This is a genomic window from Nonomuraea sp. NPDC049758 (assembly GCF_040674635.1).
Classification (GTDB): Bacteria; Actinomycetota; Actinomycetes; order Streptosporangiales; family Streptosporangiaceae; genus Nonomuraea.
Window position 1 is genome coordinate 222,312 of sequence record NZ_JBFAMZ010000015.1, and the last position, 57,034, is coordinate 279,345.

51 protein-coding genes and 1 pseudogene (1 of these 52 running past the window's edge) are annotated in these 57,034 nt (G+C 71.9%); 28 read left to right on the top strand and 24 right to left on the bottom strand.

The genetic code is table 11. From position 1 onward, the window contains the following. Positions 1 to 148, bottom strand: the beginning of a protein-coding gene (locus AB0J46_RS34435) for a TetR/AcrR family transcriptional regulator (RefSeq protein ID WP_364338270.1). Its footprint begins 530 nt before the window's first position; 148 of the gene's 678 nt are visible here — the first part of the coding sequence; its start codon is at positions 146 to 148; its stop codon lies beyond the left edge, outside the window. A gap of 111 nt (positions 149 to 259) precedes the next feature. Between AB0J46_RS34435 and AB0J46_RS34440 the strand changes: the two genes are divergently transcribed. From AB0J46_RS34440 to AB0J46_RS34450, 3 genes are read left to right on the top strand one after another with little or no spacing between them, the layout of a single operon-like run. Then, on the top strand, positions 260 to 1,078 hold the full coding sequence (locus AB0J46_RS34440) for a MerR family transcriptional regulator (RefSeq protein ID WP_364338271.1): 819 nt from the start codon (positions 260 to 262) through the stop codon (positions 1,076 to 1,078). Then, positions 1,078 to 1,998 (top strand): RNA polymerase subunit sigma-70, encoded by a 921-nt coding sequence (locus AB0J46_RS34445; protein WP_364338272.1) that lies wholly within the window; start codon positions 1,078 to 1,080, stop codon positions 1,996 to 1,998. The genes AB0J46_RS34440 and AB0J46_RS34445 overlap by 1 nt, the downstream gene beginning before the upstream one ends. 14 nt (positions 1,999 to 2,012) lie before the next feature. Then, positions 2,013 to 2,498, top strand: a complete 486-nt coding sequence (locus tag AB0J46_RS34450; protein WP_364338273.1) for a GyrI-like domain-containing protein — start codon at positions 2,013 to 2,015, stop codon at positions 2,496 to 2,498. Positions 2,499 to 2,506: 8 nt separating this feature from the next. On the opposite strand, the gene AB0J46_RS34455 is transcribed toward AB0J46_RS34450, so the two are convergent. Continuing rightward, positions 2,507 to 4,012 (bottom strand): MFS transporter, encoded by a 1,506-nt coding sequence (locus AB0J46_RS34455; RefSeq protein WP_364338274.1) that lies wholly within the window; start codon positions 4,010 to 4,012, stop codon positions 2,507 to 2,509. A 156-nt stretch (positions 4,013 to 4,168) separates the two neighbouring features. Here AB0J46_RS34455 and AB0J46_RS34460 point away from each other — a divergent pair, with 156 nt between their 5' ends. After that, positions 4,169 to 4,537, top strand: a complete 369-nt coding sequence (locus tag AB0J46_RS34460) for a YciI family protein (RefSeq protein WP_364338275.1) — start codon at positions 4,169 to 4,171, stop codon at positions 4,535 to 4,537. A 261-nt stretch (positions 4,538 to 4,798) separates the two neighbouring features. Here the strand turns inward: AB0J46_RS34460 and AB0J46_RS34465 are convergent, their stop codons facing one another. The 9 genes from AB0J46_RS34465 to AB0J46_RS34505 are packed head-to-tail and all read right to left on the bottom strand — an operon-like array spanning position 4,799 to position 14,288. Then, the gene (locus AB0J46_RS34465) at positions 4,799 to 5,761 is read right to left on the bottom strand and encodes a UDP-glucuronic acid decarboxylase family protein (protein ID WP_358298968.1); all 963 of its coding nucleotides are present in this window, start codon (positions 5,759 to 5,761) and stop codon (positions 4,799 to 4,801) included. After that, positions 5,758 to 6,630, bottom strand: coding sequence for a glycosyltransferase family 9 protein (locus tag AB0J46_RS34470; RefSeq protein ID WP_364338277.1), 873 nt, complete (start codon positions 6,628 to 6,630; stop codon positions 5,758 to 5,760). The genes AB0J46_RS34465 and AB0J46_RS34470 overlap by 4 nt, the downstream gene beginning before the upstream one ends. Further along, positions 6,621 to 7,295, bottom strand: coding sequence for an SDR family oxidoreductase (locus AB0J46_RS34475; RefSeq protein ID WP_352363997.1), 675 nt, complete (start codon positions 7,293 to 7,295; stop codon positions 6,621 to 6,623). The genes AB0J46_RS34470 and AB0J46_RS34475 overlap by 10 nt, the downstream gene beginning before the upstream one ends. Next, the gene (locus tag AB0J46_RS34480) at positions 7,292 to 8,635 is read right to left on the bottom strand and encodes a PfkB family carbohydrate kinase (RefSeq protein WP_364338278.1); all 1,344 of its coding nucleotides are present in this window, start codon (positions 8,633 to 8,635) and stop codon (positions 7,292 to 7,294) included. Before AB0J46_RS34480 ends, AB0J46_RS34475 begins: the two co-directional genes overlap by 4 nt. After that, a complete protein-coding gene (locus AB0J46_RS34485) occupies positions 8,635 to 9,183 on the bottom strand; it encodes an SIS domain-containing protein (RefSeq protein ID WP_364338279.1) in 549 nt (182 codons plus the stop codon). Before AB0J46_RS34485 ends, AB0J46_RS34480 begins: the two co-directional genes overlap by 1 nt. A 2-nt stretch (positions 9,184 to 9,185) precedes the next feature. Beyond that, entirely contained in the window at positions 9,186 to 10,379 is a 1,194-nt protein-coding gene (locus AB0J46_RS34490) for a glycosyltransferase (RefSeq protein ID WP_364338280.1), read from the bottom strand. Continuing rightward, positions 10,376 to 11,602 (bottom strand): glycosyltransferase family 9 protein, encoded by a 1,227-nt coding sequence (locus AB0J46_RS34495; protein ID WP_364338281.1) that lies wholly within the window; start codon positions 11,600 to 11,602, stop codon positions 10,376 to 10,378. Before AB0J46_RS34495 ends, AB0J46_RS34490 begins: the two co-directional genes overlap by 4 nt. After that, positions 11,599 to 12,660, bottom strand: a complete 1,062-nt coding sequence (locus AB0J46_RS34500; RefSeq protein ID WP_364338282.1) for a glycosyltransferase — start codon at positions 12,658 to 12,660, stop codon at positions 11,599 to 11,601. The genes AB0J46_RS34495 and AB0J46_RS34500 overlap by 4 nt, the downstream gene beginning before the upstream one ends. Then, on the bottom strand, positions 12,657 to 14,288 hold the full coding sequence (locus AB0J46_RS34505) for a carbamoyltransferase C-terminal domain-containing protein (protein WP_364338283.1): 1,632 nt from the start codon (positions 14,286 to 14,288) through the stop codon (positions 12,657 to 12,659). Before AB0J46_RS34505 ends, AB0J46_RS34500 begins: the two co-directional genes overlap by 4 nt. 173 nt (positions 14,289 to 14,461) lie before the next feature. On the opposite strand from AB0J46_RS34505, the gene AB0J46_RS34510 reads away from it, so the two are divergent. From AB0J46_RS34510 to AB0J46_RS34520, 3 genes are all read left to right on the top strand, one after another. Beyond that, the gene (locus AB0J46_RS34510; RefSeq protein ID WP_364338284.1) at positions 14,462 to 15,055 is read left to right on the top strand and encodes an HAD-IIIA family hydrolase; all 594 of its coding nucleotides are present in this window, start codon (positions 14,462 to 14,464) and stop codon (positions 15,053 to 15,055) included. Further along, positions 15,052 to 15,972, top strand: coding sequence for a glycosyltransferase (locus tag AB0J46_RS34515; RefSeq protein ID WP_364338285.1), 921 nt, complete (start codon positions 15,052 to 15,054; stop codon positions 15,970 to 15,972). The genes AB0J46_RS34510 and AB0J46_RS34515 overlap by 4 nt, the downstream gene beginning before the upstream one ends. A gap of 75 nt (positions 15,973 to 16,047) precedes the next feature. Beyond that, entirely contained in the window at positions 16,048 to 16,332 is a 285-nt protein-coding gene (locus tag AB0J46_RS34520) for a WhiB family transcriptional regulator (protein WP_357977583.1), read from the top strand. Here AB0J46_RS34520 and AB0J46_RS34525 read toward each other — a convergent pair. Next, positions 16,268 to 16,753, bottom strand: a complete 486-nt coding sequence (locus tag AB0J46_RS34525) for a peptide deformylase (protein ID WP_364338286.1) — start codon at positions 16,751 to 16,753, stop codon at positions 16,268 to 16,270. The genes AB0J46_RS34520 and AB0J46_RS34525 overlap by 65 nt on opposite strands. A gap of 227 nt (positions 16,754 to 16,980) precedes the next feature. Here AB0J46_RS34525 and AB0J46_RS34530 point away from each other — a divergent pair, with 227 nt between their 5' ends. After that, positions 16,981 to 18,228 carry a uroporphyrinogen-III synthase gene (locus AB0J46_RS34530; protein WP_364338287.1) on the top strand — a complete coding sequence of 416 codons (1,248 nt, stop codon included), beginning with the start codon at positions 16,981 to 16,983 and terminating at the stop codon, positions 18,226 to 18,228. Positions 18,229 to 18,413: 185 nt separating this feature from the next. After that, positions 18,414 to 19,163 carry a CbiX/SirB N-terminal domain-containing protein gene (locus AB0J46_RS34535; protein WP_364338288.1) on the top strand — a complete coding sequence of 250 codons (750 nt, stop codon included), beginning with the start codon at positions 18,414 to 18,416 and terminating at the stop codon, positions 19,161 to 19,163. A gap of 388 nt (positions 19,164 to 19,551) precedes the next feature. On the opposite strand, the gene AB0J46_RS34540 is transcribed toward AB0J46_RS34535, so the two are convergent. Then, complete coding sequence (locus AB0J46_RS34540) at positions 19,552 to 20,406, bottom strand: PAC2 family protein (RefSeq protein ID WP_352325653.1); 855 nt, start codon at positions 20,404 to 20,406, stop codon at positions 19,552 to 19,554. A 306-nt stretch (positions 20,407 to 20,712) separates the two neighbouring features. Between AB0J46_RS34540 and metH the strand changes: the two genes are divergently transcribed. From metH to AB0J46_RS34580, 8 genes are all read left to right on the top strand, one after another. Next, positions 20,713 to 24,177, top strand: coding sequence for a methionine synthase (gene metH / locus AB0J46_RS34545; RefSeq protein WP_364338289.1), 3,465 nt, complete (start codon positions 20,713 to 20,715; stop codon positions 24,175 to 24,177). A gap of 21 nt (positions 24,178 to 24,198) precedes the next feature. Next, entirely contained in the window at positions 24,199 to 24,840 is a 642-nt protein-coding gene (locus AB0J46_RS34550; protein WP_364338290.1) for an HAD family phosphatase, read from the top strand. Between the two features lie 85 nt (positions 24,841 to 24,925). Further along, positions 24,926 to 25,390: a cellulose synthase gene (locus AB0J46_RS34555; RefSeq protein WP_364338291.1), complete on the top strand. Its 465-nt coding sequence runs from the start codon at positions 24,926 to 24,928 to the stop codon at positions 25,388 to 25,390. Between the two features lie 274 nt (positions 25,391 to 25,664). Next, positions 25,665 to 26,663 carry an ABC transporter permease gene (locus AB0J46_RS34560; RefSeq protein ID WP_352364026.1) on the top strand — a complete coding sequence of 333 codons (999 nt, stop codon included), beginning with the start codon at positions 25,665 to 25,667 and terminating at the stop codon, positions 26,661 to 26,663. 63 nt (positions 26,664 to 26,726) lie between these two features. Further along, entirely contained in the window at positions 26,727 to 28,496 is a 1,770-nt protein-coding gene (locus AB0J46_RS34565) for an ABC transporter substrate-binding protein (RefSeq protein WP_364338292.1), read from the top strand. 93 nt (positions 28,497 to 28,589) lie between these two features. Then, entirely contained in the window at positions 28,590 to 29,603 is a 1,014-nt protein-coding gene (locus tag AB0J46_RS34570) for an ABC transporter permease (RefSeq protein ID WP_352364030.1), read from the top strand. Continuing rightward, on the top strand, positions 29,600 to 30,628 hold the full coding sequence (locus AB0J46_RS34575; RefSeq protein ID WP_358298997.1) for an ABC transporter ATP-binding protein: 1,029 nt from the start codon (positions 29,600 to 29,602) through the stop codon (positions 30,626 to 30,628). Before AB0J46_RS34570 ends, AB0J46_RS34575 begins: the two co-directional genes overlap by 4 nt. Next, positions 30,625 to 31,659 (top strand): dipeptide ABC transporter ATP-binding protein, encoded by a 1,035-nt coding sequence (locus tag AB0J46_RS34580; protein WP_364338293.1) that lies wholly within the window; start codon positions 30,625 to 30,627, stop codon positions 31,657 to 31,659. Before AB0J46_RS34575 ends, AB0J46_RS34580 begins: the two co-directional genes overlap by 4 nt. A gap of 79 nt (positions 31,660 to 31,738) precedes the next feature. On the opposite strand, the gene AB0J46_RS34585 is transcribed toward AB0J46_RS34580, so the two are convergent. The 3 genes from AB0J46_RS34585 to AB0J46_RS34595 all read right to left on the bottom strand — a co-directional run bounded on the left by AB0J46_RS34585 (position 31,739) and on the right by AB0J46_RS34595 (position 34,541). After that, the gene (locus tag AB0J46_RS34585; RefSeq protein ID WP_358298999.1) at positions 31,739 to 32,422 is read right to left on the bottom strand and encodes a response regulator transcription factor; all 684 of its coding nucleotides are present in this window, start codon (positions 32,420 to 32,422) and stop codon (positions 31,739 to 31,741) included. Beyond that, positions 32,419 to 33,594 carry a sensor histidine kinase gene (locus tag AB0J46_RS34590; protein ID WP_364338294.1) on the bottom strand — a complete coding sequence of 392 codons (1,176 nt, stop codon included), beginning with the start codon at positions 33,592 to 33,594 and terminating at the stop codon, positions 32,419 to 32,421. The genes AB0J46_RS34585 and AB0J46_RS34590 overlap by 4 nt, the downstream gene beginning before the upstream one ends. 86 nt (positions 33,595 to 33,680) lie before the next feature. Further along, entirely contained in the window at positions 33,681 to 34,541 is an 861-nt protein-coding gene (locus tag AB0J46_RS34595) for a RecB family exonuclease (RefSeq protein WP_352364040.1), read from the bottom strand. Positions 34,542 to 34,657: 116 nt separating this feature from the next. On the opposite strand from AB0J46_RS34595, the gene AB0J46_RS34600 reads away from it, so the two are divergent. Together AB0J46_RS34600 and AB0J46_RS34605 are read left to right on the top strand one after the other, a co-directional pair. After that, complete coding sequence (locus tag AB0J46_RS34600) at positions 34,658 to 35,794, top strand: site-2 protease family protein (RefSeq protein WP_364338295.1); 1,137 nt, start codon at positions 34,658 to 34,660, stop codon at positions 35,792 to 35,794. A gap of 296 nt (positions 35,795 to 36,090) precedes the next feature. Next, entirely contained in the window at positions 36,091 to 37,629 is a 1,539-nt protein-coding gene (locus AB0J46_RS34605; protein ID WP_364338296.1) for an FHA domain-containing protein, read from the top strand. A 509-nt stretch (positions 37,630 to 38,138) separates the two neighbouring features. Here the strand turns inward: AB0J46_RS34605 and AB0J46_RS34610 are convergent. Beyond that, positions 38,139 to 38,609, bottom strand: coding sequence for a hypothetical protein (locus tag AB0J46_RS34610; RefSeq protein WP_364338297.1), 471 nt, complete (start codon positions 38,607 to 38,609; stop codon positions 38,139 to 38,141). A gap of 188 nt (positions 38,610 to 38,797) precedes the next feature. Next, the gene (locus AB0J46_RS34615; protein ID WP_364338298.1) at positions 38,798 to 39,889 is read right to left on the bottom strand and encodes a GNAT family N-acetyltransferase; all 1,092 of its coding nucleotides are present in this window, start codon (positions 39,887 to 39,889) and stop codon (positions 38,798 to 38,800) included. 55 nt (positions 39,890 to 39,944) lie between these two features. On the opposite strand from AB0J46_RS34615, the gene AB0J46_RS34620 reads away from it, so the two are divergent. The 6 genes from AB0J46_RS34620 to dop all read left to right on the top strand — a co-directional run bounded on the left by AB0J46_RS34620 (position 39,945) and on the right by dop (position 49,005). After that, positions 39,945 to 40,796 (top strand): tRNA (adenine-N1)-methyltransferase, encoded by an 852-nt coding sequence (locus AB0J46_RS34620; protein WP_352326892.1) that lies wholly within the window; start codon positions 39,945 to 39,947, stop codon positions 40,794 to 40,796. Between the two features lie 204 nt (positions 40,797 to 41,000). Beyond that, positions 41,001 to 42,764: a proteasome ATPase gene (gene arc, locus AB0J46_RS34625; RefSeq protein ID WP_357706964.1), complete on the top strand. Its 1,764-nt coding sequence runs from the start codon at positions 41,001 to 41,003 to the stop codon at positions 42,762 to 42,764. Between the two features lie 147 nt (positions 42,765 to 42,911). Next, on the top strand, positions 42,912 to 45,170 hold the full coding sequence (hypF, locus tag AB0J46_RS34630; RefSeq protein WP_364338299.1) for a carbamoyltransferase HypF: 2,259 nt from the start codon (positions 42,912 to 42,914) through the stop codon (positions 45,168 to 45,170). Positions 45,171 to 45,235: 65 nt separating this feature from the next. After that, positions 45,236 to 46,255 (top strand): pyridoxal-phosphate dependent enzyme, encoded by a 1,020-nt coding sequence (locus AB0J46_RS34635; RefSeq protein WP_364338300.1) that lies wholly within the window; start codon positions 45,236 to 45,238, stop codon positions 46,253 to 46,255. A 66-nt stretch (positions 46,256 to 46,321) separates the two neighbouring features. Further along, complete coding sequence (locus AB0J46_RS34640) at positions 46,322 to 47,401, top strand: acyltransferase (protein WP_364338301.1); 1,080 nt, start codon at positions 46,322 to 46,324, stop codon at positions 47,399 to 47,401. A gap of 86 nt (positions 47,402 to 47,487) precedes the next feature. Further along, positions 47,488 to 49,005 carry a depupylase/deamidase Dop gene (dop, locus tag AB0J46_RS34645; RefSeq protein WP_358299020.1) on the top strand — a complete coding sequence of 506 codons (1,518 nt, stop codon included), beginning with the start codon at positions 47,488 to 47,490 and terminating at the stop codon, positions 49,003 to 49,005. 25 nt (positions 49,006 to 49,030) lie between these two features. Here the strand turns inward: dop and AB0J46_RS34650 are convergent, their stop codons facing one another. Then, a complete protein-coding gene (locus AB0J46_RS34650) occupies positions 49,031 to 49,435 on the bottom strand; it encodes a hypothetical protein (protein ID WP_352327589.1) in 405 nt (134 codons plus the stop codon). A gap of 149 nt (positions 49,436 to 49,584) precedes the next feature. Between AB0J46_RS34650 and AB0J46_RS34655 the strand changes: the two genes are divergently transcribed. Continuing rightward, the gene (locus AB0J46_RS34655; protein WP_132622197.1) at positions 49,585 to 49,794 is read left to right on the top strand and encodes a ubiquitin-like protein Pup; all 210 of its coding nucleotides are present in this window, start codon (positions 49,585 to 49,587) and stop codon (positions 49,792 to 49,794) included. A gap of 88 nt (positions 49,795 to 49,882) precedes the next feature. Here AB0J46_RS34655 and AB0J46_RS34660 read toward each other — a convergent pair whose 3' ends face one another. The 5 genes from AB0J46_RS34660 to AB0J46_RS34680 are packed head-to-tail and all read right to left on the bottom strand — an operon-like array spanning position 49,883 to position 55,083. Beyond that, a complete protein-coding gene (locus AB0J46_RS34660) occupies positions 49,883 to 50,929 on the bottom strand; it encodes a DNA polymerase IV (protein WP_364338302.1) in 1,047 nt (348 codons plus the stop codon). A gap of 30 nt (positions 50,930 to 50,959) precedes the next feature. Next, on the bottom strand, positions 50,960 to 52,006 hold the full coding sequence (locus AB0J46_RS34665; protein ID WP_364338303.1) for an ABC transporter ATP-binding protein: 1,047 nt from the start codon (positions 52,004 to 52,006) through the stop codon (positions 50,960 to 50,962). Continuing rightward, entirely contained in the window at positions 52,003 to 52,821 is an 819-nt protein-coding gene (locus AB0J46_RS34670) for a carbohydrate ABC transporter permease (protein WP_352364067.1), read from the bottom strand. Before AB0J46_RS34670 ends, AB0J46_RS34665 begins: the two co-directional genes overlap by 4 nt. Beyond that, positions 52,818 to 53,744 (bottom strand): sugar ABC transporter permease, encoded by a 927-nt coding sequence (locus AB0J46_RS34675; RefSeq protein ID WP_357977328.1) that lies wholly within the window; start codon positions 53,742 to 53,744, stop codon positions 52,818 to 52,820. The genes AB0J46_RS34670 and AB0J46_RS34675 overlap by 4 nt, the downstream gene beginning before the upstream one ends. Continuing rightward, positions 53,719 to 55,083: an extracellular solute-binding protein gene (locus AB0J46_RS34680; RefSeq protein ID WP_364338304.1), complete on the bottom strand. Its 1,365-nt coding sequence runs from the start codon at positions 55,081 to 55,083 to the stop codon at positions 53,719 to 53,721. The genes AB0J46_RS34675 and AB0J46_RS34680 overlap by 26 nt, the downstream gene beginning before the upstream one ends. A 170-nt stretch (positions 55,084 to 55,253) precedes the next feature. Here AB0J46_RS34680 and prcB point away from each other — a divergent pair, with 170 nt between their 5' ends. Both prcB and prcA read left to right on the top strand, forming a co-directional pair. Then, a complete protein-coding gene (prcB, locus tag AB0J46_RS34685; protein ID WP_352364073.1) occupies positions 55,254 to 56,102 on the top strand; it encodes a proteasome subunit beta in 849 nt (282 codons plus the stop codon). Positions 56,103 to 56,123: 21 nt separating this feature from the next. After that, positions 56,124 to 56,801, top strand: a pseudogene (gene prcA, locus AB0J46_RS34690) (proteasome subunit alpha); the annotation flags it as partial. Positions 56,802 to 57,034 lie beyond the last annotated feature (233 nt).

A 57,034-nucleotide genomic window follows, 5' to 3' on the forward strand; every position in this document is an offset into this window, starting at 1 on the left:
CTTCCTTGCTGTGGACGTGGTGGTAGACGCCGGCGTTGGTCAGGTTCACCGCCCTGGCCAGGTCTCTGATGCCGGTGGCGGCGTAGCCCTGCTGGGCGAAGAGCCGCACCGCGGCCGTCCTGATCCGGAGCAGTGCGTCCACGTCCATGGCGACCTAACGAACGTTCGGTTGCTTCTTACGCTGGAAATTACCCCATGTCCCTAGAAATCGCCATAGGTTGACTCTGACACCGTGTGAGCCCCTACTTCTGGACCCGACATGTTCAGCATCGGAGATTTCGCTCGGCTGGGGCTCGTGTCCGTACGCATGCTCCGCCACTACGACGCCATCGGCCTGCTGCGCCCCGCGCACGTGGACCCGCTCACCGGTTACCGGTCCTACCAGGCCGCGCAACTGGCCAGACTCAACCGGATCGTCGCCATCAAGGACCTCGGCTTCACGCTGGAACAGGTCCGGACGATCCTGGACGAGAAGGTCAGCACCGAGGAGCTGCACGGCATGGTACGGCTGCGCCGCGCCCAGCTGGAGGCGCAGATCAACGCCGACCTGGCCAGGCTGCGCGGCGTCGAGGCGAGACTCCGCAGCATCGAGACGGAGGGGCACATGAGAACCGCGGAAGTCGTGCTGAAGAAGGTCGGCCCGGTCCGGGTCGCGCAGCTCAGCGCCAGGGCGGCCAGCTACGAGGGCGAGGACGTCGGCCCGGTGATCGGGCCCCTGTTCGAGGAGATCTGCGCCCGCGTGGAGCGGGCGGACGTCCGGGTGGCCGGCCCCGGCCTGGCCTACTACCGCCAGGAGGACGACGGCTCGGTCATGGTCCACGCCTGCCTGCCGGTCAACGTGGACCCCGACCCCCGCCACGACTTCGAGATCAGGGACCTGCCCGCGATCGGCACGGCGGCCGCGATCATCCACCACGGCCCGATGGAGGCCGTCGGACCGACCTTCCAGGCCCTGGCCCACTGGATCGAGGAGAACGGCTACCGCTCGCTCGCCCTGGCGAGAGAGGTGTCGCTGCACTGCCCGGAGGACCGCGCGGAATGGGTGCACGAGCTGCAGATCGAGGTGGCCCCGGCCTAGTGGAGGCGAGCGAGCTGGAACACCACCGGGTCGAGCTGACCGGCTACTGCTACCGGATGCTCGGCTCGGGCTTCGAGGCCGAGGACGCGGTGCAGGAGGCGTTCGTCAGGGCGTGGCGCACGTACGAGCCCGGGCGGGGGCCGTTGCGCCCGTGGTTGTTCCGGCTCGCCACGTCCGTCTGCCTGGACATGCTGCGCGGGCCGCAGCGGCGGGCGCGGGCGATGGACCTCGGGCCGGCGGCGCGTCCCGGCGACCCGCTCGGTGATCCGCTGCCGGGGGACGCCTGGGTGTGGCCGGTGCCCGACGGGCGCGTGTTGCCGGCCGACCCGGCGGAGCTGGCGGTGGCCAGGGAGAGCGTGCGGCTGGCGTTCGTGGCCGCGCTGCAACGGCTGCCGCCGCGGCAGCGGGCCGTGCTCATCCTGCGCGACGTGCTGAAGTGGCAGGCCGCCGAGGTGGCGGGCCTGCTGGGGACGAGCGTCGCGTCCGTGAACAGCGCGTTGCAGCGGGCCCGCGCCCGGCTCCCGGCGGTCGCCCCGGAGGACGCCGAGGTGGACGGGCGGCTGCTCGACCGCTACGTCTCCGCCTTCGAGCGGTACGACGTGGACGCGCTGGTCTCGCTGCTGCACGAGGACGCGACGATGTCGATGCCGCCGTTCGCGTGGTGGCTGCGCGGCCGGGAGTCGGTCAGGGCGGTCCTGCTGGCCGCCGGGGCGCCCTGCGAGGGCACCCGCCTGCTGCCGGTCGGGGCCAACGGCGCGCCCGCCTTCGCCCAGTACCGGGACGGGGAGGCGTTCGCCCTGGTAGTCCTGGAGATCGGCGGCGGAGTCGTCACCGGCGTGACCACCTTTCTCGATCCCCGGCTCGTGCCGTTCTCCGGCCTGCCGATGAGTTTCGGCCGGCCGCTCCGTACTGACAGGTGAAGGAGGACAGACACATGCCACAGATCGTCGAACTTCCCGAGCGTCCCTACCTCGGGATCACGAAGACCATCACGATGACCAGTTTCGGCCTCGTCGGGGACCGGATCGCGGAGATGATCGGCTGGCTCGCCGAGCGCGGGCACACGATGGCCGGAGCCCCGTTCTTCCGGTACCACAGCATCGACCTGCCGCAGGACCGGCTGGTGGTGGAGGCGGGCGTGCCCGTCACCGCGCCTGTGGAAGGCGAGGGCGAGTTCCACGCGGGCACGCTGCCCGCGGGCCGTTTCGTCACCGAGTCCCACCACGGCCACCCCGACCAGCTCTCCGGCGTCATCGAGTCGGTGCTGACGTGGGCCGCCGAGCAGGGCCTGACCTGGGACATGACCGAGAAGGACGGCACCGAGCACTGGGGCTGCCGGCTGGAGCTCTACCCGACGGACCCGCGGATCGAGCCCGACCTGAACAACTGGGACATCGACCTGCAGTTCCGCCTGGCCTGAGCCGGCCGTCACGCCGCGTTCGCGCGGGGGAGCAGCGAGGTCAGCAGCGCGGCCAGCACGAACAGGGCCGCGCCCGCCAGGCCGATCGCCACGATCCCGTTGAAGAACGCGGCGTGACTGGCCGCCAGCAGCTCGGCGGCCTGCGCCGGGGCGAGCGTTCCGGCCACGGCCGCCGCGCCCGCCAGGGTCTCCCTGGCCGCGTCGGGCACGTGCGCGGGGAGGGCGTGGTGGTAGACGGCCGCGGCGACCGTGCCGAGCAGGGCCAGGCCGAGCGTCCCGCCCAGGAAGTTGCCCGACTCGGCCAGCGAGGCCGCCGACCCGGCCTTCTCGGGCGGCACCGAACCGACCACGATCCCCGTGCCCAGGGCGAACAGCGGGCCGGTGCCCAGCGCCAGCACGGTGATGGCGGTGATCACCACCGGCAGCCCGGCCTCGGCCTGCGTGAGCAGCGCCGCCCCGGCGGCCGACAGCGTCAGGCCGCCCATGATGGCGGCGCGGGGGGCGACGCGGCGGGTCAGGGCCGGGGTCAGCGTGGTGCCCAGCGCGACGCCGAGCCCCATGGGCGCGAACCACAGCGCCGACTGCGCCGGGGTGTACCCCAGCACCGACTGCAGGTACTGGGTGACCAGGAGCCCGGTGCCCGCCATGGCGATGCCCGCCAGCACGAGCGCGGTCAGGATCAGGGTGAGCGGACGCTGGCCGAACAGGCGCAGGTTGAGCAGGGGAGCGTCGAGCGTGAGCTGCCGCCGTACGAACGCCGCCCCGAACGCGAGACCGACCGCGATCGCGGCGAGCGGCGCGCCGGGCCCGGCCGACGCCGACGAGGCGGCCAGCTCCTTGACGCCCCAGACCACCGGCAGGATCGCCAGCATCGACAGCGCGACGCTGGCCAGGTCCATGCGGCCGCCGTCCGGGTCGCGGAACTCCGGCAGCAGCAGCACGCCGCCCACGAGCAGCACCGCGATCACGGGGACGGCCATCAGGAACACCGACCCCCACCAGAAGTGCTCCAGCAGCAGCCCGCCGACGACCGGCCCGAGCGCGGCCCCGGCGAACTGGCAGGTGGCCCAGACGGCGATGGCCGTGCCGCGCTGCCGGGCGTCGCGGAACATGTTGGTGATGAGCGCGAGCGTGGAGGGCATGAGCGTGGCGCCGGCGACGCCCAGCACCGTACGGGCGGCGATCAGCATGGCGGGGCTGGTCGCGTACGCCGCCGCGAGGGAGGCGACGCCGAAGGCCGCCGCGCCGGTCAGCAGGAGCCGGCGGCGGCCGATGCGGTCGCCGAGGCCGCCCATCGTGATCACCAGACCGGCGACCATGAACCCGTAGATGTCGATGATCCACAACTGCTGGACGGCGCTCGCCCCCAGCTCCACGCTCAGCCGGGGCAGCGCCAGGAACAGCGCGTTGATGTCGACCGCGACGAGCAGGGTGGGCAGGGCGAGCACCGCCAGCCCGGCCCATTCGCGCCGCCCGGCCCTGGGTTCGGCGGCGGTCTCGGTGAGATGCGGCATGTCGGGAGCCTCCTGGTGTCGTCCGTTCCACCAGGAGGTCGGAGCCCGGCTCGCGCGCTCGACGTGCTTTCCGGAAAAGTTTCGCGGGGCATGTCGAGAGGGACGCGCCGGCTCCGACCCAGCACGACGGAACTCGCCCGACCACGAGGAGAGACGATGAAGTTTCTGTTGATCATGCAGGTGAACCAGCAGGTCATGGACACCCTGAGCGAGGAGCAGCGCGAACTGATCATGAGCGGCCACGGCGCGTTCATGAAGACGATCCAGGAGTCCGGCGAGATGATCGGCACGCAGGCGCTCGGCGACCCGTCCACCAGCGCCGTCGTCCGCACCCGCAACGGCCTGCCGGCCGTGACCGACGGCCCCTTCCTGGAGGCCAAGGAGTACATGGGCGGCTACTACATCGTCGACTGCGAGAGCCGCGAGCGGGCGATCGAGCTGGCCGGGATGATCCCCGACAGCAAGATCGAGGGCCTGGCGATCGAGGTCCGGCCGATCATGTTCTCGGCGGGCGCCGACATGTGACCGGGCGGTGGGGGGGGGGGGGGGGGGCCGCCGAGGGGAGCGCGCGCGTTGGCGGGGGGACGGCGGGGGAGGGGGCGTGGGGGGAGGGGGGGGGGGGGCCGGGGGGCCCCCGCCCGCTGCGGCCCCATCCCAGCCACCCCCCCCCCCCCCGCCCCGACACCACCATCGCTTCACCCCCCGGGTGGTCGGGGGGGGGGGGGGGGTCCAGCCCCCCCCCCCCCACGACCTCCCGTGGAGTCGCCGATCCCTCGGCGTTCTCCGTCACACACGCAGCTCCTCGAACCTGTCGTTCGCGGCGAGCTCCGCGGTGAACCACTCGATCGTGCGCCGCAGCCCCTCCTTGGCGGGCACCTCCGCCCGCCAGCCCAGCCGCTCGGCGGCCAGGGTGGTGTCGGGCCGGCGCACCTTCGGATCGTCGGCGGGCCGGTCGATGAACTCGATCTCCGAGGCCGAACCGGTCAGGTCGCGGATGAGGGTGGCCAGCTCCAGCATGGTCAGCTCGTCCGGGTTGCCGATGTTGACCGGGCCGGTGAAGTCGCTGCGGGCCATGGCCAGGATGCCCGAGACGGTGTCGTCCACGTAGCAGATCGACCTGGTCTGGGTGCCGTCGCCGGTGATGGTGAGCGGCTCGCCCTTCAGCGACTGCCGGATGAACGTCGGGATCGCCCGGCCGTCGAACGGGCGCATCCGCGGGCCGTAGGTGTTGAAGATGCGCACGATCCCGGTGTCGGTGCCGCGTGAGTGGCGGTAGGCGGTGGTCAGCGACTCGGCGAAGCGTTTGGCCTCGTCGTAGACGCTGCGCGGGCCGACCGGGTTGACGTTCCCCCAGTACGTCTCCTTCTGCGGGTGCTCCAGCGGGTCGCCGTACACCTCGCTGGTGGACGCCAGGACGAACCGGGCGCCCTTCTCCCTGGCCAGCCCGAGCGCGTGCAGGGTGCCCACGCTGCCCACCCGCAACGTCTCGATCGGGTAGCGCAGGTAGTCGGCCGGCGAGGCGGCCGAGGCGAAGTGCAGCACCAGGTCCACCCGGCCCGGGACGTGCACGTACCCGGTCAGGTCGCTCTCGATGAGCCGGAAGGCCGGGTTGTCCAGCAGGTGCTCGACATTGCGCGGGCCGCCGGTCAGGAAACTGTCCATGCAGATGACCTCGGCGCCTTCGTCCAGCAGGCGTTCGCACAGGTAGGAACCGAGGAAGCCGGCTCCGCCGGTGACCAGAGCTCTCATGACGTGACCTCCAGAGCTGCGTCGACCACTTCCGACACCTCGATCCTGAGCAGGCCGGGATCGGGGCGCAGGCCGTGCGGGTCGCCCTTGCGACCGGCCCACAGGGCCACGTGCCGCCATCCGGGCGGCGGCCCCCACTCCGACGGCGGCACCGGGCCGAACAGCACCACCGACGGCACGCAGAACGCCGTCGCCAGGTGCGCGACCCCGGTGTCGCCGCAGACCACCAGCCGAGCCCGGCTGACCAGGTCGATCAGGTCGGCCAGCCGGGTGCGACCGGCCAGCATGCGCTCCGGCGGCAGCCCGGCCAGCTCGGCGACCTTCCTGGCGATCGGCACCTCGTCGGCGTTGCCGGTGACGACCACGTCGTCCAGCGCCGCCGCGACCTCGGCGAACCGCTCGGGCGGCCAGCGCCGCGCCGGATAGGCGGCCCCCGGATGCACGATCACCGGGCCCGTCCGGTCGGAGATGCCGAGCGTCAGGTCCTCCGGGTCGGCGGGGATGCCGTGCCACTCCAGCAGGCCGCACCAGCGCCGCACCTCGTGCACGCCGTCCTGCCACGGCGGGCCGACGCCGAAGCTGATCAGCCGGCCCGGGCCGGCGGCGCGCAGCGCCTCGATGCTCTGCGGCCCCTTGCCGTGCAGGTTGACCGCGATGTCGGGCCGCTGGAACGGCACCGGGCCCGGCCCGGACACGTCCACCTGGGCGTCCACCGCGCCGATCAGCGGCAGCAGGGCCTCCAGGGACTTGGGCGCGGCCAGCGTGATCCGGTGCCCGGGAAACGACTGCCGCAGCGCCCGCAGCGCGGGGACGGCCGTGAGCAGGTCGCCCAGGCCGAGCCCGCGCAACGCCAGCAGTTCTAGGGCCATGACGTCTCCGTGGAGGGGCAGACGACCAGCTCTCTGACCTCGCACCCGGCCGGCTGCCGGAGCGCGAACACGACGGTCTGGGCGACGTCGGCCGGGTCGTTCAGCCCCGCCTCCGGACCCGGCTTGTACTGCTCGGGACGCCCGTCGAAGAAGCTCGTGCGCATGCCGCCCGGGATCAGCAGGGTCACCCCCACCTCGCCGCGCAGCTCGACCGCCAGGCCCCTGGTGAAGCCGACGACGCCGAACTTGGAGGCCGAGTACGCCGAGGCGTCGCTCAGCGGGCGCAGCCCGAGCGTCGAGGCGCAGGTCACCACCTTGCCGCGGCTCCGCTTCAGGTACGGCAGCGCCGCCCGGACGACGGCGGCCGTGCCGAGCAGGTTGACCTGGATCACCCGCTCCCAGTCGTCGGCGGGCACGTCCTCCAGGCGTCCGCAGGCGTCGATGCCGGCCGCGGTCACCACGCCGTCCAGGCCGCCGGCCCGCTCGGCGAGCTCGCGGACGGCCCGCTCGGCCTGCCCGCGGTCGGCCAGGTCGGCCGTGACGTGGTCGAAGCGCTGGTCCGGCTCGCGCACGTCGACGACGAGCGCCCGCCAGCCCTCCTTCTCGACCGCTTCGGCGGTGGCCAGGCCGAGACCGGAGGCGCCCCCGGTGATCAAAATATTCACTGGATCTCCCTGATCAGATTGCTGGTCGAACGTCCCGGCAGCGTGCTGAGCGCGACGAACTCGGCGCCGAGCCGCTTCAGGACCTCTGACTCGGGCAGGACTTCCCCCTCGTAGTCCCCGCCCTTCACCCACACGTCGGGCCGCAGCAGCTCGATGGACTCGGCCGGGGTGTCCTCCTCGAACACCAGGACCGCGTCCACGCAGCTCAGCGCCCGCAGCACCTCGACCCGGTCCCGCGCGTCGACGACGGGCCTGGACGGGCCCTTCAGCCTGCGCACCGAGTCGTCGGAGTTGACGCAGACGACGAGAGCGTCGCCCAGCGCCCTGGCCCGCCGCAGGAGGCTCACGTGCCCCGCGTGCAACAGGTCGAAACAGCCGCCGGTGGCGATCAGCCGGCCGCCCTGCGCGCGGGTGAGCCTGGCCACCTCCAGCGCGGTGCGCGGCCGGTCGCCGAGCCGCTGTTCCTGGGTCCTGACGGTGGCGGCCCCGCCGCGCTCGACGAAGCGCGAGGCCTCGCCGACGCCGATGGTGACCGCCTCCTCGACGTCCGCGCCGTCCCGCAGCGCGAGCGCCGCGGCGCCGGCGAACCGGTCGCCCGCGCCGCACGCGTCCTGCCCGGCCGCCGTCACCGGCGGCGGCACCCGCGTCAGCGGGCCGCCCTGGACGGCCAGCGTGGCGCCGTTGCCGCCGGTGGTGACCGCCACGGCTCCCGCGCGCAGCTCCCGCACCAGGCGGCGGGCCGCGTGGTCGGGGCCGCGGTAGCCGTCCGGGCACAACATCCTGGCCTCCGCCTCGCTCGGCGTCACCAGCGAGCAGCCCGGCATGGGCGGCCCGCCCCGGGGGTGCGGGTCCCACACGACCGGGACGCGGGCCTCGCGCAGCAGCTCCCGTGCCATCCCGGCCACGCCCCTGCCGTAGTCGGAGACCAGCACGGCGCCGGCGCGGCCCAGCACCGCCGTGATCTCCTCGGGGATCTCGCCGGGCGGGTCCGACCGGGTGACGCCGTCGCCGCTGTCGAGCCTGAGCATGGTCTGGCCCCTCGACCTGACCCTGGTCTTGCGCACGGTCCCGCCGTTCAGCGGCAGGCGTACCAGCTCGACCTCCTCCGACAGCAGCGCGCACAGGCGGTGACCGTCGGGGTCGTCGCCGATCGCGGTGATCAGCACCACCTCCGCGCCGTCCCGCGCGGCCAGCAGCGCGGCCAGCCCGGCCCCGCCGGGGCGGGCGTGCTCGGCCGCGATGTCGACCACCGGGACCGGCGCGTCCGGGCACAGCCGCTCGCTGTCGCCCTCGACGTCCACGTCGAGCAGTGTGTCGCCGATGACGACGAGGGGGCCCATCAGACGGCCTCCTCGATGGCGTCGCAGAGCAGGTGGATCATGGCGAGGTGCACCTCCTGGACGGTGGCCGTCTCCTGCGCGGGCACGGCCACCGCCTCGTCGCACAGGTCGGCCAGCGGGTTCGGCGCGGGCCCGGTCAGCGCCCAGGCGACGACGCCGACCTCCTGCGCCACCCGGGCCGCGGCCAGCACGTTCGGGCTGCCGCCGCTGGTGGACAGGCACATCAGCACGTCACCGGGACGGCCGTGCGCCCGTACCTGGCGGGCGTAGACCTCCTCGTGGCCGAAGTCGTTGGCGATCGCGGTCATCGAGGAGCTGTCGCCGTGCAGCGGGATCGCCGCGTACGGCGGCCGGTCGGCCCTGAACCGGCCCACCAGCTCGGCCGTCAGGTGCTGGGCCTCGGCCGCCGACCCGCCGTTGCCGCAGGCCAGCAGCCGGCCGCCGGCCGACAGCACGCCGGCCAGCTTCCCGCCCCAGGCGCGGATGGTGACCGCGTGGTCGTCGACCTTCTCCAGCGTGGTCCAGAGCTTTTCCAGATGTCTGTCCATGATCAACCCCCCAGAGCGGCAAGTCGGCAGAGCTTGCCGTCGATGACCTGCGTGTACACCGCCTCGGTCTGCTCGGCGATGCGGGACCAGCCGTACCGCTCGCGGGCCCGCCGCGCCCCCGCCGCGCCCAGCGCCGCGCGCCTGCCCGGGTCGGCGAGCACGTCGCGCAGCGCCCTGGCCAGCGCCCGCGGGCGGCGCGGCGGGACCAGCACGCCGCAGCCCGCGACCGTGTCCAGGTGGCCGCCGACCGCCGAGGCCACGACGGGCACGCCGCAGGCCATCGCCTCGATCGGGACCATCCCGAACGGCTCGTACCAGGGCACGGTGACCACGACGTCGGCCGAGCGCATCAGCGCCGGCACGTGCGTGCGCGGGACGCTGCCGATCAGGTGCACCCGGTCCTGGAGCCCGTAGGCGAGGGCCAGGTCGCGCAGCCGGGCGGTCTCCTCCTCGTCGTCGGGGCCGCCGCCGGCGATCACCAGGTCGGCGTCCGGGAGCTGGCGCAGCGCGGCGATCAAGGTGTCCACGCCCTTGCGCGGCACCATCCGGCCGATGCTGAGCACCACCTTGGCGCCCGCGCGCGGCGCGACCGGCCCCTGCGGGCGGAACGCCGTCAGGTCCACCCCGCAGGGCACCACCGTGACGCGCCGCTCGGGCACGCCCATCGCGCACAGCTCGCTCACCTCGTCGCTGCAGGTGGCCAGCACCGCGTCGGCCCGCTTGCCGATCTCGCGCTCGGTGTCGATCCGGTGCGCCGGGCTGGTGTCGGCCTCGCCCTGCCAGCGCCGCTTCACGGTGCCGAGCGCGTGGAAGGTCTGCACCACCGGCACGCCCCCGGCGGCGGCCCGCAGGGCCGCCTGGCCGCTCATCCAGAAGTGCGCGTGGGCCACGTCCGGCGGGTCGGCCGCCCAGCGGCCGGCCAGGCGTTCGGTGAACTCCGGCATGTACGGCGGCAGCTCGTCCTTCGGCACGACCGCGGCCGGGCCCGCCGTGACGTACTCGACCGTGACGCCGGGCGCCATGGTCACCGCGTCGGGCTGCGACCGCGCCGAGCGCCTGGTGTGGACGACGACCGTGTGCCCGCGCTCGGCCAGTGCGACGGCCAGGTGCGCGACGTAGACGTTCTGCCCGCCCGCGTCCACGCCACCGATGGCCGCCAGCGGATCGGCGTGTTCGGAGATGAGATCGACCTTCACTGCGTCAGCTCCCTCACTGCCTTGACCACCTGCTCACTTGTCACCAGGGACAGGCACGGGTGCCCGGCCACCGGACAGGTGCGCGCCCTGCTTCCCGAGCAGGGCGCCTGCTGGTCGCCGAGCAGCACCGTGGGAACGCCGTACGGGGCCCATCGAGCGGCGGGGACGACAGGGGCGAACAGGCTCACGACCGGTGTGCCGACCGCCGCGGCCAGGTGCGCGGGACCGGTGTTCCCGGCCACCAGCACACTGGCGCCTTCGATCACGGCGGCCAGCTCGGCGAACGTGGTCCTGCCCCCGAGGTCGACTGCCGCGTCGCAGGCCACGTAGGCGGTGAGGTCACGTTCCTTGCCGGTCACGACGACCCGGTGCCCGTCGTCCACCAGCTCCCTGACGGCCTGCCGATGCCTGTCGGCGGGCCACGTTCTGGCGGGGGCTGACGTCCCTGGATGCACCACGACGTACAAGCGTTCATCGGCAGCGCCGCCGACGCCTAGGAGATGCCCGCTTTCCCGGCCGATATCCGGCAAGGGCCGCCGAACAGCCAGTTTGCCGTCGTCGCCGGGTGGCAGATCGAACCCGGCCGCCCGCGCGACGGCCAGCATGCGCTCGGCCTCGGGCACGTCGAGCGTCTCGTCCACGACGTGCCGGACGTCCAGGAGGGAGCCGGGGTAGTCGTTGCTGATCGCGCAGACGCGCCGCACGCCGGCCATCCGCAGCAGCAGGGCCAGCGGCAGCGCCGACTGGTGGAAGGAGGTCAGCAGCAGCGCCTCGTCCACGCCCTTCACCCGGGCGATCAGGTCGGCGACCTGGGCGTTGGACACGGCGGCGGGGGAGTGGTCGATCCACGGCGCCCGCCACTCGATCACCCGGTCCACGCCGGGCAGCAGTTCGGCGGCGGCCCGGCCGTTGGGGCCGGCCAGGAAGACCAGCTCGTCGGCGAGCGTGCGCACGGCCCGGGTGGCGGGCCCGGCCAGCAGGACGTCTCCGGCGTCGTCGAGCCGCGCCACCAGGACGCGTCCCCGGCCGCCGCCGTGCTCTCCGGCCGCCTGGCACACTGCCGCCTCCGGCGTGCCGGGCGCCGCTGTGGTCTGCGCTGTGGTCTCCGCTGTGGTGGGTTCCGCGGGCTTGCGGGCGTGGGCGGCCCGTCCGGCCTTGCCGCGGCACTGCGTGGCGTTCGTACGGCCGCGGCCGCACGAAGCCGCCGGATCGCGACGTCTCATCGCCGCCACCTCCATTCCCCCCGAAGCCGGTGCACACAGGCGACCGGCGGGATCACCACGCTGGTGACGGCCATGCGCCACACCTCGCGCGGAGTACGCGGCCCTGGGGCGATGCGCCGCCAGGCGAACTCGGCGGTCATCGCGGCCCACAGGGCTCCGGCGACCGCGGCCAGCACCGGCAGCGCCCGCCACCCGCCGGCCGCGCCCCGCCTACCGGGCCGCCGATCGAGCCGCCCGCCCGCCCACCTGCCAGGCCGTCTCACGGGCCGTCTCACGGGCCACCGGTCCGCGCGTCCTTTCCCGGACGGGCGGGCCACGGTGGCGGCCAGGCCGAGGGCGGCGGCCGTGAGCGCGGCGGCGGAGGTGGCGGCGTGGCGGCGCAGCCGGCCGCCCGAGCCGCCGATCGCCTGACGCCAGCCCGGCCCGTGCAGGTGCCGCATCAGCGCGTCGTCGGCGTTGCCGCGCTGGAAGCGCACGCTCGCCCAGAACCCGTCCTGGCGCACCGGGTGCGTGGTCACCCGCCCGCCCGCGACCAGCCGGTGGCCCGCCCGCGTCACCCGCAGGGCGATGTCGGCGTCCTCGCGGTAGGCGCGGGGGAAACGTTCGTCGAACCCGCCGGTCTGCTCCAGCACCGAACGCCGGTAGGCCATGTCGGCCGTCACCCACAGCGCGTCCGACAGCCCCAGCGTGTGCCGCTCGGCGTCGGTGGGCCGCCGATCGGACGGTCGCGGCACCTCGATGCGGCCCTGGCTGCCGCCCACGTCGTCGGGCAGGTCCACCAGGTCCTTCCAGAGCGCCTCGGCCCAGCCGGGCGCGGGGATCACGTCGTCGTCGAGGAACACCACCCAGGGCGTCCCGGCGGCCCGCCACCCGGCGTTGCGCGCCGCGGCCGGGCCCCGGCCGCCCGAGCGCACGACCCGCACGTGATCGGGCAGCTCCAGCGCGGCGGCGGCCGCCCGCCGGTCGTCCACCACGATCACCGGCACCGTCCGGCCCACCGCCGCCAGCGTCTCCCGCAGCGTGGCGCGGCCGATGGTGGGGATCACGACGGTGATCACGACGCGAACACCTCCCCGCGCCGCACCAGGTACGGCCCCAGCGCCAGCACGTCCACCGGCGAGGAGCCGAAGCACTCCAGCGCGTCCCGCGGGTCGTCGACCATCGGCCGGCCCGCGGTGTTCAGGCTGGTGTTGACCACCACCGGCAGCCCCGTGCGCGCCTCGAACTCGGTCAGCACCCGCGCCATCAGCGGGTCGTCGGCCGGCGAGATCGTCTGGATGCGCGCGGTGCCGTCCACGTGCACCACCGCCGGGATGCGGTCCCGCCAGGGCTCGCGCACGTCGTGCACGAACAGCATGTACGGCGAGGGCACCGGCCCCCGCCCGAAGATCTCCGGCGCCCTGGACTCCAGGACCATGGGCGCGATCGGCCGGAACTGCTCCCGGCCCTTGACGTCGTTCAGCCGCTCGGTGTTGCGCGCGTGTCCCGGATGGGCCAGCAGCGACCGGCGGCCGAGGGCCCGCGGCCCGTACTCGGAGCGGCCCTGGAACCAGGCCACGATCCGGTCGGCGGCCAGTTCGGCGGCCACCGCCGCGCCCAGGTCGGCCGGCCGCGTGTACGGCACCCGCGCCACGTCCAGCCAGGCGCCCAGCTCCTCGTCGGTGAACCCGCGCCCGAGCGCCGCGCCCGGCATGGGACCGGCCGGCTCGCCGTAGCTCTGCGCCAGGTGCAGCGCGCCGCCCAGCGCCGTGCCGGAGTCACCGGCGGCCGGCTGGGCCCACACCTCCTCGAACGGCCCCTCGTCCAGCAGCCGGGTGTTGGCCACGCAGTTCAGCGCCACCCCGCCGGCCAGCGCGAGCCGCCGTTCGCCGGTGCGCTCGTGCAGCCAGCGGGCCAGCTCCAGCAGCACCTCCTCCAGCCGGGCCTGCACGCTGGCGGCCAGGTCGGCGTGGTCGGAGGTCCACGGTTCGCCCATGGCCAGGGCCTTGACGTAGACGTTCCAGTCGACCGGCTCGACGCGGAAGCCCCCGTCGCCGGTCGTGTGGATGATCTCGCGCAGCGACTCCAGGTGGCGCGGCCGGCCGTAGGAGGCCATGGCCATGACCTTGTACTCGTCGCTGGAGCGCAGGAAGCCCAGGTGCTGGGTGACGTCCTCGTACATCAGGCCGAGCGAGTGCGGCAGCTCCTGGGCGGCCAGCACCTCCAGCTCGCCGTCGCGGTAGCGGCCGGCCAGGTGCGAGACGTTCTCGCCGCGCCCGTCGCACACCAGCACCGCGCAGTCGCGCCAGGGGGAGGCCAGGCCGGCCGAGGCGGCGTGCGCCACGTGGTGCGGCACGTACGTGACCTGCCCGGCGTCCAGGCCCGGCAGCGCGGTCGCCAGGAAGGCGGGCGCCCGGACGGCGTACTTCGTGCGCAGGTCCTCCCAGTCGCCCTCCGGCCGCTGGACCACCAGCGCCGGGTCGTAGGAGTAGGCCACGGCGTCCAGGTCCTCGGGGGACAGGCCCGCCTCGTGCAGGCACCAGGCGGCGGCCTGCTCGGGCAGCTCCCACGCCGAGAACGCCAGCGGCCGCTTGCCGTGCTTGCGGCGGCTGAAGCGCTCCTCCTCCGCCGCGGCCACGATCTTCCCGTCGACGACCAGCGCCGCGGCCGGATCGTGGAAGATCGCGTTGATGCCGAGAAACTTCATCGTTTCCTCCCCCGCAGATGTCGAGAACCGCTACCGAGAGAAGCGGCTCTCAAACCTGCGACTACCTCGGGAGATGCGAAAACGGGCGTAACCGCCCGGGATTGGTCACTCTGAGTAGTTGTTTGCCGGGTGGTGGCCCGGGTAGCTGCCGGGCCACGCGACGGAGGTGAGAGGTGTTCGAAAAGCGACGTCCCGGGGCCGTCCTCTTCGACCGGGACGGAACCTTGATCAAAGACGTGCCGTACAACGGCGACCCGCGCCTCGTCGAGCCCATGCCGGGAGCGGTCGAGGCGCTCGGCAGGCTCCGCCGGGCCGACGTGCCCGTCGCGGTGGTCACCAACCAGTCCGGCGTGGCCAAGGGCCTGCTCTCGCCGGACGAGATGGACCAGGTGAACGCCAGGGTGGAGGAGCTGCTCGGGCCGTTCGACGCGTGGGCCATCTGCGTGCACGACGACGCCGACGGCTGCACCTGCCGCAAACCGGCGCCGGGGCTGGTGATCAGGGCGGCCGCCGTCCTCGACGTCAGCCCGCGCGACTGCGTGGTGGTCGGCGACATCGGCCGGGACATGGAGGCGGCCAGGGCCGCGGGGGCCCGGGGCATCCTCGTCCCGACCAGGCAGACGCTGGAGGAGGAGATCGAGCAGGCGGCCGAGGTCGCCGACGATCTCACCGACGTCGTCGACCGGGTGCTCAGCGCGCCCGAGATGCCCGTGGCGGCGGCCTCGGCCGCGCCCTGGGCCCGGGCCATGGGCTGGAGCCGCTGGTGAGGATCCTCATCTGGCACGTCCACGGCTCGTGGACCAGCGCCTTCGTCAGCGGCGGCCACGACTACGTGCTGCCGCTCGTTCCCGGCCGCGGTCCCGACGGCCGGGGGCGCGCCGCCACCTACGACTGGCCGGACAACGTCCGCGAGGTGGCCTACGACCGGCTCCGCGACGAGCCGATCGACGTGGTCGTCCACCAGCGGCCGCACGAGATCGACCTGGCCCGCGAGTGGCTCGGCCGCGCGGCGCCCGGCGTGTACGTCGAGCACAACACCCCGGCCGGCGACGTCCCGCGGACCAGGCACCCGCTGTCCGGCCAGAGTGACATCACGATCGTCCATGTGACCCACTTCAACGAGCTGTTCTGGGACAACGGCCGGGCCCCCACCCGCGTGATCGAGCACGGCGTCCCCGACCCGGGCCACCTGTACACCGGCGAGCTGGCCAGGGCCGGCGTCGTGGTCAACGAGCCGGTACGCCGCACCAGGGTCGCCGGCACCGACCTGCTGCCGCGCTTCGCCGAGCGCGTCCCGCTGGACGTGTTCGGCATGAAGGTGGACGGCCTGCCGTACGGCACCTACGAGGACCTGCCGCAGCACGTCATGCACGCCGCCCTGGCCCGCAGACGCGCCTACCTGCACCCCTACCGCTGGACGTCGCTGGGCCTGGCCCTCATCGAGGCCATGACCCTGGGCATGCCCGTCGTGGCGCTGGCCACCACCGAGGCCGTCGAGGCGGTGCCGCAGGAGGCCGGGGTGATCTCCACCAGGGTGGACGTGCTGGCCGACGCCCTGCACGCCTTCGTCACCGACCCCGAGCGGGCCGCCCAGGCCGGCAAGGCCGCGCGGGCCGCCGCCCTGGCCCGCTACGGCCTGCCCAGGTTCCTGCGGGACTGGGACCGGCTGCTGGCCGAGATCTGAGCCGGGATCCGAGCCGCGATTCGAGCCGGGATCTGACAGGTATGACGCGGGAAGGCATGGGTAGGCGCGATGGGCATGATGATGCTCAACTGGTCACGCAGGGCAGCCTGCCTGGAACTGGACCCCGAACTGTTCTTCCCGATCTCGCTCGAAGGCCCCGGCCGCTCGCAGGTCGAGAAGGCCAAGACCATCTGCGGCCGGTGCCCCGTGCGCCGGCCCTGCCTGCAGTACGCGCTGGACACCCGGCAGGCGCACGGCGTGTGGGGCGGCACCGACCCCGAACAGCGGCGTGAGCTCAGCTCGCCGGCAGTGCCTCGGCAAGAAAGCGTTCCCGCTCCTCAGCTTCGAGGTGGTCGCTGAACAGCACCCCGTCGAGATGATCGGCCTCGTGTTGCAGCACCCTCGCCAGCACGCCCAGCGCCCGTAGCGTCACCGGCTTGCCGAACATGTCGCGGCCGCGCGCCGTGACCATGTAGGAGCGTTCCAGCGGACGCCAGAGGCCCGGCGCCGACAGGCACGCCTCGTCGGCGGTGATCCGCCGCTCCGACAGCTCCAGCCGCGGGTTGACCAGATGACCGGAACGGCCGTCGTAGGAGTAGACGAGCACCCGCACCGGCTCGCCGATCTGCGGGGCCGACAGGCCCGCCCGGCCCGTGCCCGCCCGCAGGGTGAGCGTCAGCGACTTCACCAGGCGCCGCAGCTCCCGGTCGAAGTCGTGCACCGGCTCCGCCACCACGCGGAGCACCGGATCGTCGAACACGCGAATAGGCCGGACCGTCACCCGCAACTCCCCGAAACGCCGCGATCGTCATGCGGAACGGTTCCCGTCGCCGGATCCCCTCAACCCCGAAGGCCGGGCCTTGTAGCACAGCGGTAACAGCGGAGACCCAAGGGTGAAACCACCCGAAAGCAGGATCGGAGGGTGATCTCACTTGCGTCGCCCGCGCCTGTGACGCCCGGCCGGGCGCTCGCGGCCCGGCCCGGCCCCGCCTGCCCGGAGGTGCCGGCATGACCGCCCCTTCCGAAGGGTCTCCCGACACGGCGCCCGACGCGCCGGCCGGGTTCGCCCATGGGTCTCCCGAGACGGCGCCTGACGCGCTGGCCGGGTTCGCCCATGGGTCTCCCGAGACGGCGCCCGACGCGCTGGCCGGGTTCACCATCGGGGTGACCGCCACGCGGCGGCGGGAGGAGTTCGCCGCGCTGCTGGCGCGGCGCGGCGCCCGCGTCGTCAGCGCGCCCGCCATCCGCCTGGTGCCCCTGGCCGAGGACGCCGACCTGCTCGCCGCCACCCGGCTCACCCTCCAGGCCCCCCTGGACGACGTGGTCGTCACCACCGGCGTCGGCTTCCGCGGCTGGATGGCCGCCGCCGAGGGCTGGGGCCTGTCCGCCGACCTCGGCGACCACCTCGGCCGGGCCCGCCTGCTCACCCGCGGCCCCAAGGCCAGGGGAGCCGTAAGGGCCGCCGGGCTGACCGACCACTGGACGCCCGTCACCGAGTCCTGCGACGAGGTCAAAGAGCACTTGCTCGCCCAGGACCTGCGCGGCCGGCGCATCGCGGTCCAGCAGCACGGCGAGCCGCTCACCGCCTTCGTGGCCGACCTGCGCGCGGCCGGGGCCGAGGTGATCGAGATCCCGGTCTACCGGTGGCTGCCCTGCCGCGACGGCTCGCCCCTGCGCCGCCTGATCAGCCAGGCCGTCTCCGGCGCGGTGGACGCGGTGGCCTTCACCAGCGCGCCCGCCGTCCACGCCATGCTCGGCGCGGCCCGCTCCGACGGGCTGGAGGACGCGCTGCTGGCCGCGTTCGGCGGGCCCGTCGTGGCCGCCTGCGTGGGGCCCGTGACGGCCGAGCCGCTGACCTCGCGCGGCGTACGCGTCCTGCGGCCCGACCGGTCCCGTCTCGGCGCCCTGGCCCGCGCGCTGGCCAGGCACCTGCCCGAGCACGGCGTCACCCGGCTGGTCGCGGGCGGGCACCGGCTGGAGGTGCGCGGCCACGCCGTCGTCGTGGACGGCGACCTGCGTCCGCTGCCGCCCGCGCCGATGGCGGTGCTCAAACGCCTGGCCGACAAGCCGGGCCACGTCGTCTCCCGCGCCGACCTGCGCACGGTGCTGCCGGGCAGCGCGGCCCGGGACTCGGCCGAGCACGCGGTGGAGATGGCCGTCACCCGGCTGCGCCGGGCCCTGGGGCCGGGCGGCATCGTCGAGACGGTCGTCAAACGCGGCTACCGCCTGGCCTGCCCCCACCAGCCCATCCCATGACCCCCCACCAGCCCCCTGCCCCCGGCCCGACGCCGGCCGGCGGACCCCCTCTCATGCGTGCCCCGGCCTTCGTACGTGCACCGGTCCTCGTGCCTGCACCCGATGTCCCGGGAGCGTGCGATGTCGTGCGTGCACCCGTACACGTGCGTGCGCCTGCTCTCGTACGTGCGCCCGCTCTGGTGGGTGTGTCCCCTCTGGTGAGTGGGGCCGCGCTGGAGGACGGGGCGCTGCCCACGTTGGTGCTGGCCGCGCACGGCACGCGGAGTGCGGCGGGGGAGCGGGCGCTGGCCGCGCTGGCCCGTTCGGTCCGCAGGGCCCGGCCGGGGTGCCGGGTCGAGCCGAGTTTCCTGGAGATCAGCGCGCCGCTGCTCGCCGACGTGCTGCCGGCCGTGCCCGGGCCGGTGGTGGTCGTGCCGTTGCTGCTGGCCGGGGGCTACCACGTGCACGTCGACCTGCCCGAGGTGGTCGCCGCCCGCCGTCCGGACGCGCTGGTGGCCGACCGGCTCGGACCGCACGCCCTGCTGACCTCGGCGCTCGTCCGCACGCTGGCCCAGGCGGGGCTGCGCGCCGACGACACGGTGATCCTGGGCGCGGCGGGCTCGTCCGACCCCGCCGGGCTCGCCGACGTGCGCGCCGCGGCCCGGCGGCTCTCGGTACGCCTGTCGCGGCCGGTCACGGCGGCCTTCGCCGCCTCGGGGACGCCGTCGCTGCCGGATGCGGTGGACCAGGCGCGCAGGACGTCCCGTGGCCGGGTGGTGGTGGCTTCGTACGTGCTGGCCCCCGGCTTCTTCCACGACCGGCTGACCGCCTCGGACGCCGACCTGGTCACCGCCCCACTCGCCCCGGACCCCGCCGTGACCGCCCTGATCTGGCACCGCTACGACCAGTCCCTCACACACCGACACCCGCACCCGACCCCCGCCGCCCGGACGTAACCCCCGCCCTCACATCCCCCGAAATCCGGCCACGCGCGCCAGCGGCCGGGGATGGAGGATCGTGCCGTGAGACTGTTCCGGGAGCAGGCCGTCAGGTGTGACGGCGTGAGACGAGATAGGCCCCGGAGCCAGCGGCCAGGGGTGGGGCGCCCTGGGCCCGGATGGGGCCCCGAGTCAACTGTCGGGTGGGATAGCCCGAGTCGGGATGGGGTGGGGGCCCCGGAGCCAGCGGCAGGGGTGGAGCGCCCTGGCCCGGGATGGGGCCCGGAGGCAAGGCAGCCGTCGGGTGGGATGGGGGCGGGGTCCCGGAATCAGCCGTCGGTGTGGTGGCCTGGGCTGGGGTGAGCCCAGGAGTCGGTCAACGGGTGTGGTGGTCTGAGCCTTGGGGTCAGCTGTCGGTGTCGCGGTCGCGGCGGCGCAGGTAGCGCTCGAACTCGGCGGCGATCGCGTCGCCGCTCGCCTCCGGCAGCTCGGCCGCGTCCTTGCGCTCCTCCAGCTCCTTGACGTATTCGGCCACCTCGCTGTCCTGCGAGGCCAGCTCGTCGACGCCGCGCTCCCAGGCGCGCGCCTCCTCGTCGAGGTCGCCGAGCGGCATCGGGATCTCCAGCACGTCCTCCATGCGGCGCAGCAGCGCGAGCGTGGCCTTCGGGTTGGGCGGCTGGGCGACGTAGTGGGGGACCGAGGCCCACAGCGAGATCGCGTCGAGCCCGGCCTCGCCGAAGGCGTGCTGGAGCACGCCCACGATGCCGGTGGGGCCCTCGTAGCGGCTGAGCTCCAGGTTGGTCGAACGGGCCAGCGCCTCGTCGGTGGCCCCGCCCAGGATCGGCACAGGACGGGTGTGCGGCGAGTCGTTGAGCAGCGCGCCCAGCATGACCGCCAGCTCGACGCCCAGCTCGCGGCAGACCTGGATGATGTCGGCGCAGAACGAGCGCCAGCGCATGTTGGGCTCGATGCCGCGCAGCAGCACGACGTCGCGCTCGCTGCCCGGCGGACGGGCGTGGAACAGCCGCGTCGTCGGCCACACGATGGACCGGGTCAGCCCGTCGCCCATCTCCACCACGGGACGGGTGACCTGGAAGTCGTAGTAGTCGTCGGGGTCGAGCGCGATCAGCGGCTCGGCCTTCCAGGACGACTCGAGATGGGCGATCACACCGCTGGAAGCCTCGCCCGCGTCGTTCCACCCCTCGAACGCGGCAATGAGCACCGGGTCGACGAGCTCGGGGAGCCCTTCGAGCTCGATCACGTGTCGCCTCCTCTCTCCCTCATCGCGCTAAGCCTATGCGGTAAGCAGGCGTCGGCGTCACCGATCTCCCCGCGAACGCTCCGAGCCACCGGCCCACCCCTTTCGCCCAGCCCACCACGCGACTATCCCCCGTCCCACGGCGCTCACCCCTCCCTTTCGTTCGCCCCTAGCGGATCACCCCGAACGGGGACGGACCGCCCCCGGGACGACGCCACGGGAGCCGGACGGGCCCACCGGTATTGGACGCTGCGTCAATTGACAGGCGGAAGAATAAGCGGTCGGGACTCAGCCGATAAGCTCTACGGCATGAGCATCTCCCCGTCCTTCCGAGAAGTGTTGTCCCAGCGCGTGATCGTGGCCGACGGGGCTATGGGCACGATGCTCCAGGCGCAGGACCCGACGCTCGACGACTTCGAGGGGCACGAGGGCTGCAACGAGGTCCTCAACGTCACCCGTCCCGACATCGTCCAGGGCGTGCACGACGCGTACTTCGCCGTCGGCGTCGACTGCGTCGAGACCAACACCTTCGGCGCCAACCTGGCCGCGCTGGGCGAGTACGACATCGGCGAGCGCGTCTTCGAGTACTCCGAGGCCGGCGCCCGCATCGCCCGCGAGCGGGCCGACCACTGGTCCACCCCCGAGCAGCCGCGCTTCGTCCTCGGCTCGATGGGGCCCGGCACCAAGCTGCCGACGCTGGGCCACCTGCCCTACCGGAGCCTGCGCGACGCCTACCGCGACAACGCGGCCGGCCTGATCGCGGGCGGCGCCGACGCGCTCATCATCGAGACCTGCCAGGACCTGCTCCAGGTCAAGGCCGCCGTCATCGGCGCCAAGCGGGCCGTCGAGGCGGCCGGCCGGGACGTCCCGATCATCGCCCAGGTGACGATCGAGACCAACGGCGCGATGCTGCTCGGCTCGGAGATCGGCGCCGCGCTCACCGCGATCGAGCCGCTCGGCGTCGACATCGTCGGGCTCAACTGCGCGACCGGCCCGGCCGAGATGAGCGAGCACCTGCGCTACCTCGCCCGCCACTCCCGGCTCAAGCTGTCCTGCATGCCCAACGCCGGCCTGCCGGTGCTCACCTCCGACGGCGCGTACTACCCGCTGTCGGCGCAGGAGCTGGCCGACGCGCACGAGACCTTCGCCCGCGACTACGGCCTGTCGCTGGTCGGCGGCTGCTGCGGCACCACCCCCGAGCACCTGCGCCAGGTGGTCGAGCGGGTGCGCGGCAAGGAGCCGGTCGCGCGCCGCCCCCACCCCGAGCCCGGCGCCTCCTCCCTCTACCAGACGGTCCCCTTCCGCCAGGACACCTCCTACCTGGCCATCGGCGAGCGCTGCAACACCAACGGCTCCAAGGCCTTCCGCGAGGCGATGCTGGAGGGCCGCTGGGACGACTGCGTGGAGACCGCCCGCGACCAGGCCCGTGACGGCGCCCACATGCTCGACCTGTGCGTCGACTACGTCGGCCGCGACGGCGTGGCCGACATGAAGGAGCTGGCCTTCCGCTTCGCCACCGCCTCCACGTTGCCGATCATGCTCGACTCCACCGAGCCCGCCGTGCTCCAGGCGGGCCTGGAGATGCTCGGCGGCCGGGCGGCCGTCAACTCCGTCAACTACGAGGACGGCGACGGCCCCGACTCCCGCTTCCAGAAGATCATGCGCCTGGTGCGCGAGCACGGCGCGGCCGTCGTCGCGCTGACCATCGACGAGGAGGGCCAGGCCCGCACCGCCGACTGGAAGGTGCGCGTGGCCTCCCGCCTCATCGAGGACCTGACCGGCAACTGGGGCATGCGCGTCGAGGACATCATCGTCGACTGCCTGACCTTCCCCATCGCGACGGGCCAGGAGGAGACCAGGCGCGACGGCCTGGAGACCATCGAGGCCATCCGCGAGCTCAAGCGCCGCTACCCGGGCGTGCAGACCACGCTGGGGCTGTCCAACATCAGCTTCGGCCTCAACCCGGCCGCCCGCATGGTGCTCAACTCGGTGTTCCTCAACGAGTGCGTCAACGCCGGCCTCGACTCCGCCATCGTGCACGCCTCCAAGATCCTGCCGATGGCCCGCATCCCCGACGAGCAGCGCCAGGTCGCGCTCGACATGGTCTACGACCGCCGCCGCGAGGGCTACGACCCGCTGCAGCGCTTCATGGACCTGTTCGAGGGCGTCGACGCCGCGGCCATGCGCGCCGGCAAGGCCGAGGAGCTGGCCGCGCTGCCGCTGTGGGAGCGGCTCAAGCGGCGCATCATCGACGGCGAGCGCAAGGGCCTGGAGGCCGACCTCGACGACGCGCTCACCCAGCGGCCCGCGCTGGAGATCATCAACGAGGTGCTGCTCGACGGCATGAAGACGGTCGGCGAGCTGTTCGGCTCCGGCCAGATGCAGCTGCCGTTCGTGCTGCAGTCGGCCGAGGTGATGAAGGCCGCGGTGGCCTACCTGGAGCCGCACATGGACCGCCTCGAGGGCGAGACCAAGGGCCGCATCGTGCTGGCCACGGTCAAGGGCGACGTGCACGACATCGGCAAGAACCTGGTGGACATCATCCTGTCCAACAACGGCTACCAGGTGGTCAACCTCGGCATCAAGCAGCCGGTCTCGGCCATCCTGGAGGCCGCCGACGAGCAGAAGGCCGACGTGATCGGCATGTCCGGGCTGCTGGTGAAGTCGACGGTCATCATGAAGGAGAACCTGGAGGAGATGAACTCCAGGGGCCTGTCGGAGAAGTACCCGGTGCTGCTCGGCGGCGCCGCGCTCACCCGCGCCTACGTCGAGCAGGACCTCGCCGAGCTGTTCGAGGGCGAGGTGCGCTACGCCCGCGACGCGTTCGAGGGCCTGCGGCTGATGGACTCGTTCATGGCCGTCAAGCGCGGGGTCGAGGGCGCCACGCTGCCGCCGCTGCGCGAGCGTCGGGTCAAGACCGGCGCGGTGCTGCAGCGCACCCCGGTGGAGGAGCTGCCCGCCCGCTCCGACGTGGCCGCCGACAACCCGGTGCCCACGCCGCCCTTCCACGGCGACCGCGTGGTCAAGGGCATCTCGCTGGCCGAGTACTCCGCCTTCCTCGACGAGCGCGCGCTGTTCCTGGGCCAGTGGGGCCTCAAGCCCACCAGGGGCGGCGACGGGCCCGGCTACGAGGAGCTGGTCGAGACCGAGGGCCGGCCCAGGCTGCGCATGTGGCTGGAGCGCATGCAGACCGAGGGCCTGCTGGAGGCGGCCGTCGTCTACGGCTACTTCCCGTGCGTCAGCGACGGCGACTCGCTGATCATCCTGGGCGACGACGGCAACGAGCGCACCCGCTTCACCTTCCCGCGCCAGCGCCGCGACCGGCACCTGTGCCTGGCCGACTTCTTCCGGAGCAAGGACTCCGGCGAGGTCGACGTCGTCGGCTTCCAGGTGGCCACCATGGGGGCCAAGATCTCCCAGGCCACCGCCGAGCTGTTCGCCAAGGACGCCTACCGCGACTACCTGGAGCTGCACGGCCTGTCGGTGCAGCTCACCGAGGCGCTGGCCGAGTACTGGCACGCCCGGGTGCGCGCGGAGTGGGGCATCGGCGGCCAGGAGACCCTCGACGACATGCTCAAGGTCAACATCCAGGGCTGCCGCTACTCCTTCGGCTACCCGGCCTGCCCCAACCTGGAGGACCAGCAGCAGCTGTTCGAGCTGCTCGACCCGGGGCGCATCGGCGTCAGCCTGTCGGAGGAGTTCCAGCTCCACCCCGAGCAGGCCACCTCGGCGCTGGTCGCGCACCACCCCGAGGCCAAGTACTTCAACGTCTAGTTCGTCATCGGGGGAAAGCACGTGGAAGCGGTCTTCTTCGACATGGACGGCCTGCTCGTCGACAGCGAGAAGGTCTGGCTGGAGATCGAGACCAGGGTGATGGCCAGGCTCGGCGCCGAGTGGACGCCGCAGCACCAGGCCCACCTGGTCGGCGGGTCCATGGAGCGCACGCTCGACTACATGCTCGCCGTCTCCGGGGCCGACGTGCCGGCGCCGACGGTGCAGGAGTGGATGGTCTCCGGCATGGTCGAGCGCCTGGCCGAGGGCGTCGCCGTCATGCCGGGGGCCGCGGAGCTGCTGGAGGCGCTGCGCGACGAGGGGGTGCCGGTCGGCCTGGTCACCTCGTCGATGAAGGAGATCGCCGACGCCGTGCTGAAGGGCTTCGGCGAAGACCGCTTCGACGTCGTCGTCACCGCCGCCGACGTCGAGCGGACCAAGCCCGACCCCGAGCCCTACCTCAAGGCCGCCGGGCTGCTCGGCGTCGAGCCGGTGCGCTGCGTGGTGCTGGAGGACTCACCCAACGGCGTGGCGGCCGCCACGGCGGCCGGCTGCGCCGTCGTGGCGGTCCCCAACCTGCTGCCCGTCGAGCCGGCCCCCGGCCGTCTGGTGGTCTCCTCGCTGGCCGGCGTCGGCGTCGCCGATCTGCGCGCGCTGATCCCCTAGGGGGCGTCTGGTCCTCGCGGAGGAGAGGCCCCCGGCGTTTCGCGTGCCAGGATGGAAGGCGTAGTCGAGACGAGGGGCGGCCGTAATGTTCAATCAGATCGCCTGGTTGCCGCTGTGCGCCGGGGTGACGGCGGTAGGGCTGGTGCTGAGCTTCCTGGCCTTCAGGCGCCGGGGCGCGGCCGCGGGGATGAGGCTGGCGGCCTGGTCCTTGCTGCCGGTGGCGGCCTACCTGACCGGCGCGCTCAGCGCGCTGTGGACGATCGGGGCGACCGCGGTGGGGTTCGTCACCGGGCTGGTGCTCAACCCGATGGTGTGGGCCGGTGTGGCCGTGGCGGGCCTGGCCGCCGTGCTGTTCGTGGTCTCCGGGGTGATGCGCGGCCGCAGGCTGTCCTTGGGGCGCAAGAAGAAGGCCGCTCCCGAGCCGGGAGGGAAGCCGCCCGTTCAGCCCGTAGCGAACAAGCCCCAGCCGTCGGTGGCCGCGAAGACCCCCAAGGCCGACGATGACTTCGCCGATATCGAAGCGCTTCTGAAGCGCCGCGGCATCAGCTGATTTCGGACGGAAACGGTCGTGGATCGGCACTGTCACAGTTCCGAGACCCAACCGGGACGGGCCGTAGACATTCACATCAAGATCGATACGAATAAGTTTCGCGTCAATCACAGTTGAGCCACATCGAGCGCTGAGGGACTGGTCATACCAGCTCAGGCCATAGATTCTGCCTCCTGGGGCCGCGACTCTGCGGACTCGCCTTGCACGGGCGCACTACCCTGACCGGGTCGCGCCGACACGGACGACGTCGTCTGGAATCCAGGGGGCCACTGGCATGACCGCACCGCTCGATGTTCCTGACTCGGCCGTCGAGGCCGGGCCGGAGACCGTTCTTGAGGGGGCGGAGTCTTCAGTCATCCGGGGGCGTTCCCTCGGGCAGATCGCCTGGATGCGCCTCAAGCGCGACCGCATCGCGATGATCGGCGGCATCGTCATCGTCCTGCTGATCCTCGTGGCGATCTTCGCGCCGCTGCTGGTGTCGTGGTTCGGTCACGACCCGGCCGAATGGCACCGGGAGAAGATCGACCCGGCGATCCAGGCTCCGATCGGCGCCTTCGGCGGCATGAGCTGGGACTTCCTGTTCGGTGTCGAGCCCACCACGGGCCGCGACCTGTTCAGCCGAATCCTGTACGGCGCCCGCATCTCGCTGCTGATCGCGTTCTTCGCGACGCTGCTGTGCGTGGTGATCGGCACCGTGCTCGGGATGATCGCCGGCTTCTTCGGCGGCTGGGTCGACACCATCATCTCCCGCCTCATGGACATCTTCCTCGCCTTCCCGCTGCTGGTGTTCGCGCTGGCGCTGGCCGGCGTCATCCCCGACAAGGCGTTCGGCATGTCGGGCGACACCCTCAGGATCAGCCTGCTGGTGTTCATCATCGGCTTCTTCAACTGGCCCTACATCGGGCGCATCATCCGGGGCCAGACGCTCTCCCTGCGCGAGCGGGAGTTCGTCGACGCCTCCAGAAGCCTGGGCGCGCGCAGCCACACGATCCTGTTCAAGGAGATCCTGCCCAACCTGCTCGCGCCGATCCTCGTGTACTCGACGCTGCTGATCCCGTCGAACATCCTGTTCGAGGCCGCACTCTCCTTCCTCGGCGTGGGCGTGCGGCCGCCGACCCCCACGTGGGGAGGCATGCTGGCTGAGGCGGTCCACAACTACGACGTGGCGCCCAACTTCATGATCTTCCCCGGCCTCGCGATCTTCATCACCGTGCTGGCGTTCAACCTGCTCGGTGACGGCCTCAGGGACGCCTTCGATCCCAAGGCCCGATAAGGCCTCGTGAGTAGTTATCCGCAAGTTCTCTCAACTCCTAGATTCAAGGGGTGTGTCAGGTCGATGAAGATGAGATCTAAGGCGTCGGCGATCGCGGTGACCGCCGCTCTCGCCGTGGTCGTCTCCGCGTGCGGTGGCGGCGGCGGTGGCAGCAAGAACACCAGCGGCTCGGGCAGCGACGACAAGCCGTCCAGCCAGTACAACGCGGGCGTGACGTCGATCATCAACCCGTCGGACAAGGTCGGCGGCACCCTCCACATGGGTATGCCGGGCGACTTCGACTCGGTTGACCCGGGCGACATGTACTACGGCTACGCCTGGAACTTCGCCCGCCTCTACACGCGCGCGCTGACCATGTTCAAGCCGGTCCCCGGCGAGGAGGGCCTGCAGCTCGTCGGCGACCTGGCCGAGGGGCTGGGCACGCCGAGCGACGGCGGCAAGACCTGGACGTACAAGCTGCGCAAGGGCGTCAAGTTCGAGGACGGCACCCCGGTGACCTCGAAGGACGTCAAGTACGGCGTGGCGCGCTCGCTGGACAAGGACATCCTGCCCAGCGGCCCGACGTACTTCAACGACTGGCTCGACGTCGGCAGCTACACCGGCCCGTACAAGATGAAGGGCAAGCTCGACGACTTCAAGGCGATCGAGACCCCCGACGACCAGACCATCGTCTTCCACCTGAAGAAGGCGTACGGCGGTTTCGACTACTTCGCCATGCTCCCGCAGACGGCCCCCGTGCCCGAGGCCAAGGACACCGGCTCGAAGTACAAGGAGCACCCGGTCGCGACCGGCCCGTACATGTTCAAGTCGCACGAGCTCACCAAGCGCATCGAGCTCGTCAAGAACCCGAACTGGGACGCGGCGACCGACCCCAACCGCAAGCAGCTCAACGACTCGATCGAGGTGCTGCTGGGCCAGAACGAGGACGACCTCGACCAGCGCCTGCTGTCCGGCAAGATCGACGTCAAGGTCAACAGCACCGGCGTGGCGGCCAACGCCCGCAAGACGGTCCTGACCGACGAGAAGGTCAAGCAGTACGCCGACTCGGCCCCGATCGACCGCACCTGGTTCACCAACATCAACGGTGACGTGCCGCCGTTCGACAACATCCACTGCCGCAAGGCCGTGCTGTACGCGACGGACCGCTCGGCCATCCAGGGTGCCTACGGCGGCCCGGACGCCGGTGGCGACGTGGCCCTCAGCCTCATGCCGGCCAAGATGACCGGTTACGAGAAGATCGACCCCTACGGCGTCGAGGCCAACCCGACCGGTGACCTCACCAAGGCCAAGGAAGAACTGGCGGCCTGCGGCCAGCCCAACGGCTTCAGCACCACCATCTCCTTCCGCAACGAGCGCTCGGCCGAGAAGCAGACCGCCGAGTCGCTGCAGCAGTCGCTCGGCCGCGTGGGCATCAAGCTGGAGCTCAAGGGCTTCCCGCAGGGTGACTACTTCAAGCTCTACGCCGGCAAGCCCGACTTCGCCAAGAAGAACGGCCTGGGCCTCATGGTCTACGGCTGGGGCGCCGACTACCCCGAGGGCTTCGGCTTCTTCCAGCAGATCGTCGACAGCCGGGTCATCCGTCCCGCCGGTAACACCAACCTCGGCGTGAAGGACCCCAAGATCGACGCGCTGATCGACCAGGCCGCGGGCGAGACCGACGCGACCAAGCGCAACGCCATCTGGGCCGCCGTCGACAAGCAGGTCATGGAGTCGGCGTACATCCTCCCCTACGTCTGGGCGCACGGCCTGTTCTACCGGCCGCCGCAGCTGAAGAACGCCTTCGTCTCCCAGAACTGGGGCATGTACGAGTTCCTCACGATGAGCACCCAGTAGCAACGGCGCTAACTGCCGGAACGTCACGTACCGAAAGCAGGTGAAGGCTTCGGCGGCCGGGCCCACAAGGCCCGGCCGCCATGGCCGAGATCAGTGTTCACATACATTCTCAGACGGTTGATAGCGGCCGTCATGCTGCTCTTCGTGGTGAGCATCGCGACGTTCGCCATCTTCTTCCTCGTGCCTCGGCTCGCTGGGATGTCCGCTGACGACCTGGCCTCCCGGTACGTGGGCAAGGCGGCCAACGCCGAGGTGATCCACGACACGGCTGTGCGCCTCGGCTTCTACGACCCGATCCTGGTCCAGTACGGGCGTTTCGTGCAGGGCATCTTCGTCGGCGTCGACCGCAACTACGGCCCCGGCATCGAGCACTGCCCGGCGCCCTGCTTCGGCTACAGCTACGTCAGCCAGAACCCGGTCCTGCCCGACCTGCTCAACCGCCTGCCGATCACCTTGTCACTGGCACTCGGCGCGGCCGTGGTGTGGGTCATCTTCGGCGTGGCCACCGGCGTGCTGTCGGCGCTGCGCCGCGGCAGCTTCTTCGACCGCCTGTCCATGGGCATCGCCCTGGCCGGCGTCTCGCTGCCGATCTTCTTCACCGGCATCGTCTCCCTGGCCATCTTCCGCGACCAGCTCGGCCTGGTCGGCGACGTGGCCGACTGGGTGCCGATCAGCGAAGACCCGCTCACCTGGGCCAACAACCTCATGCTGCCCTGGGTGACGCTCGCCTTCCTGTACGCCGCCGGCTACGCCCGCCTCACCCGCGCGGGCATGCTGGAGACCATGTCGGAGGACTACATCCGCACGGCCAGGGCCAAGGGCCTGCCCGAGCGGAAGGTGGTGCTCAAACACGGGCTGCGGGCCACGCTCACCCCCGTGGTCACCATGTTCGGCCTCGACCTGGGGCTGCTGCTCGGCGGCGCCGTCCTGACCGAGAGCACCTTCTCGCTGCCCGGCATCGGCAAGTACGCCGTCGACGCCATCAGCAACAACGACCTTCCCCAGGTGATGGGCGTCACGATCGTCGCGGCGGCCTTCATCATCCTGGCCAACCTGATCGTCGACCTGCTCTACGCGGTCGTTGACCCGAGAGTGAGGCTGGCGTGAGTCCCTTCCTCGACGTCAAGGACCTGAAGATCCACTTCCCGACCGACGACGGCCTGGTCCGATCCGTCGACGGGCTGACCTTCAGCCTCGAACGCGGCAAGACCCTCGGCATCGTCGGCGAGTCCGGCTCGGGCAAGTCGGTGACCAGCCTCGGCATCCTCGGCCTGCACAAGGGCAAGGGCGCCAACGTCTCGGGCGAGATCTGGCTCGACGGCGAGGAGCTCGTGGGCGCCTCGCAGGAGCACGTGCGCGGGCTGCGCGGCAAGAAGATGGCGATGATCTTCCAGGATCCGCTGTCGGCGATGCACCCCTTCTACACGGTCGGCGACCAGATCGTCGAGGCGTACCGGATCCACCACAAGGTCACCAAGGCCGTCGCCAAGAAGCACGCCGTGGACATGCTGGGCCGCGTGGGCATCCCCGAGCCTCAGCGCCGCGTCGACTCCTACCCGCACGAGTTCTCCGGCGGCATGCGCCAGCGCGCGATGATCGCCATGGCGCTGTCGTGCGACCCCGAACTGCTCATCGCCGACGAGCCGACCACCGCGCTCGACGTGACCGTGCAGGCCCAGATCCTCGACCTCATGGTCGACCTGCAGCGCGAGTTCAACTCCGCGCTGATCATCATCACCCACGACCTGGGCGTGGTGGCCGAGCTGTCCGACGACATCCTGGTCATGTACGGCGGCAAGTGCATCGAGTACGGCACCGCCGACGACATCTTCTACCGTCCCGAGCACCCCTACACATGGGGTCTACTGGGATCGATGCCCCGCCTCGACCGGGAGCCCACCGAACGGCTGCTGCCGATCAAGGGCTCGCCGCCGTCCCTGATCAACGTGCCTTCGGGCTGCGCCTTCCACCCCCGCTGCCCCTACGCCGAGCGCACCGGGGGCAAGTCCAGCAGTGAGGTGCCCGGCCTGATCGAGACCGAGGGCGGCCACCTGGTGCGCTGCCACATGAGCAGGACGGAGCGGCGGGAGCTGTGGGAGAACGAGATCAAGCCAGTGCTGGAGAGCCAGTGAGCGAGACGGTGACCGCGAACGAGCCGCTTCTTTCCGTCCAAGGGCTGGAGAAGCACTTCCCGGTGACGAAGGGCCTGCTCAAGCGGCAGGTCGGCGCCGTCAAGGCGGTCGACGGGGTCAGCTTCGACGTCTACAAGGGCGAGACGCTCGGCCTGGTGGGGGAGTCCGGCTGCGGCAAGTCCACCACCGGCCGCCTGGTCACCAGGCTCCTTGAGCCGACCGGCGGCAAGGTCGTCTTCGAGGGCCAGGACATCACGCACATGGGGCAGGGCAGGCTCAGGCCGCTCCGCCGCGACATGCAGATGATCTTCCAGGACCCGTTCTCGTCCCTGAACCCCCGCCACACCGTCGGCACCATCGTCGGCGCGCCGTTCCGCATCCAGGGCGTGCAGACCGAGAACGGCGTCAAGAAGGCGGTCCAGGACATCCTCGCCCTAGTCGGGCTCAACCCCGAGCACTACAACCGCTACCCGCACGAGTTCTCCGGCGGCCAGCGGCAGCGCATCGGCATCGCCCGCACGCTCGCGCTCAAGCCCAAGCTCATCATCGCCGACGAGCCGGTCTCCGCGCTCGACGTGTCCATCCAGGCCCAGGTCGTCAACCTGCTGGAGGACCTGCAGAACGAGCTCGACCTGACCTACGTCGTGATCGCCCACGACCTGTCGGTGGTGCGCCACATCAGCGACCGGGTCGCGGTCATGTACCTGGGCAAGATCGTCGAGATCGCCGACCGCAAGAGCCTCTACAGCTCGCCGATGCACCCCTACACCAACGCCCTGCTGTCGGCCGTGCCCGTGCCCGACCCCAAGGCGCGCAAGGAACGCGAGCGCATCAGGCTCACCGGCGACGTGCCGAGCCCGCTCAACCCGCCGCCCGCCTGCCGCTTCCACACCCGCTGCTGGAAGGCGCAGGATATCTGCAAGACGGTCGAGCCGCCCCTGGAGGAGCTGGCCGGCGGCCACCGCGTGGCCTGCCACTTCCCGGAGAACGCGCCCGCCGCCGCGGCGACCGCCGCGGCGACTCAGGCCTGAGCCGGGCCTGAGCCGGGCTCGACCGGCCCCGATCGGGGCCTGACCTTGCGGCCGCCGCCCTCCTGCCGGGGCGGCGGCCTCAGGACGTCGCGCCGGGCGTGATCAGCCCGGTCTCGTACGCCAGCACCACGGCCTGCACCCGGTCGCGCAGCCCGAGCTTGGTCAGCACGTTGCCCACGTGCGTCTTGACCGTCGTCTCGCTCACCACGAGCTTGGCCGCGATCTCCGCGTTGGACATGCCCTTGGCGATCAGCCGCAGCACCTCCAGCTCCCGCTCGGTCAGCCGGTCGAGGCGGGCCGGCGTGGCCTGCTCGTAGGCCGAGGGCAGCCGCTTGGAGAACCGGTCGAGCAGCCGCCTGGTCACGCTCGGCGCCACGATCGCGTCGCCCGCCGCCACCACCCGGATCGCCTGCACCAGCTCGTCGGGCGGCACGTCCTTCAGCAGGAAGCCCGACGCGCCCGACCGCAGCGCCTCCACGATGTACTCGTCGAGGTCGAACGTGGTCAGCACCAGCACCTTCGGCACGTGCGCCGTGGGCGCGGCCTCCCGCACGATCCGGCGGGTCGCCTCGATGCCGTCGACGCCCGGCATGCGGATGTCCATGAGCACCACGTCGGGCAGCAGCGCCCTGGTCTGCTCCATCGCGTCTTTACCGTCGCCGGCCTGGCCGACCACCGTGATGTCGGACTCGGCCTCCAAGATCAGGCGAAATCCCGTGCGCAGCAGCGGCTGGTCGTCCACCAGCAGCACTCTGATCGTCATTGGCCGTCCTTCAACGGGAACCTCGCCCGCACCTCGAAACCGCCCCCCGGTCGCGGACCGATGTTCAGAATTCCACCATAGAGTGCGACCCGCTCGCGAATGCCGACCAGGCCGTGGCCCGTCCGGTCGGCCGCCGGAGCGGTGCCCCTGCCGTCGTCCTCGACGCGTACGTCAAGGCCCGAGGGGGCGTGCGAGACGGTGACCACCGCCTCGGCCCCGGCCCCCGCGTGCCGCAGGCTGTTCGTCAGCCCCTCCTGGACCAGCCGGTAGGCGGCCAGGTCGACCCCCGCGGGCAGCGGCCGCGGCTCGCCCTCCACGCGCAGCCGCGTGGGCAGCCCCGCCTCGCGCATCTGCTCCACCAGCCCGGGCAGGTCGCCCACGCCCGGCTGCGGCCCCAGCTCGGCCCGCGCGTCGGTACGCAGCACGCCCACGATGTTGCGCATCTCGGACATGGCCAGCCGCCCGGTGTTCTCGATCGCCGACAACGCCTCCCGCGCCAGGTCGGGATCGGCGGCCAGCACCCGCCGCGCCGCGGCCGCCTGCACCGTCATCACGCTCACGTGGTGGGCCACCACGTCGTGCAGCTCACGGGCGATGCGCGAGCGCTCCTCGGCCCGCGCGGCCCGCGTGTCGGCCGCGTGGGCCCGCTCCAGCCGGGCCGCCCGGTCGCGCAGCTCCTCCAGGTACGCCCGCCGCAGCCGCAGGCTCCTGCCCGCCCCCCAGACCGCCAGCAGCACCAGGACCGCCACCACGTGCCCGCTCGGGCCCGGCGGCGTGACCGGCCCGGCGACAGCCCCCACCGCGTACGTCAGCAGCGAGACCAGCAGCCCGCCCAGCGCCACCGCCAGCCCCCGGTTGGAGGCCACCGAGTACACCAGCACCAGGCTGGACACCCCCGACGCGCCGGTGCCGTAACCCAGCGCGGTCAGCGCCGTCTCGGGGATCAGGCCGGCGCACAGCGCCGCCAGCGGCCAGCGCCTGCGCACCGCGATGGGCGCGGCGGCCAGCACCAGCAGCGTCGCCCCGAGCCCGTCGGGCGCGCGCATGCTCACCGTCGTCAGCTCCGCCGGCTCCAGGCGCTCGGGCCCGTAGAGGAGGAAGAGCGTCACCGAGGCCGCGGCCACCACCACGGCCAGGACCGTGTCGTGGAACAGGGGTCGGTCGATCCGCACCGCTTCACTGTAGGCCCAGGTGAGAGCCTTGGACTCCTCCCTTCGGAGGATTAGGGGCGGCCTGTGGGAGGGCTACGGGCCCAGGGTTACAGCTCGTCGGTGGCGGCGCGCCGGTTGCTGCGCACCGTGTCGCCGGGCTGGCGGTCGGGCACCGGCGGCGGGGTGCCGCCGAACTCCGGGCACAGCGCCTGGTGGTCGCACCAGTCGCACAGCCGGCTGCGGCGCGCGCGCCACTCGCCGGTCTCCAGCGCCCGCTCGATCGCCGTCCACAGCGCCATCACCTTGCGCTCGGTGGCCAGCAGGTCGGCCTCGTCGGGGGCGTAACGCAGCACCTCGCCGCGCCCGCCCAGGTAGACCAGCTGCAGCAGCCGGGGCACCTGCCCGCGCAGCCGCCACAGCACCAGGGCGTAGAACTTCATCTGGAACAGCGCCTTGGCCTCGAAGTCGGGGCCGGGCGCGCTGCCCGTCTTGTAGTCGACCACCCGGACCTCGCCGGTGGGCGCCACGTCGAGCCGGTCGACGTAGCCCCGCAGCATCAGGCCGCCGTCGAGCACCGCCTGCACGTAGAGCTCGCGCTCGGCGGGCTCCAGCCGGGTCGGGTCCTCCAGCGTGAAGTAGCGCTCCAGCATCGCCCGCGCCTGCGCCAGCCACTCGGCCTGCTCGGCGTCGTCGGCGAACATCCGCGCGTACTGCTCGTCCTCCTGCAACAGCCGCTGCCACTGGGGCTCCAGCAGCTCCAGCGCCGCCTGCACCGACCGGCGCGGCGCCGGCAGGTCGTAGAGCCGCTCCAGGACGGCGTGCACCACGGTGCCGCGCACGGCCGCGGGGGAGGGTTTCTCGGGCAGCTGGTCGATGACCCGGAACCGGTAGAGCAGGGGACAGGTCATGAAATCGCCTGCCCGGGACGGGGAGAGAGCTCCGATGATCACCGGTTCGGTCAACGTCATGCACCGCACTCTAGGTCAAGAGCCCGACAGAATAACCCTCGCCGGGACGAGGATCACGTGATCCGGCGCGTAGCATCGAGGCAGCAACAGCACGTAATGGACGTACGAGGAGTGCGGTGAGCGAGCAGAGCCCGCGTCAGGAGTTCCCCGGCCTTCGGATGGGGCGGCCCTTCGGCATCCCGGTGTACGTCTCCTGGACGTGGTTCATCGTCGCTGCCTTCATCACCGTCATGTTCGGCCCCCGCATGCGCGACATGCTGCCCGAGCTGGACAGCACCGTCGCCTACGCGGTGGCCTTCGTCTTCGCCGTGCTGCTCTACGTCTCGGTGCTGCTGCACGAGCTGGCCCACAGCGTGCTGGCCAAGATGTTCGGCCTGCCGGTGCGCCGGATCACCCTCTACTTCCTCGGCGGCGTGTCGGAGATCGAGAAGGAGCCGCCGACGCCGGGCAAGGAGTTCCTGGTCGCCGCCGCCGGGCCGGCCCTGTCGCTGGGCCTGGCCGGGCTCGGCCTGCTCGCCGACACGTACGTGATCAACGACGGCGGCATCGCCGAGGTGCTCATCTGGCAGCTGTGGGTGGCCAACCTCATCGTCGGCGTGTTCAACCTGCTGCCCGGCCTGCCGCTCGACGGCGGCCGGATGCTGCGCGCGGGCGTGTGGAAGCTGACCAGGAACCCCGGCTCCGGCACGGTCGTGGCCGCCTGGGGCGGGCGCGTGCTGGCCGTGCTGCTGGTCGTGCTGCCGTTCGCGACGTCGATGACGAGCGGGCAGGAGTTCGACCCGGTCGAGCTGCTGTGGCCGGTGGTGCTGGCCTCCTTCATCTGGATGGGCGCCACCCAGTCGCTCCGCGTGGCCCGCATCCGCGCCCGCATCCCGCAGGTCAACGCGCGCGCGCTGGCCCGCAGGGCGATCCCGGTGGCGGCCGAGACGCCGCTGGCCGAGGCGCTGCGGCAGGCCGCCGAGCAGCGGGCGGGCGCTCTGGTGGTGGTGGACCACGACGGACGGCCGGTCGCCATCGTCAACGAGGCCGCCGTCCAGGCCACCCCCGAGCACCGGCGCCCCTGGGTCGACGTGGGCTCGCTGGCCAAGGCGCTCGAACCGACCATGGTGCTGGCCGCCGACCTGACCGGCGAGCCGCTCATCGACGCCATGCGCTCGGCCCCCGCGGGTGAGTACCTGCTGGTGGAGCACGGCGGCGACATCTACGGCGTGCTCGCCACCGCCGACGTCAACCGCGTCTTCACCGGGGTCTGACATGCCCGGCGCGTTTGCGGCTAAGGTCTTGTCCGGCCACTTCCCGTAGCCCGGCGATTTCGATGCCAGGACGGCAGGCCGATAGTCTTCTGTTTGGCCGAACTTGCACAGTTGACGGGTTGGTCGTGGTCCACCGGTTCACCGAATCGAGACGCCTGGGCCGCGACACGGCGTCGTCGTCTGGGTATGCGTATGGCTGGTGGCCGGCACGGCAGTGCGGGTGCCGTAACACCGCCGGCTTCCGGGGAGGAGAGTTGAGTGACCGAGCGCAGCACGGTCGTCATGAGGGAGGGCGCATGAGCGGCCAGGGCTTCGGAGTGGTGCGTCCCCTTCCCGGCGACGGGCTGGTCGCCTACATCGGCGGCCTGCTGCTGGTGTGCGACGCGGGCGAGGCGGCCGCCGACGGCCTGATCGAGGCGCTGCGCGAGACTGCGGCCTCCGGCGGCGACGGCCGGGCGCTGGCCCGCCGCGCGGCGCAGGTGCTGGCCGCCAACATGGCGGGCGACCCGGCCACGTGCGCGGTCGCCGGTCCCGTCGGCGGCGGCGTGGCCGTGCTGGTCAGCGGATCCGCCTCGGCCTCGGTCAGCACCTCCGGCGGCGAGACGCGCCTGGCCGGTAGCGACTCCCTCACCTGGGCCGACCGGCTGATCAGCGGCCCGGTCGAGCGCGTCGAGCTCACCCTGCCCGGCGCCGGCAACGCGCATCCCGCGGTCGGCTTCGAGGGCGGGGTCGTCCATGGCGGCGGCCTGATCGGCGACCTCACCGACCAGCCGTCGCACGTCCGTCCCCAGGGGCAGGCGGCCGACCGGTCCAGGCCGCTCACCAGCGAGATGCCCAACACGGCCCTGCACATGGAGCCCGACCTGGCGCCGCCGCCCGAGCGGCCGGTGGAGCGGCCGGTCGAGCGGCCTCCCTATCCGCTGGCCGACCAGCCGCCGATCGTCCAGGGGCCGCCCTCGGGCGCGCAGGCCGGCGTCCCGCATCCGGGCCCCCAGCCGGGTCCCCACTCCGGCCCTCACTCCGGCCCGCCGTCGCTGGACCAGCCGCCGTTCGGGCACGACCAGCCGCCCTTCGGCCAGGAGCAGGCCCCGTTCGGGCACGAGCAGCCGCCCTACCTCCCGCCCCAGGACCAGCCACCCTTCCTGCCCGTGCAGGAGCAGCCCCAGCCCGAGCCCCAGCAGCAGTTCCCGTCCTACGACGAGCTGCCGCCGTCCGGCAACGGCATGGCCGACCAGCCGCAGCAGCACATGGGCCCGCCCGATCACTTCGACCAGCCGGCCCCGCCCGTGCTCGGCCCGCCGGAGCACTTCGACCACCCGGGGCCGCCGCCGCAGGAGCAGCAGCAGGGCGACCACGGCGACCGCCCGCTGGTCTACGGGGTCGACTGCAAGAACGACCACTTCAACGACCCGAGGGTGCCCTACTGCGCCGTCTGCGGCATCGCCCTGGTGCAGCGGACGCTGGTGCCGTACAAGGGGCCGCGGCCCTCGCTCGGGGTGCTCATCCTCGACGACGGCACGGCGCTGCCGCTGGAGAGCGACTACCTGCTGGGCCGTGACCCCGAGCGCGCGCCCGAGGTGGCGGGCGGCTCGGCCCGGCCCGCCAAGGTCACCAGCCCCGACGGCTCGGTCTCGCGCCGCCACCTGCGGGTGGCCCTCGACGGCTGGGACGTCAACCTGGTCGACCTGGGCTCGGTCAACGGCACCCAGATCCAGCCGCCCGGCGACCCCAACTTCTACGACATCCCGCCCAACGAGCCGGTCACCATCGCGCCCGGCACGACGGTCCGCGTGGGCGTCTCCCGCACGCTCCGCTTCGAGGCCCACCGGGGCTGATCCCGGCACCTGTCCGCCCGCACCTCTTTCCCGGGGGTGCGGGCGTTCGTGTTTCCGGAAACCATTCAGGAAATGCGTCAGGAATGTCTGGTGGCAAATGGCTAGATGGGAATTGTCGGGGGGGCGAGGGAGAGGGTGAGTAAGGGTATTTAGGGGGTGCTGGGCGATATTTCGGGAAAAGTTAGGACCGGGTTCGCGGCCCTTTCCGCAAGAGGGATCCGGACCGTCCCAAAGGGGCGGCCGTGTCAATGGGACGGCCGTTCCGAGGGGGCGGAAGTTCGGAAGGCGCAGCCGTTTCGAGGGGCGGGCGTTTCGAAGGTGCAGCCCGTCCCGAAGAGGTGGCAGGCCCGAAGGTGCAGTCCGTCCTGAAGGGCTGGCAGGCCCGCGGGTGCAGTCCGTCCCGAAGGGTGGCAGGCCCGATGGTGCAGGTGTTTCGAGGGGGTGGGGGGCCGAGGGGGTGGCCCAGGCCCGAAGGGGGGCGGCCGGGGGAGGGGGGTTGGGGCTGGGGGTCAGGTGGGGCGGAAGGTGCGTACGCCGCGGAGCAGGCGCACGGCCGCCTCCAGGCCGCGGGCCCCCTCCACCGCCCGTCCCGCAGCCGTCGCGTATCGGCTCAGCAGGTGTTCGTCCCCCTCCTGGAACCCCCGTCCCGCCACCCACACGAACGTGTGATCGCGGACCTGCGCCGGCACCGGCACGGCCAGGAACCCCGGCTCGCCCATCGTCTCGTCCCGCGCCAGCCGGAGCGACCCCTCCGCGGCGGCCAGCTCCTTCAGCACCCCCGACCCCGACAACCAGCGCCGCACCCGCAGGGGGTCTCCCGGCGGCGCGTGGACGTGCAGCGGACGGGCGTCCCGCCGCAGCGCGTCCACGTGCACGAATCCCGCGTACGCGGTGCCCGCCACGGCCGCCGCGGCGCGCGCGAGCCGATCGATCACGTCGGCGACCTCCAGGCAGGAGAACGCGGTGATGAGTTCACGCATGGCGATATCGACACGGTTGTTTGGCATCGCGGTGATTCCCTCGGGTGGAGGGGGGAAGAGATCGCGCGGCCCGATCACGCGAAACTCCGAACGGTGCCCGGAGTATCACCCTCGACGCGGCTCTTGACTACCCCTCAACAGGAAATTGCGATTTTTCCGCATTTCGCAGGCAGAGCCGGTCGAGCCGTTCACGACGAGCGCAGCCGCACCCACTCCACGTCGTCCGCCCGCGTGCCGTCCGGCTTCGGGAACAGCTCCCGGTGCAGGCTCTCCCTGCTGAAACCGGCACGTTCCAGCACCGCGTGCGAGGCCGTGTTCACCACGTCGGTGCCGGCCACCACCCGGTGCAGGGCCGTGCGCGCGAACGCCCAGTCGACCAGCAGCCGCACCGCGCGGGTCATGAACCCCCTGCCGCGGAAGTCCGGCACCAGCGAGTAGCCGATCATGGCCTGCCCGAGCACGGGGACGACCTGCATGAGCTGGAGGTGCCCGGCGAACGCGCCGCCGGCGGCGTCCCTGACCGCCAGTTCGATCCGCTGCCCGGTGACCCACCAGTAGCCGGTGCAGCGGCAGCGCTGCTCGTCCTCCTCCAGGGAGGCGGGCGGGGTCAGGGAGTAGGCGGTCACGCTCGGGTCGCACATCATCCGGTGGTACTCCGGGGCGTCCTCCACCGAGAGCGGCGCGAGCCGCACCACGCCGTCGGTCAGCTCGCCGCCGTCGAAGAAGGGCAGGTACGGCTCCTCGGCCGCCGCCGGCTCCCCGGCGACCCGGGCGAAGGACACCAGGTCGGCCCACCGCCCGTCGCGCAGCCGCTTGGCCTTGCGCCGCCGGCCCTCCTCGCGGAACCCGGCCCTGAGCGCGACCCTGAGGCTGGCCACGTTCTCCACCTCGGCCTGCAGCTCCACCCGGTGCACACCCTGGTCGATGAGCCAGTCGGACACCGCCCTGGCGGCCCGGGCGGCCACGCCCCTGCCGCGCGCCCACGGCGCCACCACGTAGCCGATCTCGGCCGTGCCCCAGCGGTCGGGCGGGCGGACCCCGATCGCGCCGGCGTACCGGCCGTCCTCGGTGACGGCCCACTCCGCGCCGCCCGAGGCCCACTTGTCCTCGGCGAACTTCAGGTAGGCGCGGGCGTCCTCGATCCGGTACGGCGACGGCAGCAGCGGCAGATGCCGGGCGGTGACGGGATCGTCCATCATGCGCGCGATCGCCTCGGCGTCGGGGTCGGCGGGCATTCGCAGGATCAGGGGACCGGTGGAGATCACGTCGCGCGGGAGCATCACCCATAGATACCGCGCGTCCGCGCGCGTGAGAAACCCATATAACCTTGCCGCCATGGGTTTCCGCAGGCATGGGCCGTTCCAGGCAGGGGATCAGGTGCAGCTCACCGACCCCAAGAACAAGCGCCACACGATCACGCTCAAGCAGGACGGCGTCTTCCACACGCACAAGGGCGCCATCCCGCACAGCGAGCTGATCGGGCAGCCTGAAGGCTCCGTCGTGCGGTCCTCCGGCGGCACCGCCTACCTCGCCTTCCGCCACCTGCTCCAGGACTACACGCTCGCGATGCCGCGCGGCGCGGCCGTCATCTACCCCAAGGACGCCTCGATGATCGTCGGCATGGCCGACGTCTTCCCCGGCGCCCGGGTGATCGAGGCCGGCGTCGGCTCCGGCGCCCTGACCTGCTTCCTGCTGCGCGCCGTCGGCCCCGAGGGCCACGTCACCTCCTACGAGCGCCGCGAGGAGTTCTCCGAGGTGGCCCGCAAGAACGTGGAGAAGTTCTTCGGCGACCCGATGGAGGACAACTGGCGCCTGGTCGTCGGCGACCTGGTCTCCTCGATCGACGAGGCCGACGTCGACCGCGTCATCCTCGACATGCTGGCCCCCTGGGAGTGCGTCGACGCCGCCGCCAAGGCCCTCACGCCGGGCGGCGTCATCTGCTGCTACGTCGCCACCACCACCCAGATGTCCAAGACCGTGGAGGCCATTCGCGATCACGGGTGTTTCACCGAGCCTCATGCGTGGGAGACCCTGGTTCGCGACTGGCATGTCGAAGGGCTCGCGGTTCGTCCCGATCATCGGATGATCGGCCACACCGGCTTCCTCGTCAGCGCCCGCCGCATGGCAGACGGAGTGACGCCGCCACCGCGACGCCGCCGACCGAAGGGAACCACCGAGGAACTATGACAATTTGGCCACGAGGGTGCGTTGGTGCGTGACACGGGAACAGATCGCCGTGTTCATATGCTGGGAGTATTAAACGCACCATTGGGGATTATTCACCGAATACTGCATGTCACTCGACGAACACTGCCCGGCCAGGTTACGGAGGGGCCCGAGATAGGTAAGGTCCTTAGTAGTCGCCCTCGACTGGGAAGGAGGTGACGGGGCGTGGCAGCTCGCGATGATGCTGAGGCTCGAGCCGCGCAGCGCGAACGGGAGGTCGCTGATCTTTCAACACAGGTCTCCTTCCTGCAGGAGGAGATCACCGCGCTGAGGCGGAAGCTGGCCGAGTCACCCCGTCAGGCCAGGGTCCTCGAAGAACGTCTCCATGAGGCACAGGCGAATCTCGCGGCCGTGACAGGCCAGAACGAGCGCCTGGTGGCCACACTCAAGGAGGCTCGGGACCAGATCGTCGCTCTCAAGGAGGAGGTCGACCGGCTGGCGCAGCCGCCGTCCGGTTTCGGCACCTTCCTTGAAGCCCGAGAAGACGGCACGATCGAGGTGTTCACCGGAGGGCGCAAGCTCCGGGTGAACGTCAGCCCCGCCGTCGACGTCGACTCGCTGAGGCGTGGCCAGGAGGTCATGCTCAACGAAGCACTCAACGTGGTCGAGGCGCTCGGCTACGAAGAGGTCGGCGAGATCGTCATGCTCAAGGAACTGCTGGACGAGGGCAAGCGGGCCCTGGTCATCTCGCACGCCGACGAGGAGCGCGTCGTGCGACTGGCCGACTCGCTGGTCGGCCAGCCCATCAGGGCCGGTGACTCGCTCCTGCTCGAACCCCGCTCCGGCTACGTCTACGAGCGCATACCCAAGTCCGAAGTCGAAGAGCTCGTGCTCGAGGAGGTCCCCGACATCTCCTACGAGGAGATCGGCGGGCTCATGCGGCAGATCGAGCAGATCAGGGACGCCATCGAGCTGCCCTACCTGCACGCCGACCTGTTCCGCGAGCACAAACTCCGTCCCCCGAAGGGTGTGCTGCTCTACGGCCCGCCCGGCTGCGGCAAGACGCTCATCGCCAAGGCGGTCGCCAACTCCCTGGCCAAGCAGGTCGCGGAGAAGACCGGCCAGTCCGGCAAGAGCTTCTTCCTCAACATCAAGGGCCCGGAGCTGCTCAACAAGTACGTCGGCGAGACCGAGCGGCACATCCGCCTGGTCTTCCAGCGGGCCCGTGAGAAGGCCTCCGAGGGCACCCCGGTGATCGTGTTCTTCGACGAGATGGACTCGATCTTCCGCACCCGAGGCTCCGGCGTCTCGTCCGACGTGGAGAACACCATCGTCCCTCAGCTGCTGTCGGAGATCGACGGCGTCGAGGGCCTGGAGAACGTCATCGTGATCGGCGCCTCCAACCGCGAGGACATGATCGACCCCGCGATCCTGCGGCCGGGCCGCCTGGACGTGAAGATCAAGATCGAGCGGCCCGACGCCGAGGCGGCCAAGGACATCTTCTCCAAGTACCTGCTGGCCGAGCTTCCCCTGCACCCCGACGATCTGTCCGAGCACGGCGACTCTCGCGAGGCGACCATCCACGGCATGATCCAGAGTGTGGTGGAGCGCATGTACACCGAGAGCGAGGAGAACCGCTTCCTCGAGGTGACCTACGCCAACGGTGACAAGGAAGTCCTCTACTTCAAGGACTTCAACTCCGGCGCGATGATCCAGAACATCGTCGACCGGGGCAAGAAGATGGCCATCAAGCAGTTCCTGGAGAGCGGTCAGAAGGGCCTGCGGGTGCAACACCTGCTCACCGCCTGCGTCGACGAGTTCTCCGAGAACGAAGACCTGCCCAACACCACCAACCCCGACGACTGGGCCCGCATCTCCGGCAAGAAGGGCGAGCGGATCGTCTACATCCGCACGCTGGTCTCCGGCAAGCAGGGCACCGAGGCCGGCCGTTCGATCGACACGGTCGCCAACACCGGCCAGTACCTGTAGGGAACGTCTGGAAAGGGCCGCGCGGCCGTCCGCGCGGCCCTTTCCATGCCCACCGGGGGAGATGGGCACGTTGACTTCCTGAGAGGAAGGCCGCGACACGCGTCATCCGGCGTACAAGCCGCCCCGGTGAGGCGCACACTGGGGCCTGTGACCGTCCGTAAACGGGTGGACGTCCGCGTCGAAGGCGTCGTCCAGGGCGTGGGGTTCCGCCCCTTCGTGTATTCGCTGGCCAGCAGGCTCGGTCTGGCCGGCCGCGTGCGCAACGACGTCGAGGGGGTGTTCATCGAGGTCGAGGGCGCCCTGGACGGGGTCGAGGAGTTCCTGACCGCGTTGGAGCGCGACGCGCCCGCCCTGTCGGAGATCGAGAGCGTCACCGTCGTCAGCGGCGCGCCCGCCGGCCACCGGGGCTTCAGCATCGCCGCCGGCGATCCGGCCGGCCCGCGCCGCGCCCTCGTCCCGGCCGACCTCGCCACCTGCGACGACTGCCTGCGCGAGCTGGCCGACCCGGCCGGACGCCGTCACCGCTACCCGTTCATCGCCTGCGCCAACTGCGGGCCGCGCTTCACCGTCGTGCGCGGTGTGCCCTACGACCGGCTGCTGACCACCATGGCCGGGTTCGCGATGTGCGCCGGTTGCTCGGCCGAGTACCACGACCCCGGCGACCGCCACTTCCGCGCCGAGTCCACCTGCTGCCCGGCCTGCGGCCCGTCCCTGCGGTTGCTGGACGCCCGCGGCGCCGAGCTGTGCGGCGACCCGGTCAGCGCCTGCGCGACCCTGCTGCGGGCCGGCCGCGTCGTCGCCGTCAAGGGGCTGGGCGGGTTCCACCTGGCCGTGCCCGCCGCCCACCAGGAGGCCGCCGCGGCGCTGCGGGCCCGCAAGCACCGCGCGGAGAAGCCGTTCGCCGTCATGGTCGCCGACCTCGACCAGGCCCGCCGGCTGTGCGCGGTCGACGGGCAGGGCGCCGCGCTGCTCACCGGCCGCGCGCGCCCGATCGTGCTGCTGCCCCGGCTGCCCGGCGCGCCCGTCGCCGACGCCGTCGCGCCCGGCAGCCGCGACCTCGGCCTGATGCTGCCCTGCACGCCGCTGCACCACCTGCTGCTCGCGGAGCTGGCCGAGCCCATGGTCCTGACCAGCGGCAGCGTCGGCGACGAACCCCTCGCCTACGAGGACGCCGACGCGGTCACCCGGCTCGGCGGCATCGCCGACGCCTTCCTGGTCCACGACCGGGCCATCCACGTGCCCGCCGACGACTCGGTGCTGCGCCCCTGGTCCGGCGGGCACACCGTGCTGCGCCGCGCCCGCGGCCACGCGCCCGAGCCGCTCACGCTGCGCCGTCCCGCGCCCCGCCCGGTGCTGGCCTGCGGCGCCGAGCTGCGCAGCACCTTCTGCCTGGTACGCGGCCGGCGCGCGTTCCTGTCCCAGCACATCGGCGACCTGGACGACCAGGAGACCCTGCGCTCCTTCGTCGAGGGCATCGACCACTTCTGCGGCCTGTTCGACATCCGTCCCGAGGTCGTTGCCCACGACCTCGACCCCGGCTACCTGTCCACCAGGCACGCCCTGGAGCTGACCGGCGTCGAGCTGGTCGGCGTCCAGCACCACCACGCTCACATCGCCTCCTGCCTGGCCGACAACGGCGAGACGGGCCCGGTGATCGGCGTGGCCCTCGACGGCCCCGGCCACGGCCTCGACGGCACGCTGTGGGGCGGCGAGTTCCTGCACGCCGACCTGACCTCCTTCCATCGGCTCGGCCACCTGGCCCTGGTCCCGATGCCCGGCGGCGCCGCCGCGCTCCGCCAGCCGTGGCGCATGGCCGCCGCCTACCTGCGCGACGAGCACCCCGGCCTGGACGTCGTCCGCCGCAACGCCGCCCACTGGCCCGACGTGCTCGCCCGGACCCGCTCCGGGCTGGGCGCGCCCATGACCTCCAGCGCCGGGCCGCTGTTCGACGCCGTCTCGGCGCTGCTCGGCATCCGGGACGCCGTCACCTACGAGGGGCAGGCGGCCGCCGAGCTCGAACAGCGCGCCGACCCGGCCGAGAGCGGCTCGTACCCGGCGACCATCACCGAGGGGGACCTGCTCGTCGTGCACGCCGCCGACCTCGTCCGGGCCGCCGCCGCCGACGTCGCGGCCGGGGTAGCCACCGGCTCGATCGCGGGCCGCTTCCACAACGGCGTGGCCGACGCCGTCGTGCGCTGCTGCGTCATGCTCAGGGACGGCACCGGCCTGAACACCGTGGCGCTGTCGGGCTCGGTGCTGCAGAACGCGCTGCTGCTCGAACGGGCCGTCGAGCGCCTGCGCGGGGCCGGGTTCCGGGTGCTCACCCACACCCGGGTGCCGCCCGGCGACGGCGGCCTCAGCCTCGGCCAGGCCGCCGTGGCCGCCGCCCGCGACCGGTCTGCGTGACATGCGGCCGGGCGCGCCCGCCAGGTGCCGGGGAACGCCGCCCGGCCCGTCCTAGCATGGCGATCATGCATTTCTTCAACCCCGGCCGCACGCCCTACGCCGAACGCGACCGTGAGCTGATCGGTGTGGAGCACGCCCGGCTCGCCCGCGCCCACTTCGCCCGGCACCCGGCCTACCGGCCCACGCCCGTGCACACCCTGACCGATCTGGCCGGGGCGGGCACCGTGCACGTCAAGGACGAGAGCGGCCGCATGGGCCTGGGCAGCTTCAAGGCGCTCGGCGGGGCCTACGCCGTGCACCGGCTGTCCGAACGCGACGGCGGCGGCACCACGTACGTCTGCGCCAGCGCCGGCAACCACGGCATCTCGGTCGCGGCCGGGGCCAGGGAGCTCGGCGCGCACTGCGTCGTCTACCTCAGCGAGCAGGTGCCCGAGCCGTTCGCGCACCGGCTGCGCGCCCTGGACGCCGAGGTCCGCCGCGAGGGCGGCGACTACGACGCCAGCCTGGCCGCCGCCCTGCACGCCTCGCAGGAGCACGGCTGGCGCCTGGTCGCCGACACCTCCTGGGAGGGCTACGACGACATCCCCCTGGACGTGATGCGCGGCTACACCGTCCTGTTCGACGAGATCGAGATCCCGCCCACCCACGTGTTCGTGCAGGCCGGGGTGGGCGGGCTGGCCGCCGCCGCGGCCGGGTACACGCGCGACCGCTGGGGCGAGCAGCCGCGGATCGTCGTGGTCGAGCCCGACGGCGCGCCCTGCCTGCTGGAGAGCGCCCGCGCGGGACGGCCGGTGCACGCGACCGGTTCGCCCACGCGCCTGGGCAGGCTCGACTGCCTGGAACCGTCCCTGATCGCCTTCGACCTGCTGAGCCGCCAGGCCGACCTGTTCGTCACCGTGGCCGACGAGCAGGCCGCCGAGGCCGCCGCGCTGCTGGCCGAGCGCGGGGTGGCGCTGTCGGAGTGCGGCGCGGCGGGGGCCGCCGGGCTGCTCGCCCTCGACCCGGGCACCCGCGAGGCGATCGCGCTCGGCCCGGCCGCACGCGTGTTGCTGGTGGGAACAGAGGGGCCTGTGGAACCAAAGTGATCAGCGGGTCGTCAAAGGGGCGTGCATCAAGCTAACCGGCCAAAGCATGCTCGGGGAGACGGCCGGTTGGCCGAGCTCGACCTGCTGCGTTTCCTCGCCGCCCTGGCGGTCGTCGCCTTCCATTACCTGGTGGCCTTCGCCTCGGTCTGGGGGGCCAGGCCCGCCGCGCTGTTCCCCGCGCTGGCGCCCTTCGCCGGGCTGGGCATCCTCGGCGTCGAGCTGTTCTTCGTCATCAGCGGGTTCGTCATCCTCATGACCGTGTGGGGGAGGGGGCTCGGGGCCTTCGCCCGGTCGCGGCTGGTGCGGCTCTACCCGGCGTACTGGCTGAGCCTCGGCGCGGTGGCGGCCCTGTACGGGCTGACCGGCGCCACCGCGCTGGACCCAAAACTTTCACCAGGCCAGTACCTGGTGAACGCCACCATGTTCCAGCGTCTGTTCAAGGTGGCCGACGCCAGCGGCGTCTACTGGTCGCTCTGGGCCGAGCTGCGCTTCTACCTGCTGATCGCGATCCTGGTGATCGCCGGCGTCACGTACGGGCGCGTGCTGGTCTTCTCGGGCGTCTGGCTGGCCGCCGCGCTGGCCGCCAGGTCCGTGGAGAACGATCTGCTGAAGGAGATCGTCATGCCCGACTACGCCCCCTACTTCGTCGCCGGCATGGCCCTCTATCTCATCCACCAGAACCGCAAGGCCCTGCTCCCGTGGCTGTACGTCGCCGCCGGATACGCCATGGCCGTCCCCGCCGCGCTGGACCGCGTGCACCGCCGCATCGACGCCGCCGGGTTCAAGAACATGCCCGTCACCGACACCAGCGTGATCGTCACCCTCACCCTGATCTTCGCCGCCATGGCCCTGGTCGCCCTCGGCCTGATCCGCCTCAAACCGTCCAGGACGCTCACCGCGCTGGGCGCCACCACTTACCCGCTTTACCTCTTCCATGGGGTCATCGCGGCGGCGCTCATCCCGCTGCTCACCGGCGACCTGCCCCCCTGGGCGGTGGCCCTGGTCACGACTCTGGCCGCCGTCGTGCTGTCGTATCTGATCTACTCCTTTGCCGAACGGCCGATCCAGCGACTCCTCAAGCCCCGCAGATCACCGCAAACCACAACAAGCTCCGCCGTACAGATTCAGAAGGCGTCGGTGCCATAACTCTGTGGCCTCGGGGCACTGTGAAGGGCATAGGCTCGGGCATATAAACGGCGGATAGGCAGATCCGGACGAACAGAGGGTGTTGCATGACGGTGCGTCGGGTGATGGGCATCGAGACCGAATACGGCATCTCCGTACCAGGTCAGCCAGGCGCCAACGCGATGGTGACCTCCTCCCAGGTCGTGAACGCCTACCTGGCCGCCTCGGCGGCCCGCGCGCGCAGAGCGCGATGGGACTTCGAGGAGGAGAACCCGCTGCGCGACGCGCGCGGCTTCGACCTGGCCCGCGAAGTCGCCGACCCCAGCCAGCTCACCGACGAGGACCTCGGGCTGGCCAACGTCATCCTCACCAACGGGGCCAGGCTCTACGTCGACCACGCCCACCCGGAGTACTCCTCGCCGGAGTGCACCAACCCGCGGGCCGCGGTCATCTGGGACAAGGCCGGCGAGCGCGTGATGTACGACGCGGCCACCCGCGCCTCGGCGATCCCGTCCAACGCGCCGATCCAGCTCTACAAGAACAACACCGACGCCAAGGGCGCCTCCTACGGCTGCCACGAGAACTACCTGATGCGGCGCGCCACGCCGTTCGCCGACATCGTCCGGCACCTGACGCCGTTCTTCGTCTCGCGGCAGGTCGTCACCGGCGCGGGCAAGGTCGGCATCGGCCAGGACTCCCGCGGCGAGGGCTTCCAGATCAGCCAGCGCGCCGACTTCTTCGAGGTCGAGGTGGGCCTGGAGACCACGCTCAAGCGGCCCATCATCAACACCCGCGACGAGCCGCACGCCGACCCCGAGAAGTACCGCCGGCTGCACGTGATCATCGGCGACGCCAACATGTCGGAGATCTCCACCTATCTCAAGCTCGGCTCCACCGCGCTCGTCCTGGCCATGATCGAAGAGGGCTTCCTGACCCGCGACCTGGCCGTGGAGAACCCCGTCCAGTCGCTGCGGGCGGTCAGCCACGACCCGACCTGCCGCTACGAGATCCCGATGCGCGACGGCCGCAGGCTCACCGCCGTGCAGCTCCAGATGGAGTACCTGGAGCAGGCCCGCAAGTACGTCGAGGAACGCGGCACCGCCCAGGACGAGATGAACAAGGACGTCCTCGACCGCTGGGAGTCCGTGCTCACGCGCCTGGCCGAGGACCCGATGCAGCTCTCGCGCGAGCTCGACTGGGTCGCCAAGCTGGAACTGCTGGAGGGCTACCGCACCCGCGACAGCCTGCCCTGGTCCCACCCGCGGCTGCAGCTCGTCGACCTCCAGTACTCCGACATCCGCCCCGACCGCGGCCTGTACAACCGGCTCGTGGCGCGCGGGCGCATGCAGCGCCTGATCAGCGAGGAGGAGGTCGAGCGCGCGATCGAGCTGCCGCCGACCGACACCCGCGCCTACTTCCGCGGACGCTGCCTGAGCCAGTACAGCGAGTCGGTGGCCGCCGCCTCCTGGGACTCGGTGATCTTCGACATCCCCGGCCGGGAGTCCCTGCAGCGCGTGCCCACGCTCGAACCGCTGCGCGGCACCAAGGCCCACGTCGGCGAGCTCTTCGACCGCTGCCGCACCGCGGCCGAGCTGGTCGCGGCGCTGACCGGCACCGGGGAGTAGCCGGGGCCCCGGGCCGTCCCGGGGCTCACAGCAGGCCGATGCCGAGCGTCAGCGTGCCCGCGGCCAGCGACGCGCCGCCCACCGCGGTCAGCCAGATCAGCCGGTTCGGCTTGGTGTCGCGCGGACGCAGCACCGACAGGAAGAAGCCCAGCGGCATCAGGATGGGCGCGGCCACGATGAGCGTGCGGGTCAGCGCCTTCACGCCTTCGGACAGGCTCGCCTGGTCCACGTACACCATCGCGACCAGGCTGAACAGCACCAGGACGCCCGCGTGCGCGTGCCCGGCCCGCCACAGGCCCCTGCGGACGGGGTTGTCCAGATAGCCCGGCTCGTTGCGCATGAGGAAGCGCAGCAGCGTCACGCCGCCGAACGCGACGCCGGGGACTGTGATGAGGAGCACACCTGCCGTGTGCAGCGACGAAGGCGACATGTCGGGATCTCCTTGTGTAGAGGTGGATCCATTATTGGATAGGAGTGCTATCCAGTCAAGCCGTCAAGATCGCAGGGCGTTCGACGCGAAATGTCGTCCGGTTCGGGGAAGATATGCCTTGGAGGCAGTCCCCCAAGCGGAGGTAGGACATGGCAACCAAGGACACCGGCGGGCAGAAGCAGACCGGCCGGCGTGAGGCCGAAGTTGAGGAGACCGAGGCCTCGGCGGCGCCGGACGTGCAGGAGCGACAGGAGAAGCTCACTGACGATGTCGACGCGATCCTGGACGAAATCGACGAAGTGCTCGAAGAGAACGCAGAGGAATTCGTGCGTTCCTATGTGCAAAAGGGTGGCGAGTAGGGCCAGTAGGGCCTTGTCCTCACCGCTCTGACCATGGGGAAGGATGAGCCCCGGCCGAACCGGCCGGGGCTCACTCCTCGGGCCCTGCTCAGCCGGGGGTTCGGTCGGGCGCCGTGTAGTCGACCGCCACGCCGAGCAGTCTGACCGGGCGGTCCAGGTCGAAGCGGCCCAGCGCGGCGAGCGCTGCCTCGGTCAGCGCGCCGGCGTCGGCCGTGGGCTCGGGGAGCGTGCACCGCCGGGTACGGGTCAGGAACGGGGTGAAGCGCACCTTGACCGTCACCCGCGCGCAGAGACGCCCCGCCGCCACGGCGTCGCGGGCGACCTGCCCGGCGAGATCGGCCACCTGGCCGGCGACGGCCTCCCGGTCGGTGAGGTCACGGGGAAAGGTGATCTCGCGGCTGTGACCGCGGGCCACCCAGGGAGTGGTGTCGACCTCGGCCTCGCCCCTGCCGAGGGCCAGATAGCGGTACCAGGGGCCGTTCACCGGACCGAAGGCGCGGGCCAGCTCGGCGGGGTCGGCGGCGGCCAGGTCGGCGACCGTGCGCAGGCCGAGCCCGGCGAGTTTCTTCGCCGTCCGGGCGCCGATGCCCCACAGCGCGTCGGTCGGCCGGTCGTTCATCACCTCGGCCCAGTTCTCGCCGGTCAGGCGGTAGACGCCGGCCGGTTTGGCGAAGGCCGAGGCGAGCTTGGCCTGGAGCTTGTTGTCGCCGATGCCGACCGAGCAGCTCAGCGTGGTGCGGTCGAGCACGACCCGCCGCAGGTCGGCCGCCAGCGCCTCGGGGTCGTCGGTCGTGGCGCCGACGAACGCCTCGTCCCAGCCCCAGACCTCCACCAGCACCGGCAGCTCGCGCAGGGCTGCCATGACGCGTTCGGAGGCGGCCTCGTAGGCGGGCGGGTCGCTGGGCAGGAAGACGGCGTCGGGGCAGCGCCGCAGCGCGGTGCGCAGCGGCATGCCGGAGTGCACGCCGTGCGCGCGGGCCTCGTAGGTGGCGGTTGCGGCGACCGTGCGCGGCTGGGCGGGGTCGCCGGAACCGCCCACGACGACGGGCCTGCCGCGCAGCTCGGGATGGCGCAGCAGCTCGACGGCGGCGATGAACTGGTCGAGGTCGACGTGCAGGATCCAGGACCTGGCCATGAGTCCAGTATGCGAGGCGGGCCGCCCGGGTCACAGCAGCCGGTCGTCGCGGTAGACCAGGGCGCGGCGCGGCACGGCCCAGCGGGCGGCGCCGAGCGGCGGCTCCTCGCCCTCCGGCACGACGGCCTGGATGAGCGCGTCCGGCGACTCCAGGGTGATGAGGGTGTGGGTGCCCATGTTCTCCAGGACGGAGACCACGCCCGGGAAGGCGTCCGGGCGTTCGGCGGGGGACAGGTCCATGTACTCCGGGCGCACGCCGTACGTCACTGGGGCGTCGTCGTCCGGGGGCAGGCCGTCGGGCAGGGGGCGCAGGGCGCCGGCCACCTTGAGCCCGGAGCCGGTGACCTGGGCGGGCAGCAGGTTCATCGGGGTGGAGCCGATGAAGGAGGCCACGAACGTGGTGGCCGGCCGGTGGAAGATCTCCGCCGGGGTGCCGACCTGGATCATCGAACCCCTGGACATGACGGCGATGCGGTCGGCCAGCGCGAGCGCCTCGGCCTGGTCGTGGGTGACGAACACGGTGGTGACGGCCAGCTCCCGCTGCAGCCGCTTGAGGAAGGTGCGCGCCTCCAGGCGCAGGCGGGCGTCGAGGTTGGACAGCGGCTCGTCGAACAGGAACGCGGCCGGATGGCAGGCGATCGCGCGGGCCAGCGCCACCCGCTGCTGCTGGCCCCCGGACAGCTCGGACGGACGCCGCAGCAGCAGCTCGGTGAGGCTGAGCCGGGCCGCGACCTCGGCCGCCTTCTCCGTCCGGCGGGCGCGGGGGACCTTCCTGATGCGCAGCGGGTAGGCGATGTTGGCGGTGACGTCCATGTGGGGGAAGATCGCGTAGTCCTGGAAGACCATGGCGACGTCGCGCTCGCCCGGCGGCAGCGCGGTGACGTCCTTGCCGTTGATGGCGACGGTTCCGGAGGTGGGGGTCTCCAGGCCGGCGATGCTGCGCAGGAGGGTGGTCTTGCCGCAGCCGGAGGGGCCGAGCAGGGCGAAGAACTCGCCGTCCTCGACGGTGAGGGCGAGGTCGTCGAGCGCACGTACGCCCCCGGGGAACACCTTGGTCAGGCCGTGCAGGGAGATCAACGCTTGATTCCTCCGTGGAAGCGGAAACCGTACCGCTGGGAGACGAACAGGTACATCAGCACCACCGGCAAGGAGTACAGCAGCGAGAAGGCGGAGATGAGGTCGAGCCGGGGCGCGCCGCCCTCGGTGTAGAGCGTGTAGAGGATGATCGAGCCGGGCGCCTTCTCGGGATCGCGCAGCAGGATGAACTGGAACAGGAACCCGCCCCACACGCTGGCCAGCGCCCACACGGCGATGGTGGCCAGCCCCGGCCGGACGAGCGGGACCACGATGTGCCGCAGGATCTGCAGCGACGAGGCGCCGAAGACCCGGGCCGACTCCTCGTAGGAGGTGGGCGTCTCGTCCATGAAGTCCTTCAGGATGAAGATCGCGGCGGGCAGCAGACCGGCCGAGACCACGAGGACGACGCCGAGATGGGTGTCGATGAGACCGAGCCGGGTGGCCAGCTCGAAGATCGGCACCATCGCCGCGGTGCCGGTGACCACGGACGACAGCAGCAGAAGCAGGTAGAGCAGGACGTCGCGGCCGGGCAGCCGCACCCGCGACAGGGCGTAGGCGGCCAGCGCCGACAGGACGACGACCAGCACCGCCGCCCCGCCCCCCTGGATCAGGGAGTTGCGGATCGAGCCCAGCGCGTACGGGTTGTCCAGGACGGCGGCGAAGTTGCGCAACGTGAACTCGGGGATCGACGTGGTGATCGTCGGCGTGTCGTCGAAGGGCGCGCTGGCCAGCCAGAGCATGGGCAGCGCGAAGAAGGCCAGGACGACGGCGACGAACACGGTGGCGGCCAGCCGTCCGAGCGTGTGACGGATCATGCGGGCGGTCCTCCGGCGGCGGCGACCTCCCGCGTGCGGCGACGTCCGCGCAGCAACCGCAGGTAGGCCAGGGCGAAGACGAGGTTGATCAGCAGGATGAGGAAGGAGATGGCGGCGCCGACGCCGAGCTGCCCGTCCTGGAGGGCGACGCGGTAGACGTACACGGGCAGGATCTCCGAGCGGCCCTCGGGCCCGCCGCCGGTCAGCACGAACGGCGTGAAGTCGTTGAACGTCCACAGGCTGATCAGCAGCAGGTTCGTCAGGACGTGCCGCCTGATGGCGGGCAGCACCACGTCGCGCAGCTGCTGCGGCACGCTCGCGCCGGCCAGCCGGGCGGTCTCCAGGTGCGAGGGCGGCACGTTCTCCAGGGCGGCCGAGTAGAGCATCATCGAGAACGCGGTGCCGCGCCACACGTTGAAGACGATGATCGACAACAGCGGGTAGTCCAGCAGCCAGGCGAACCCCGGCGTGTGCAGCAGGGCGTTGAGCGTGCCGTCGTCGCGGTCGAGCAGCGCGAACCACAACATGCCGACCACGGTGCTGGGCAGGATCCACGACAGCAGCACCGCGCCCTCGACGACCCGGCGCAGCGGGCCGGTGCGCGAGCGCAGGATCCAGGCCAGGGCGAAGCCCAGCCCGGCCTGCCCGACGACGGCCGAGCCGCCGACGTACAGCAGGGTGAGCCACAGCGAGGACAGGAAGCGCGGGTCGGCGAGCGCGGCGGTGTAGTTGTCCAGTCCGACGACCTGGGGGTCGGCGGCGGCCAGGCCGGTCAGCCGGTAGTCGGTCAGGCCGAGGTAGATGGTCCACAGGGCCGGGAAGAGCAGGAAGACGCCGATCAGGACCAGGGCGGGCAGGACGAACGCGACCGCCCTGCCCCGGCCCAGCCCCGCGGCGTCAGCCGCCGACGTTGGCCGCGCCACCGACCAGTCCCTCCAGCTTGCTCCGGTACGCCGCGGCCGCCTCGTCGGCGCTCTTCCCGGCCACCACGGCCGCGGTGGCCTCCTGCAGGGCGGTGGAGACCTGCGGGTAGACGGCCAGGCCCGGCCGGTAGGCGGTGATGGGCAGCACCTCGTCGGCGACGAACTTGAGCATGGGGTCGGCGCTCAGCACCTCTTCGTTGACGTCGGTACGGGCGCTGACGCGGGCCTGCCCGGCCAGCTGCGACTTGGTCGCGGCGGCCGAGTGCATGAAGGCCAGCAGCTCCCAGGCCGCCTTGGGGTTCTTGGAGAAGGGGTTGAGCACGCGGACCGCCCCGCCGGACATGCTGACGAAGTCCTGGCCGCGGATGCCGCCGCCGGGCTGCCTGGCCGGGATCTTGGCGTAGCCCACGACCTGGTCGCGGTCGGGCATGGGCGCGACCCCGGCCTTGGGCTCGATGACCGAGCGCCAGAAGTAGTCGCTCTCGGCCAGGATGGCGATCTTGCCGGCGGCGAACTGCGCGAAGGACTTGTCGCGGCCCTTGGCCTCCTGCTGGAGCTTGGGGTCGCCGAGCCCGCTACCGCCGTAGACCTGCTGGTAGAAGCCGAGGACGTCCTTGACGGCCTGGGAGGCGCCGGTCCACTTGCCCGAGGCGTAGATCTCCGACCCGGCGCCGGCCAGCAGCGGCAGCACGCCCTGCATGGTGGTGGCCTCGCCCATGGCGGTGCCGGCGTCGATCTGGAGGGGCGTGGGCACCCCCGCGGCCTTGAGCTTGACGCCGGCGTCGATGATCTGCTGCCAGCTGGTCGGCTGCCAGGTCTCGGGCAGCCCGGCCTTCCTGAACAGCGCCTTGTTGTAGTACAGCACACGGCCGTCGGTGCCCTGGGGCAGGCCGTACTTCTTGCCGTCGAAGATGCCGAGGCCCTGGACGGCCTGCGGGATCTGCGACCAGCCCTCCCACTGCTCGACGCCGGCGCCGCCGACCTCGGTGAGCGGCTTGATGTATCCGGCCTGGGCGAACTCGCCGACCCAGATGCCGTCCAGGTCGATGACGTCGGCCCCGGTCCTGGACTTGAGGTCGAGAGCGATCTTGGTCTTGTACTGCTCGTCGTCCACGCCGTTGCCCTGGAAGAGCACCTTGACGTTCTGGTGGGTCTTCTCGAACTCGGGGATGACCCACTTCTTGATCCAGGCGGCGGACTCGGAGTTCTTGCCGCCCTCGATGGAGTTGGCGGTGATGGTGAGGGTGATGCTGCCCCCGGACTGGGTGCCGGAGCCGCAGGAGGTGAGGGCCAGGACGGCTGCGGCCGCGACGAGCGCGGGCCGGCTGGGGAGTCGCAAGTCGGCCTCCTGTTCAGGACGTGCAGACATACCGACAATCGCACGGGGTGTGGCGGGCGTAAAGAAACGATCTGATGAACGGTTCGCCGTGAGCTGATCGTGGGAAGTGCAGACAGCAACGCAACATGAGTAGGGTCGGCCTAGAGACACTGATGTTGGGAGGGAGTCGCGTGGCACCGAACAGGGATCTGCCCGTCGGCCTGGTGGACCAGCTTTTCCGAAACTCAGGGAACTCCTCGTTCACCGAGTTCGTCGGCTCTTACGCGCCCGAGTTGCTGCCGCAGCGTCACCAGGCGCTGGCCACTCCGATCGGCGACCAGGTCCCGCACGCGACCACGATCGTGGCCGCCACCTTCGCCGGCGGCGTGGTGATGGCGGGCGACCGGCGGGCCACGTCGGGGAACATCATCTCGCAGCGTGACATCGAGAAGGTGTTCCGCTCCGACGACTACTCGTGCATGGGCATCGCGGGCACGGCCAGCACCGGCATCGAGATGGCCCGCCTCTACCGCGTGGAGCTGGAGCACTACGAGAAGATGGAGGGCCGCACGCTCTCGGTGGCGGGCAAGGCCAACCGCCTGGCCACCATGATCCGCGGCAACCTCGGCATGGCGATGCAGGGCCTGGTGGTGGTGCCGCTGTTCGCGGCCTACGACCCCGACCGCGACGAGGGCCGCATCTTCAGCTACGACGTGGCGGGCGGCCCCTACGAGCGCGACCGGTACGACGCCATCGGCTCCGGCTCGATCTTCGCCCGCGGCTCGCTGAAGAAGCTCTACCGCGACGGCGCCTCGGCTGACGACATGGTGATGACGGTGATCCAGGCCCTCTACGACGCGGCCGACGACGACTCGGCGACCGGCGGGCCCGACGTGTCCAGGAAGATCTGGCCGATCGTGTCGGTGATCGACGCCGACGGCTTCCGCAGGCTGACCGACCAGCAGGTGGCCGCCAAGGTCGAACAGATGCTGGAGGCCCGGATGATCTCGCCCGACGGCCCCATCGCCCCGCTGCGCTAGAAAGGACCACTGCCCGTGTCCATGCCTTTTGGATATGCGTCCCCTGAGCAGATCATGCGGGACAAGGCCGACTACGCGCGCAAGGGCATCGCGCGGGGCCGGTCGGTCGTCGTGTTGCAGTACGTCGACGGCATCCTGTTCGTGGCGCCCAACCCGTCGCGGGCGCTGCACAAGATCAGCGAGATCTACGACCGCATCGGGTTCGCCGCCGTCGGCCGCTACAACGAGTTCGAGGAACTGCGCCTCGGCGGCATCCGCTACGCCGACATCAACGGCTACACCTACGACCGCTCCGACGTGACCGGCCGCGGGCTGGCCAACCTCTACGCCTCCAACCTGGGCCGCATCTTCACCGAGTCGATCAAGTCGCTGGAGGTGGAGGTCGTCGTCGCCGAGGTCGGCGACACCCCCGACGGCGACGCCATCTACCGGCTGACCTTCGACGGCTCGGTGTTCGACGAGCACGGCTTCGCGGCCATGGGCGGCCAGGCCGACGCCGTGGCCGGGCGGCTGAAGGAGCGCTACCGCGAGTCGATGTCGCTGGCCGACGCCCTTGAGGTGGCGCTGGCCGCGCTCACCGAGCCGGGCGGCGAGCGGCCGCCGGTCACCCAGCTGGAGGTCGCGGTGCTCGACCGCAACCGCGAGCACCGCAAGTTCCTGCGGCTGACGGGCGCGCGGCTGGAGCGCCTGCTCGCCCAGACGACGACGTCCGCCGCGCAACCCGCCACGCCGCCCGAGGCCCCGCCGACCGGGCCCGCCGCGGAGTCGTCCGAGACGGCGCCTGAGACCCCGCCCGCCACCCCGCCCGCCACGCCGCCCGCCACGCCGCCCGCCGCGCCGCCCGCCGCGCCGCCCGCCGCGCCGCCGACCGGTCCGCCCACGGGCCCCGAGGGCGACGTCGACGACGGCTCCGGGCCGCTCTGAGCCGTCGA

Coding starts and splice junctions, on each gene's coding strand:
- AB0J46_RS34440 (WP_364338271.1), top strand. CDS start 260: ATGTTCAGCATCGGAGATTTCGCTCGGCTGGGGCTCGTGTCCGTACGC.
- AB0J46_RS34450 (WP_364338273.1), top strand. CDS start 2,013: ATGCCACAGATCGTCGAACTTCCCGAGCGTCCCTACCTCGGGATCACG.
- AB0J46_RS34455 (WP_364338274.1), bottom strand. CDS start 4,012: ATGCCGCATCTCACCGAGACCGCCGCCGAACCCAGGGCCGGGCGGCGC.
- AB0J46_RS34460 (WP_364338275.1), top strand. CDS start 4,169: ATGAAGTTTCTGTTGATCATGCAGGTGAACCAGCAGGTCATGGACACC.
- AB0J46_RS34465 (WP_358298968.1), bottom strand. CDS start 5,761: ATGAGAGCTCTGGTCACCGGCGGAGCCGGCTTCCTCGGTTCCTACCTG.
- AB0J46_RS34470 (WP_364338277.1), bottom strand. CDS start 6,630: ATGGCCCTAGAACTGCTGGCGTTGCGCGGGCTCGGCCTGGGCGACCTG.
- AB0J46_RS34480 (WP_364338278.1), bottom strand. CDS start 8,635: ATGGGCCCCCTCGTCGTCATCGGCGACACACTGCTCGACGTGGACGTC.
- AB0J46_RS34485 (WP_364338279.1), bottom strand. CDS start 9,183: ATGGACAGACATCTGGAAAAGCTCTGGACCACGCTGGAGAAGGTCGAC.
- AB0J46_RS34495 (WP_364338281.1), bottom strand. CDS start 11,602: ATGAGACGTCGCGATCCGGCGGCTTCGTGCGGCCGCGGCCGTACGAAC.
- AB0J46_RS34505 (WP_364338283.1), bottom strand. CDS start 14,288: ATGAAGTTTCTCGGCATCAACGCGATCTTCCACGATCCGGCCGCGGCG.
- AB0J46_RS34520 (WP_357977583.1), top strand. CDS start 16,048: ATGATGATGCTCAACTGGTCACGCAGGGCAGCCTGCCTGGAACTGGAC.
- AB0J46_RS34530 (WP_364338287.1), top strand. CDS start 16,981: ATGACCGCCCCTTCCGAAGGGTCTCCCGACACGGCGCCCGACGCGCCG.
- metH (WP_364338289.1), top strand. CDS start 20,713: ATGAGCATCTCCCCGTCCTTCCGAGAAGTGTTGTCCCAGCGCGTGATC.
- AB0J46_RS34555 (WP_364338291.1), top strand. CDS start 24,926: ATGTTCAATCAGATCGCCTGGTTGCCGCTGTGCGCCGGGGTGACGGCG.
- AB0J46_RS34560 (WP_352364026.1), top strand. CDS start 25,665: ATGACCGCACCGCTCGATGTTCCTGACTCGGCCGTCGAGGCCGGGCCG.
- AB0J46_RS34565 (WP_364338292.1), top strand. CDS start 26,727: ATGAAGATGAGATCTAAGGCGTCGGCGATCGCGGTGACCGCCGCTCTC.
- AB0J46_RS34585 (WP_358298999.1), bottom strand. CDS start 32,422: ATGACGATCAGAGTGCTGCTGGTGGACGACCAGCCGCTGCTGCGCACG.
- AB0J46_RS34595 (WP_352364040.1), bottom strand. CDS start 34,541: ATGACGTTGACCGAACCGGTGATCATCGGAGCTCTCTCCCCGTCCCGG.
- AB0J46_RS34605 (WP_364338296.1), top strand. CDS start 36,091: ATGAGCGGCCAGGGCTTCGGAGTGGTGCGTCCCCTTCCCGGCGACGGG.
- AB0J46_RS34610 (WP_364338297.1), bottom strand. CDS start 38,609: ATGCGTGAACTCATCACCGCGTTCTCCTGCCTGGAGGTCGCCGACGTG.
- AB0J46_RS34615 (WP_364338298.1), bottom strand. CDS start 39,889: ATGCTCCCGCGCGACGTGATCTCCACCGGTCCCCTGATCCTGCGAATG.
- AB0J46_RS34620 (WP_352326892.1), top strand. CDS start 39,945: ATGGGTTTCCGCAGGCATGGGCCGTTCCAGGCAGGGGATCAGGTGCAG.
- AB0J46_RS34635 (WP_364338300.1), top strand. CDS start 45,236: ATGCATTTCTTCAACCCCGGCCGCACGCCCTACGCCGAACGCGACCGT.
- dop (WP_358299020.1), top strand. CDS start 47,488: ATGACGGTGCGTCGGGTGATGGGCATCGAGACCGAATACGGCATCTCC.
- AB0J46_RS34650 (WP_352327589.1), bottom strand. CDS start 49,435: ATGTCGCCTTCGTCGCTGCACACGGCAGGTGTGCTCCTCATCACAGTC.
- AB0J46_RS34655 (WP_132622197.1), top strand. CDS start 49,585: ATGGCAACCAAGGACACCGGCGGGCAGAAGCAGACCGGCCGGCGTGAG.
- AB0J46_RS34660 (WP_364338302.1), bottom strand. CDS start 50,929: ATGGCCAGGTCCTGGATCCTGCACGTCGACCTCGACCAGTTCATCGCC.
- AB0J46_RS34670 (WP_352364067.1), bottom strand. CDS start 52,821: ATGATCCGTCACACGCTCGGACGGCTGGCCGCCACCGTGTTCGTCGCC.